Genomic DNA, 57,671 nt, shown 5'->3' on the forward strand with positions numbered 1-57,671 from the left:
TGCTGCAGGTGATCTGGAAAGAAGCAGGCTGGGGGACAATCATTTTCCTTGCTGCACTGGCCGGGATCAATCCGCAGCTGTATGAAGCTGCTGTGATGGATGGAGCTGGAAGGCTGAAGCAAATCTGGCATATCACGCTTCCTGCCTTAAAAAGCACGATCATCCTTCTTTTTATTCTCAGGCTTGGCAATGTACTGGATACAGGGTTTGAACAAATCTTCCTGATGCTGAATCCATTTAATATGCCGATCGGCAATGTTCTGGATACCTTCGTTTATTTTAAAGGGATTCAGCAGGCGGATTATGGGTTTGCGACAGCTGTCGGGCTGTTTAAAGGAGCTGTTGGTCTCGTCCTGGTCGTCATAGCGAATAAGCTTGCAAAAAGATTCGGGGAAGATGGACTGTATTGATTACCTGCAAAGAAGGGAGAGTGAAGCAAAATGCACAGGCAGTCGGCACCCGAGAGGCTGTTAAGCAGCCTGAATTATATTCTTTTGTTTTTGATAGGGGCATTAATGATTTTTCCGTTTCTTTATATTTTTTCTGTTTCTTTTTCCTCGCTGTCTGATTATATGAGCAATGATCTTCTTCTGTGGCCAAAGCATTGGGTAGCAGATGCTTATTCCTACATCCTGAGCAGCAAAAATTTTATCCGCTCCCTGGGGGTTACGGTGTTTATCACCGTTGCCGGTACAATCGTCAATTTGTTTTTTACCGCCACCATGGCTTACGCGCTCTCAAGACCTGTGAAAGGCCAGCGGGTTCTCCTGTTCTTCGTTCTATTTACCATCCTGTTTAATGCGGGAATGATTCCGACTTACCTCATTGTCAAAGCAACAGGGCTTTTGAATACGCTTTGGGCATTAATTATCCCTTCAGCCATCAGCCCGTTTTACCTCATCGTCATGCGCCAGTTTTTTGCAAGCATTCCTGAAGAGCTGCACGACGCAGCTGTAATGGACGGGGCAAATGAAATTCAAATTTTCTGGAAAGTGGTGCTGCCGCTTTCGAAGCCCGCTCTTGCAGCATTCGGCCTGTTTTACGCTGTTCTACATTGGAACAATTATTTTGCCGGCATTCTTTATCTGAACGATCCGGCGCTTTGGCCCATTCAGGTTGTATTGAGGCAGATTGTGCTCGTTAATGAGCCGAATGCTGCGCTGGGAAGCTCTGCACAGCTGCTTGAGAATCCGCCGCCGCCTGAAACCATCCAAATGGCAGCCATTCTGCTTGCGACACTGCCGATTCTTCTCGTGTATCCGTTTCTTCAAAAGCATTTTGCAAAAGGGGTGATGCTTGGATCAGTAAAAGGGTGAGGGTGCTATAGGAAAACTGGAAGCCAAAAAGATAAGCGGAGGGGAAAAAATGAAAGCAATGCGATTGAGTGCAGTACTTTTATCAGCTCTTGTCGTAGCGGGAGGGTGTTCCTCAAATCAAACAGGGGGAACGAAGGAAATCAAAGATGATCCAAATAAAACCTATAAGATTACCGCGATTGATTACCGCTTTGGCGATCCGCCCCCAAAAGACGGTGCTGGACTGAAGATGATCAACGAGAGGTTTCACGTTGATTATCAGCCTCAGTTTGTTCCGCAGGCCGACTACAAAGAAAAACTGTCTGCTGTTGTGGCGTCTGGAGATATTCCTGATATTACAGGATTTGAAGCGGCAGATAACCGGTATTCAAAGTGGGCCGGACAAGGAGCATTCCTGCCGCTTGATGACTATATCAAAAAATATGATTCTTTTAAAAATGTTCCTTCTTACGTTTGGGATGCCATGAAAGTGAATGGCAAAATATACGGCATTCCTACCTATTATCCTATTTATGATCTGACACCGGTGATCAGGAAAGACTGGCTTGATAAGCTTGGCCTGAAAATGCCCCAAAATTATGAAGAGCTGATGAAAACGGCAGAAGCTTTCACAAATAACGATCCTGACGGGGACGGCAAAAAAGATACGTATGGCTTTGCGATGGGGCAGAACATTAACCCTGATTATGACATGGGCGCCTATTGGAACAGCGACGTCTGGCTTCATAAAAACAAAGACGGCAAGTATATTCCGGGATTAATTTCAGATGCAAGGAAGGAATTGATCCAAAACTTTCAAAAGCTTTACAAGGAAAATGCCATCACAAAGGATTACGCCGTTTTATCCTGGCCTGATACCAATAAGGAATTCTTTTCAGGAAAAGCAGGCATCTTTCTAGGGGCGCCCCGCGGAATGGCAGACCCTTATATGGACGGCCTCCTAAAGCTTGATCCTGGTGCAAAGCTTGCTCCGATTCCTCCTTTCAAAGATCCGGAAGGGCATACAGGGTATGCTGCAACAACCGGATATGGAGGCATTACAGCGATTTCTGCCAAAATTGCGGATGATCCGCAAAAGCTTGACCGAATTCTGAAGATGATCGATTTTGGAAGAAAGTTTTATCCAAGAAATGAACGAAATGCGAAAAATGCGGATTTTGACTGGTGGTGGGGCCATGAAGGAAAGGGCTACACAACGGTTGATGGCAACGCACAGCTTGTTCCAAACTTTGCAAATGATGGTTTAACGCCGTCCACCTATTTTGTTGACAACGCGATGTGGGCTCCGAGTGATGATGCGAATGAGTTTGCTAAGGATTACAAAAATCCGGTGCTGAAGCAGCTGGCACAGGAACTCGAGAACATGCACAAAAATTCAAATCATTACTTGAACCCCGTGAACGGACTGGTTTCAGAAACAGCACAGCAAAAAAAGGATGAACTGAATCAGTATTTGTATGATGAACAAACAAAAATGATCTCAGGGCAGCGGCCGATTTCCGAATGGGACCAAATGGTGAAGGAATTCCTAAACAGAGGCGGACAGCAAATGATTGATGAATACAACAGTCAAATCAAAGACAAGAATTATTGGAAATAGAACAGAAAGGAGAGGAGGCTTATGGCCTTCTCTCAATAGAAGTTGAACAGTCCTGTATACTACCTGTCTACAAAAGGAGGGAGTAATGGAAGACTTAAAGGTCTGCTTAATTGGGCTTGATACCTCGCATGCTGAAATATTTGCGCGTTTGATTTCAGACGGGCACGATTCAAATAAACTTAAAGGAGTAAGAATAACGGCTGCTTATCCTGGGGGATCTCATGATTTTCCAAGAAGCAGAGACCGTGTTGAAAAGTATGTGCAAATAGTAAGCGAAACATATCAAGTGCCGATCGTCTCCTTGCCGGAAGAAGCTGCAGAGGCAGCTGATGCGATAATCATGACTGCAGTTGATGGGCGTGCCCATGAAGAGCTTTTTGAAAAGGTCTCCGGGTTTCGAAAGCCTGTGTTCATTGACAAGCCGTTTGCCGTCAATACAGGATCAGCCAGAAGGATGGTTCAGCGTGCAGAGGACTTAGGAGTACCGCTCATGAGCAGCTCTGCTCTTCGGTTTGATGACACGCTGAACAGCCTGCTTGAAAGCGAAGAAGAGGGAGTGTCCGGTGCAGACTGCTTTGGACCGATGGAGCTTGAGCCGATGCAGCCAGGACTTTTCTGGTATGGCATCCATTCAGCTGAAATGCTGTACAGCATCATGGGAAAAGGCTGCAGACGGGTTTTCGCCGACTATGCGAAGAGCACTGAGCACGTGATCGCAGAATGGGATGATGGGAGAACCGGCACGATCAGAGGTACAAGAAGCGGACACGGCTTTTTTGGGGCGCTCGTTCATTTTGAAACAAAGCCGGCATTTGTTGAAGTTCAAAAAACAGCCAGATCCTACTATGCCTCCCTGCTGGAACAAATTCTTTCATTTTTTTGCACTGGAAGCCCTGTTCCGCCGCTTGATGAAACCCTTGAAATCATTCGTTTCATTGAAGCGGCAAATGAAAGCAGAAATGAAGGAGGCAAGTGGATTTGCCTTTAATGAAAGGTGGGGAAAAAACATGGCAATGGCTGCACTCGGCCTTCTGATTGACCGAATGGAAGCTGAAAGAAGATGGGAGCACAATGAAAACGTCTTTTCTTATTTTTTACAGGAACTGCTGGAGCAAAAAGGAATCCCATACAGCCTGGTAGAGTCAGTGGAGGAAAATCTCGAAGACTATGATCTTCTTATTTGCGGTTTGGCGGAAAACAGTGAAGATGCTTGTTTTAAGCTTGCCGCATATGCAGGCAATGGAGGAAGCCTGATCAATTTTTCAGATTCAGAGAAACTCGCAGCCCTCTTTCAGTGCAAAGTGGAAAATGCTTGCAAGGGATATGCTTTTTTGCCGGATTTTTTTGAACAGCCGGTCCCTCTCCGCTATTTGAGAGGAAACATTTGGCGGAGAGAGGAACCCTCTGCCATGGCAGAGGGGGAGCTGAAAGCGGAAAAGCCTGATGGAGAACTGAAAGGCAGTGTTCTGGAAAAGCTCCCGTTCGGGAGAGGGACCCTTTGGCACTGGAATGTGGATATCCCTTCAACAATTGTCCTGCTTCAGCAAGGGCTGAAGCCTGTAACAGAAGACGGCATTCCGGCTCCTGACGGGACGGCTGACATTGATGAAGGCTTGCTTAAGGCTGATGATGGATTCGCCCTGGATTGGGAGACAGATCGGTTTCTGACGCCATCAGGCATGCCCTACTTTGCCCATCCATATGCCGATTATTGGAGAGAAGCTTTATACAGAAACCTTTTTCATGCCGCGGCAGACAAAGGGCTTTCCCTCCCGTTTGTCAGCCAATGGCCTGATGGCACAAGCCATGTCGCCATCATTTCGCATGACAGCGATGGCAATTCAGATGAAGCGGCCCTTGAAACAGCAGCGGTTTTGAAAGCAGCAGGGGTGAAAACGACATGGTGCATGCTGGAGCCCGGCTACAGCGGTCAAATATACAGCCTCCTGAAAAAAGAAGGGCATGAAATTGCCTTTCATTACAATGCATTAGAAGCTGAGCAGGGTGTGTGGGGAAGGGAAGCATTCCGAACTCAGCTGTACTGGCTGAAAAAAGCGGCCGGCATTCTAAGGGCTGTCAGCAATAAAAATCATTACACCCTCTTTGAAGGCTGGAGCAGCCTGTACTCATGGTGTGACGAAACAGGGATTGAGCTTGATCAGTCAAGAGGACCGAGCAAAAAAGGGAATATCGGTTTTTTGTTTGGAACGTGTTTTCCGTACAGGCCGATTGATTGGCATACAGGCCAAAACAGACTTTTTCATGTTCTGGAGCTTGGATTTCTCACACAGGATTTGAATCATCATGCCCTTGCTGACACTACTGTGATCGCTCCCTTTTTAAAAACAGTCAGGCATCTCGGCGGCGCGGCTCACTTTCTTTTTCATCAAAACCATATTTATGAACAGCCTGCAGTCAAAGAAGCGATTAAGGAAGTCATCCAAAAAGCGAAGGAAGAAGGCTTCGAATTCTGGACCTCTGAAAAAATTAACAGCTGGGAGAGAAAGAAACGGAGCATTTCCATCCATGCTGTTACCCATGATTTTCAGCCGCTTGCTGAAAATACGGAGGAAGCGGGAGGGGCAGTGATTTATACGCCATTGCCTTACGGCTGTGCTGACAAGGGATTGGCGCTTGAAAAAAAATATGGTCTTCCTTGCATCAGAACAGTGCTGATGGAGAATAAGGCTCAATCGATCTAAACAGGGAGGAGATGGAATGGAACAGCCAGCTATGCTTGGAGGACCAAAAGCGAAAACAGTGCCCTTTGGCTCGGGCAAACGCTTCGGCAGGGAAGAAGCTGATGAACTGCTGGAGGCGCTCCAGCAGGGAACGCTGTTTTACCATTTTGGCGAAAAAGTAAAAACATTTCTTTCAGATTTTAATAAGCTTTACGGCATATCAGCAAGTGTTGCCGCTTCTTCAGGAACAGCTGCGCTTCATACAGCGCTCGGAGCTGCCGGAATTACTGTCGGCGATGAGGTGATTACAAGTCCGATTACAGACCAGGGGACGATAGTCGGGGTTCTCTACCAAAATGCCATTCCAGTCTTTGCGGATCTTGAGCCTCATTCTTTTAATCTCTCGCCAGAAGCCATTGAAAAGAAAATCACCAGCCGGACGAAAGCGATTATTGCGGTCCATCTTGCCGGAAATCCATGCCGGATGGATGAGATCCTGTCCATCGCAAAAAAGCACCGCCTGATTGTCATTGAAGATTGCGCTCAGAGCTATTTGGCCAAGTACAAAGGCAAGCTTACTGGGACTCTCGGAGATTACGGCTGCTTCAGCACAAACGATTTTAAGCACATCTCTACAGGAGACGGCGGCATCATTACGGTCAACTACGGCTCTCGTGAAGACTACGAAAGAGTTCACGCTTTTGCAGACAAAAATTATTCCAGGTTTGAAAGCAATGTGACAAGAGAGCCCAGTCACCTTGCACCAAACTACCGGATGACAGAGCTTCAGGGCGCAGTAGGGATCGCCCAGCTGAAAAAACTGCCCTGGATCTGCAGAAAGCGGAACGAACTTGGAACACTGCTGACAGACAGATTAAAAGGATTAACAGGAATCACCCCGATGGAAATAGAGGAAAACAGCGAATGTACTTACTGGTTCTATATGTTCCGGATCGACTTGGAAGAGCTGGGCTGCACGAGAGAGGAATTTTCTGAGTTTCTGAGAGAAGAAGGAATACCGAATCAGGCAGGATACATTCCGAAACCTCTTTATCTCACACCCCTCTTTCAAAGAAAAGAAGCTTACCCTGGAAGCACCTTTCCGTTTCATTTATCAGATGTTTCCTATCAGGAAGGCAGCTGTCCCAACGCGGAAGAAATTTTAAAAACAGCAATCAAGCTGCCGATGAGCGAATTTTTTACACAGCAGGATATGGAAGAAACCGCTGCCGGAATAAATAAAGCTGCACACTATTTTACTTGCAGCAGGAGGGCTGAAAAAGCATGAAAACTGTTGAAGAGCTGGAAGAACGGCTGTCAGAGCCAAGTGAAGCGCTGATTGAGGACATATGCAGGCTGGATGGTGATCTTTTAATCCTCGGAGCAGGAGGGAAAATGGGTCCGAGTCTTGCGAAGCTTGCAGCAAGGGCAGTAAGGAAATCAGGGATTCAGAAAAAAGTAACGGCTGTGTCCCGTTTTACGAATACGGCAGCAAGAGAAGAGCTCGAACAGGCAGGAGTAGAAACCATTGCGGCAGATTTGCTGGAAGAAGATCAGCTTAAGCGCCTGCCGGATTGCCAAAATGTTATCTATATGGCAGGCCATAAATTCGGTACTTCAGGCAATGAATCGTTCACATGGATGATGAATGCTTATACAGCAGGGAGAGCAGCTGAAAAATACAAGAACTCGAGAATAGCCGTCTTTTCTACCGGCAATGTTTACCCGCTTACCCCTGCAGCAGGCGGCGGTGCGAGGGAGGAGACGAAGCCTGGTCCTGTCGGTGAGTATGCCCAGTCGTGCCTCGGAAGGGAAAGAATCATGGAGCACTTTTCCAAAAGTAACGGCACGCCGATCGTGTTTTTCAGGCTGAATTACGCCAATGATCTGCGCTATGGGGTTTTGCTTGAAATTGCGAAAGCTGTAAAAAATGAAAAACCGCTGGATCTTTCCATGGGCTATGTGAATGTGATCTGGCAGGGAGACGCCAATGAAATGGCGATCAGATCGCTCCTGCATGCCTCAAGTCCGCCGGCCGTTTTAAATGTGACAGGTCCTGAAACGCTTTCTGTCAGAGCTGCAGCAGAATACTTTGCCGAAAAGTTTAACAAGAAGCCTGTTTTTGAAGGGACGGAACAGGATACCGCCTTGCTGAGCAATGCAGGCAAAGCATTTCAGCTTTTCGGCTATCCGTCGGTGACCCTTCTGAAAATGATGGACTGGACAGCAGACTGGCTGCTTGCAGACGGAATTCAAGTGAACAAGCCGACCCATTTTCAGGAAAGAGAAGGAGCTTTTTAAATGACTGTCACGCTGAAGGAAGAACTGAAAAAGATTCTTCACGAAGGAATTGTCATCCCGGCCCACCCCCTTGCCCTCACCGGAAATCGGCAGCTGGACGAAGAGAAACAAAGAGCCTTAACAAATTACTATCTTTCATCAGGAGCCGGAGGAGCAGCGGTTGGGGTGCATACAACCCAATTTGAAATAAGAGAAGCAGGTCTTTATGAAAGGGTGCTTGCTCTCGCAGCTGAAGAAATAAAGAACAGAGAAAGCGGAAGGCCATTTATTAAGATTGCCGGAATATGCGGCCCTGCCAGCCAGGCTGCAAAGGAAGCGGAAACTGCCGTAAAACTCGGCTATGATCTTGGACTTTTAAGCCTTGGAGGGCTGAATGAGAAAACGGAAGAAGAATTGCTCTTTCATGTGAAGGAGATTGCTTCCATTCTTCCTGTTTTCGGTTTTTATTTGCAGCCTTCTGTCGGCGGCAGAATCTTAAGCTATTCCTTTTGGAGGGAATTTGCCGAAATTCCAAATGTGATGGCTGTTAAAATGGCCCCCTTTAACCGCTACCAGACACTGGATGTGGCAAGGGCTGTCTGCGAGTCGTCCAGAAGAGATGAAATTGCCCTCTATACAGGGAACGATGACAGCATTGTATTTGATCTGTTAACAACCTTTCAGTTTATAGTCAATGGCCGGCCTGTCCGGAAAACGATCTCTGGAGGATTGCTTGGACAATGGGCTGTCTGGACGGGAAAAGCCGTTCAGCTTCTTGAAAAAATCAAAAAATATAAACAGAATCAGGATCGTTTTCCTTCAGAACTGACGGAACTTGCCTGGCAGCTGACAGATGCGAATGCCGCTATATTTGATGCTGCAAATTCCTTCAAAGGCTGCATCCCTGGCATCCATGAGGTTTTAAGGCTGCAAGGGCTGCTTGACGGGATATGGTGCCTTGACCTTGAAGAGACCCTTTCTCCAGGCCAGAAGGAAGAAATTCGGCGGATAATGGCAGCTTATCCGCATCTTGCAGATGAGGTGCAAAAGAGAGAGCAGGCAGAAGCAGATTAGAAGGAGGGACCATTCATGGGGCTATGTTCATCAAAAGAGATGATAAAAGAGGCCAGTAAAAACAAAAAAGGGGTTTGCGCTTTTGCTGTGCACCACTTTGAAATGATGAAAGGGGTTCTTGCAGCAGCTGAGGAGGAAAATGTACCGGTGATTCTTCAAACAACGCCGGCAACGATCCTCTATCTTGGCATTCCTTACATTGTTCAGTCTGTCCGGGTGCTCGCCGACAGCGTGCAGATTCCTGTTGCATTGCATCTTGATCATGGCGACAGTTTTGAAACAGTTATGGCCTGCATCAGAGGGGGCTATACATCTGTAATGATAGACGGTTCGCATTTGAGCTTTGAAGAAAATATTGCCCTTGTGAAAAAAACCGTTGATGCCTGCAGGCCAGTCGGCATTCCGGTAGAAGCGGAGCTTGGTTCGATTTTCCGGAATGAAGAAGAGGAAGATATGCGGGGAGGAGAAAACCGCTATTTCACTGATCCTGAGCTTGCAGGCGAGTTCGCCGTCAGAACAGGGATCGATTTTCTTGCTCCAGCCTTTGGGACGATTCATGGCGAATACAAAAAACCGCCAAGCCTTGACTATGGCAGGATAGAGAGAATAGCCCAACTGACTAAGCTGCCGCTTGTGATGCACGGAGCTTCAGGCTTATCTGATGATGCGATGAAAAAAGCTGCAGAATGCGGAATCAGCAAGGTAAACTTTTCGACTGAATTAAAAATGGCGTTTGCAGAAGAGCTGAGGAGTTTTTTGCTTTCTCATGAAAAGGAATGTGATCCGCGAAAATATTTTTTAACAGCCCGCGAAAAGGTCAAGGAAATCGCAGGGCGAAAAATGGCCCTCCTTTTCAAAAAAGAGGCGCTTCAGTGATTACAGCCGTTACGCTGAATGCTGCGATTGATAAAACCTATGTGATGAAGTCCTTTCACAGGAACCGGGCAAACAGAGTGGAGAAATGCTTTATAGAGCCCGGCGGAAAAGGCACCAATGCGGCAAAGGTTCTCCATGCTCTTGGTGCTGACATAACAGCAAGCGGCTTCGCAGGCGGCAGAAACGGGGAGCTCATGAAGCAGCTGTTAGATGAGAAAGGCATTCCTCATTCATTTTCTCCGCTGCCTGGTGAAACAAGAACATGTCTTTCGATCGTCACAGAGGCGGAAGAAAATGAGCAGACAGAGCTCCTGGAAAGCGGTCCATCTGCTGATGAAGAATCATGGGAAGCGTGCAAAAAAATGCTGGCTGCCCTTTTTGCCAAAAGCGAGTTTGCTGCTTTGTCAGGGAGCCTCCCCGGGAATCTCGCGCCTGAAAGCTATGCGGAGCTCGTGGTGCTTGCAAAGGCGCATGGCTGCAAAGCGGTCCTTGATGCAGGGGGAGCCGCGCTTGCGCTAGGTATTGCAGCAGGACCTTATATGATTAAGCCGAATCTGCACGAGTACTTGGAATACGTTCAGGAAAAAACGTTTGAGCTGGAAAAATTCCGATTCTTTTCGAGCACGCTTCACGAAAAAGGAACCTCTTATGTTTGCGTAACACTTGGGAAGATGGGAGCTGTTTTATCGTTTAATGGCAGCCTTTATCAAATCGGGGCGCTGGATATCAGGGCAAAGAGCGCTGTCGGCAGCGGGGATGCATTTTTAGCAGGATTTCTGTTCGCTTTATCAAGGAATGAAGATCCCTTAGCGTGCCTGAGGCATGCTTCTGCAGCAGCCGCTGCAAATGCGCTTGAATATACAGCAGGAACCGTCAACAGGAAGACATTTCAAACACTGCTTCAAGAAGCAGTATGCAAATAAGGGGGCAGCAAAAATGAGAGAATGCTATACCGTTAAAGAAATTCTTCAGCAGGACGCTCTTATTGAAAAAACGAGGAAACTGATGAGCGGGAAGTCCTTTCATCCTGTTCAGGAGTCAGAGCATTACGTTTTTACAGGCTGCGGCACTTCTTTTTATATCGCCCACAGCGCTGCGAAATTTTTTCAAAGCTTAACAGGCGTGACGGCTGATGCTGTTCCAGCTTCAGAGCTTCTCTTATATCCTGAAAATATTCTGCCTGAAAACAAAAACACGAAAGTGATTGCCATTTCCCGGTCCGGCACAACAACAGAAGTGGCAGAGGCTGTAAACAGCCTTGCCGAAAGAATCAACGTGTCAGTGCTTGCTGTTACCTGTAATGAACAATCGCCAATGATTGCAGCAGCACATGAAAGCATCGTTCTTTCCCACATAGAAGAAAAAAGCGTCGTCATGACGGGCTCTTTTACATGCATGCTGTATGCCCTGCAGCTATATGCAGCCAAACTGGCAAACAGCAAAGAGGCGCTCCTTCAGCTGGAACAGGCAGCAGCAGATATGGCGGAGATGGTGAGAGAAGCGGAAGCCGTTAAAAGCCTGGCGGAAAATAAAAGCATTGAAAAGGTGATTTTTCTTGGGTGCGGAGCGTTTCAGGGGGCAGCAAAAGAAGCATGCCTGAAACTGAAAGAAATGACGCAGACCTTTTGCGAAAGCTACTCCACATTGGAATTCCGGCATGGCCCGATTTCCATTACAGATGACCGGACAGCCATTGTCATTCTTGGAAGCAGAAAAACGGAAAAGCTTGACAGGGCGCTGCTGGAAGATGTTAAAAAGCATGGTGCATATACCGTATATATTGGCGGAAACGAGCCGGCCGAAAAGGAAAAAGCTGATCTGGAGCTTCCGGTTCACTCAGCAGCTGATGATGCATGCACGCTAGTATTGTATCTGCCATACCTCCAGATGGCGGCTGCATTAAGGGCGATGGCAATGAACCTTGACCCTGATCAGCCCAGATACTTGAGCCAGGTTGTCACTCTTCCGACAATGAGCATAGGGCAAAAATGAACCTTGCGCTCGGACTTGATATTGGAGGAACGAAAATCGCCTCTGGTCTCGTAGACGAAAGCGGTGCCTGTTTAGGGAAATTGACAGTAAAAAGCGACCCTTCAAGTCCTGAAGCCATGTATGCGCTTGTCAGGGAAGCTGCTGAAAAAGCGATTTTACATGCCCCGGCTGGCGCTCATATTATTGGAGCAGGGGCTGGTGTCCCCGGGAAGCTTGATTTGGAAAAAGGGCTTGCTGTTTTTCAAAATAACCTTCCCTGGCGGCATTTTCCATTAAAAGAAAGGCTGGAGCAAGATTTGAAGCTGCCGGTAACTATGGATAACGACGTCTATATGGCAGCCTTTGCCGAGCACCATGCCCGCAGGATAGACAATAAAAAGACGTTTGTTTATATGACAGTCAGTACAGGCATCTCCTGCTGCATTCTGTACAAAGGGGAGTTTTTCAGAGGAGCAGGCTTTGCAGGAGAAATCGGCTTATCGATTTCAGGAAAAAGTCCGCAGGGTCTCTATCAAACACTTGAAGAAGCAGCTTCCGGCAAGGTTTTCGCCCCTTACGTCCTCTCCAATCAGGAAAAGGGGGAAGTGATTGATAGCCTTCTCGCAGGAGAGGAGCCAGCTGCATCACTTGCGAAAAGCACCATCAGCCATCTGGCGCAGTCCATTTATTCATTGGGCTGTGTCCTTGATCCTCACCTGCTTATCCTTGGAGGAGGAGTCATCATGGAGAACAGCAGGCTGTTAGCCTATCTAGCTCAGGAAATCAAAAGCTATCAAACTCCGGTATCAGAGGAAATAGCAGGAAAGCTCGGAATAGCTCTTCTTGGCAAAGAAGCAGGCTTATGCGGCGCAGGACTGATGTGCCACTCCAAATTGAAGGGAGATGCTGTCCGGCAAGGGCTTTGAGACAGTATGAACAGCGTTTGAAACCCCTCATTTTCTCTAGTATAATAAAGAAATTGAGGGGTGATTTTATGCTGAAGGCAAAAACACGCTGGTCTGTCGCCCATGCAGACCCTGAAAAGGTCCAGGAAATGGCGGATGCGCTGTCTTTAACGCCATTTGTTTCTGCTATGCTTGTGAACCGCGGGATCACTTCAGTTGAAGCAGCAAAAGCTTTTATATATACAGAAAACCAAACGTTTCATGATCCGTTTCTGCTTGAAGGAATGGAAGACGCTGTACAGAGAATCAGGCTTGCGGCTGAACAGGGCGAAAAGGTGTGCATCTATGGAGACTATGATGCGGACGGAGTCAGCAGCACAACTGTGCTTATGACAGCGCTTCGGAAAATTGGAGTGAACGTTCAGTTTTACATACCCAACCGCTTTACAGAAGGCTACGGCCCGAACAAGGATGCTATTTTCAGATTAAAAGAGGATGGCGTTTCTTTAATTATTACCGTTGATACTGGTATTTCAGCAGTCGATGAAGCTGCTTATGCAAAGGAGCTCAGCATCGATTATATTATTACAGATCACCATGAACCGGGACCTGTACTCCCTGAGGCACTCGCGATCATTCATCCAAAAAAGCCAGGGAGCAGATATCCTTTCAAGGAGCTTGCAGGCGTCGGCGTAGCGTTGAAGCTTTCGCACGCTTTATTAGGGGAGGTACCGGAGGAGCTGCTCGAAATTGCAGCGATCGGAACGATTGCCGATCTCGTCCCCCTTGTAGATGAAAACCGGCTGATTGCCCACAGAGGCATCAGGCAGATGCAGAGAACGAGCAGGGCTGGTTTAAAAGCGCTGCTGAACGTTTCATCAGCCAAGCAGGATGACATTAATGAAGAAACAATCGGATTTGCCATCGGCCCCCGCATTAATGCTGCAGGCCGTCTTGAAAATGCAGATCCCGCTGTACAGCTGCTCCTGACGGAGGATATGTCAGAAGCAGTTTTTCTTGCGGAAGAAATAGACAGGCTGAATAAGGAACGGCAGAAAATTGTGGCTGATATCGCCAAAGAAGCGATGCAGCAGGTGGAGGAGCAGTACCCTCCTGAAGAAAATGCTGTTCTGATTGTGGCAAAGGAGGGCTGGAATGCAGGAGTCGTCGGCATTGTAGCCTCAAAGCTTGTTGAAAAATATTACAGGCCGTCCATTGTGCTGTCGGTTGACCCGGATTCAGGAAAAGCAAAGGGATCAGCGAGAAGCATTGAAGGCTTTGACCTGTATGAAAACCTTTCTGAGTGCAGAGACCTGCTGCCGCACTTCGGCGGGCACACAATGGCTGCGGGCATGACGCTGAAAACAGAGGACATTGATGCGCTCCGCAAAAGGCTGAATGAGCAGGCATATAAGGTTTTGTCAGAAGAGGATTTCAAGCCAGTCACCGCTGTTGAAGCTTCCTGCCGGCTGGAGGATATTTCAATTGCTTCCATTGAACAGATGAATAAGCTGGCTCCTTTTGGTGTGAGCAATCCAAAACCAATCATTATGATTGAAGGTGCCGGTTTTGAAGGCATGAGAAAAATTGGCGGGAACCAGACCCATATTAAAATGGCTCTTCAGCAGGAAACGGCTTCCATTGACTGCGTGGGATTCGGCTTTGGATACTTAAAGGAAGAAATGGCGCCCTATGTAAAAGCCTCTTTGATCGGAGAACTCTCTATTAATGAATGGAACAACAGTAAAAAGCCCCAGCTTATGCTGCGGGACATTTCTGTCAGCGAATGGCAGCTTTTTGATTATAGAGGAGCAAGGAAACTCCCTGAGCTGCTTGGGCAAATGGATCAGGATAAATTGGAGCTTATCGCCTTTCAGCCATCAACTAAAAGCTGGCTGAAAGAAATAGGAGTCTCAAAAGAAACAGCATCAGGCCAGATAAATCTGAATGGCAAATTCGCTGTGCTCCTGGATCTTCCTGAACAGCTGGAAGACCTTGAGGCCGTTTTTGCGGGGAGTTTGCCTGAACGGATTTACGCAGTTTTCCGGCAGGATGAGCAGCACTTCTTTTCCACCCTCCCGACAAGAGAACACTTTAAATGGTATTACGCCTTTTTGATGAAAAAGAGCCCTTTTGATGTGCGGAAAAATGGAACAGAGCTTGCTAAATATAAAGGCTGGACAAAAAACACGATCAATTTCATGTCAAAGGTGTTTTTTGAATTGGATTTTGTTACAATAGACGATGGCATGATTTCTGTTAATCGGGAAACATCAAAGCGAGATTTAACTGAATCAGTTACTTATCAAAGGAAAGAAAAACAGCTTGAGCTTGAAAATAAGCTGCTTTATTCTTCCTGCAGCGAACTGAAGTCCTGGTTCGATGACCGCTTACGGCGATCTGCAATGCTTGTTAACGTATGAGGAGGACAAAAGAAGAATGGACTTGAAACAGTATGTAACGATTGTTCCGGATTATCCTAAGCCCGGCATTCAATTTAAGGATATCACCACCCTTATGGACAAAGGGGAAGTGTATAAATACGCGACAGATAAAATTGTAGAATATGCCCGCGAAAGGCAAATCGACCTAGTTGTCGGACCGGAAGCCCGCGGTTTTATCATTGGCTGCCCTGTTGCCTATGCCCTTGAAGCTGGATTTGCTCCTGTCCGCAAGGAAGGAAAACTTCCGCGCGAGGTCATTAAAGTGGAATACGGCCTTGAATACGGCAAAGATGTCCTGACCATCCATAAAGACGCGATTCTGCCAGGACAGCGCGTCTTAATCACAGATGATTTATTGGCAACAGGCGGAACGATCGAAGCGACCATCAATCTTGTAGAAGAGCTTGGAGGAATTGTCGCTGGTATCGCTTTCTTGATTGAACTGAGCTACCTGGACGGCCGCAAGAAGCTTGACGGCTACGATATTATGACGCTGATGAAGTATTGAGATATAGAAAAAAGCACTCCGGAGAGTGCTTTTTTCTATTGGATTTTCTGCAGGAAAGAAGCGCAGTCCGCCCTTCCTGCTTGCCCTTTGGACCTTTCGATCGGTTGCTCTTTACAGATCGAAAAATTTTCTTGATAATAGGTACAATACAGTTTTCACACAAAAAGGTGATTTCATGGCAAATGAACAAGTGCTTACACCAGAACAGGTCATTGAAAAAGCGGGTTCCTATCTCTCTGATGACCATCTGGCATTTATAAAAAGAGCTTACGAATTTGCTGAAGATGCTCATAAGGAGCAATTCCGCAAATCAGGAGAACCATATATTATCCATCCTATTCAAGTAGCCGGCATTCTTGTGGATCTTGAAATGGATCCCTCAACCATCGCCGGTGGCTTTTTGCATGATGTCGTAGAAGACACGGATGTGTCTCTTGAAGACATTCGCGACGCGTTCAGCGAAGAAGTCGCAATGCTGGTTGACGGAGTAACAAAGCTCGGGAAAATTAAATACAAATCCCATGAAGAACAGCAGGCGGAAAATCATCGCAAAATGTTTGTCGCGATGGCCCAGGATATCCGCGTCATTCTGATCAAGCTTGCGGACAGGCTGCATAATATGAGAACGCTCAAGCACCTTCCGCAGGAAAAACAGCGGAGAATTGCGAATGAGACACTGGAAATATTTGCACCGCTTGCCCACCGCCTCGGGATTTCAAGGATAAAATGGGAGCTTGAAGATACTTCCCTCAGATACTTAAATCCCCAGCAGTATTACCGCATTGTGAATTTGATGAAAAAGAAGCGGGCTGAGCGGGAGGAATATCTGGATGAGGTCATCGCAGAAGTCAGGGAACGGGTGAATGAGGTTCACATTCAGGCCGATTTTTCCGGACGTCCAAAGCATATTTACAGCATCTACAGGAAAATGGTGCTGCAGAACAAGCAGTTTAATGAAATTTATGACCTTCTGGCCGTCCGGATTGTCGTAAACAGCATTAAAGACTGCTATGCGGTGCTTGGCATTATTCATACATGCTGGAAGCCGATGCCTGGCCGTTTTAAGGACTATATTGCGATGCCCAAGCCAAACATGTATCAATCCCTTCACACAACCGTCATTGGACCGAAAGGCGATCCGCTTGAGGTGCAGATCCGCACAGTGGAGATGCATACGATTGCTGAATACGGTGTGGCGGCGCATTGGGCTTATAAAGAAGGACGGGAAATGGACGATGATCAGGCGCTTGAAAATAAGCTGACCTGGTTCAGAGAAATCCTGGAATTCCAAAACGATGCAACAAATGCAGAAGAATTCATGGAATCACTGAAAATCGACCTCTTTTCCGATATGGTGTTTGTGTTTACGCCTAAAGGCGATGTCATTGAGCTGCCTTCGGGATCGGTACCGATTGATTTTTCGTACCGCATTCATTCGGAAATCGGAAATAAGACAATCGGCGCCAAAGTAAACGGCAAGATGGTCACGCTTGATTATAAGCTGAAAACGGGTGACATCGTTGAAATTCTGACATCCAAGCATTCATACGGTCCAAGCCAGGACTGGCTGAAGCTTGCGGTTACCTCTCAGGCGAAAAACAAAATCCGTCAATTCTTCAAAAAGCAGCGCAGGGAAGAAAATGTGGAAAAAGGCCGCGAACTCGTTGAAAAAGAAATTAAAAATATGGACTTCAACCTGAAAGAAGTACTTGCAGAAGACAATTTAAAAAGAGTCTGCGAAAAGTTTAATTTTTCCAATGACGAAGATATGTTTGCGGCTGTGGGCTACAACGGCATCACAGCACTTCAGGTTGCCAACAGGCTGACTGAAAAGCTGCGTAAAATCCGCGATAAGGAACAGGAGAAGAAGCTTGAAGAAGTAGTTACAGAAACCAAGGCCTATCCGGCTCCTTCAAGAAAGCGGGATGCAGGGGTGCGGGTCAAAGGAATTGATAATCTCCTGATCCGTCTTTCCAAATGCTGCAATCCTGTTCCAGGTGATGACATTGTCGGCTTTATTACGAAGGGCCGGGGTGTGTCCGTCCACCGCGAGGATTGTCCGAACGTCATGGCAGAAGATGCCCAGGCAAGGCTCATTCCGGTGGAATGGGAGCACCAGCTTGATGGCAGAAAAGAATACAATGTGGAAATTGAAATACTCGGCTATGACCGGAGAGGCCTCTTAAATGAGGTGCTTCAGGCCGTAAACGAAACAAAAACCAATATTTCTTCCGTTTCCGGAAAATCTGACCGCAACAAGGTGGCAACGATCAACATGACCATTTCAATCGGCAATGTCGGCCACCTTCATAAAGTTGTTGAACGGATCAAACAGCTGTCAGATATTTATTCCGTACGAAGAATTATGAACTAAAGGAGCTTACTTCAGTGAAACTTGTCATTCAGCGGGCCAAAAACGCCCAGGTAACGGCAGACGGAAAAGTAACCGGTCAGATTTCACACGGGCTCATGGTACTCGTTGGCGTTACCCATGAAGATACAGAAAAAGATGCGGAATATCTGGCCGATAAAACGGCCAATCTCCGCATCTTTGAAGATGAAAACGAAAAAATGAATTTATCACTTTTGGATATCGGCGGCTCTGTGCTTTCCGTTTCGCAGTTTACCCTTTACGGGGACTGCCGGAAGGGACGCCGGCCAAACTTTATGGAAGCGGCAAAGCCTGATGAAGCAAACACCTTGTATGAAGCCTATAACGAATTTCTGAGAAAGAAAAACATTCAGGTGGAGACAGGTGTATTTGGGGCAATGATGGATGTGTCCTTTACAAATGACGGCCCTGTCACATTAATTCTGGACAGTAAAAATTAACAGGAAAAGCCCTGGTGCTCATGAGAGCACCAGGGCTTTTTTATATACTGGGCGGTTTCTCCCCTGTACACTCTCTGCATTTCTACTGAAAATATTGGTTCAGTCCAGCATAAATTGCTTGTGCTGCCTGCTCCTGATATTGTTCAGAGGTGATGATTAATTCCTCCATGCTGTTGCTCAAATAGCCCAGTTCAATCAGGATGGAAGGCTGGCTGTTTTCCCTTATGACATGGAAGTTTCCAAAGCGCATGCCTCTGTCAGAGGTAGGGGAATTGGCTGCCATGGCATCATGAATGGAGGAAGCAAGCTTGCCGTCTTTAACCGTATTGTAGTAATAGCATGTAAAGCCTTTGGCGCTCTGGTCAATGGTGCTGTCGTAGTGCATGCTTACAAAAGCATCAGCATGATTGGTTTGAGAAAGAGCTGCCCTTGATTGAAGGCTTGCATACGTGTCGCTGTTTCTCGTAATAATCACATGCGCACCTGCCGCTTCAAGCTTGGAAGCAACAAGACGGGCTGTTCTGAGTGTAAGGTTTTTTTCCAGCGTTCCATTATAGCCGATTGTGCCGCTGTCATATCCTCCATGACCGGGATCCAGCACAATCGTTTTTCCTCTGATTGTCTGTCCTGAAGAATCTTTGGCAGGAGAGCTGCTGCCGCCTGTATCTGTCAGCCAGCCAGCCACATACCCTCTTTGTCCGCTTGCCAGGGCCACCTTGAACCAGTCTCCTTCTTTTCCAAGCACCTGAAAGGTATCTCCCTTATCAGCCGAGGCTATAATGCTGCTTGAAGTGGAGGCAAGGGACCGGATATTTGTTCCGCCGGCAAGGATGGTAAGCGTCTCTTTGTTTGATGAAGCAGTTTGAGTGCTTTCACGAGTATCAATATATTCGGCGGACACCCAGCCTGTCAGCCCGCCGCTGAAAGAAATTTTATACCAGCTTCCGCTTTCTTCAAGCACGCTTACGGTTGTTCCTTGCGAAATCGTGCCCGCTGACTTTCCGTTAGCAGAAGCAGAATCTCTGACATTCAAAGAGGAAGCGCTGACTGTTCCAGTCCGGCCGTTTGCCTTGGAAGAGGCAGCTTTAACAGATGTGAAATCTATGTAGTCTGAATGAATCCATCCTGTGCCGCCTTTATAGCTGATGCTGTACCAGTCTCCGCGGCTGCCAGTGACCTGGACAGTTTCCCCCTTGTTTAGTATTCCTTTTGACTCATTGCCAGTGCCAGGTGTTTTCCGAACCTGAAGAGCAGTCGCTGTGATCTTTCCTGTTTTGGGAGTAAAAGCTTTATCTGAAAGGGCTGCGGACACATATTCCTTCGCCACCCAGCCTTTATTCCCCTGATAGGAAATTTTCAGCCAGCTTCCTTCTTCTTCAAGTATTGCCGCCTTTTCGCCTTCAGGAAAAGTACCTGATATTTGATAGCCGGTCCCTGGACCAGTCCGCATTCTAAGGTCTGATGCAGCAGATTCTGCAGTACCTTTGCTGCTTTGCGATTGACTGCTTTTAATCGATAGGAGCCATGCTGCTGCCCAGCCTGTTTTTCCGTCTGGGAGCTGAACCTTCACCCAGTCTCCGTTTCTTTCGGCTACTTCAAATTTTTCTCCTCTTTTAGCCGTGTATTGCACCGGATAGGTCTGTCCAGGACCTGAACGAATATGCAATTCTTGTGATGAAACAGTTGCTTCCTGTGATGCTGCGTGAACAGACAGCGGCAAGTCAGGTGCAGCTGCAGCCATCAAAGCTGTGCACGCCAAAATCGTTAAACCTTTTTTAAACATGATTACCCCCTGCAGTAGAATGGATTTGATTACTGCCAAAAAGCAGGATCAGGCATGCGCTGATGCATGCTGGAAAATAGAATGGCAAATAGAGCCAAGTCTTCAGCCGGTATATACATTTCTCTTTTTTGTGCTTAGATCCCTTGATTCTTTTGGAATGTTTTTTCGTTTTTTGGCAACAATAAACACCAAATACTGCTGCGGCGGGGGTTGAAAGAATGAGATACAGTGAAAAGGGAGAATCCCTTCAGGGAAAAGGGAACGGCTTTTTTGGCTGGGATTACCAGAGCGGCCGCTTTCAGGATGAGGATATGGAGACTTTAGAACTGTCTCAGGAATTTTCACCCAGCAAGGCTTCCGTGAGAAAATGGAAGAAACATCTTTCCCGTTCTTGACAGATGAAGTGCTGATTCGTATGATTATATAAAGTTATGAATGGCAATGAAGAAGCAGGCCTTTAAGGCTGATATACATATTTGAACCAATATGAGGGAGAAGAGTAGCACGGAATACAGCCGGAAAGAGAAGAAATGCCTTGGCTGAAAGCATTTCTCCGGGATGACCATGTGAAAGAACACTCCTCAGGTTTCCTTCTGAAAAGCATGATTGCTTAGTAGGAAGCGGACGCTTCCCGCGTTAACGGATGATGAGCGGAAACTGTTACAGTTTCAATTAGGGTGGAACCACGGGAGAAAACTCTCGTCCCTGCATAATGCAGGGATGGGAGTTTTTTTTATTTTCCTTTTTCATCTTTCATCATTATTCAAGGGTCAAAAACAAATAGGAGGAAAGCTAGATGGCATACCAAATACCAAGGGGCACACAGGATATCCTGCCTGGCGAAGTGGAAAAGTGGCAGTTTATTGAAGAGAAAGCCCGGGAAATCTGCAAAAGCTACCAATACAAAGAAATCAGAACCCCGATCTTTGAACATACAGAGCTTTTTCTAAGAAGTGTAGGGGAGTCAACAGATATTGTTCAAAAGGAAATGTACACCTTTGAAGATAGAAAAGGCAGAAGCATTACCCTTAGGCCGGAAGGAACAGCCGCTGCTGTCAGGGCGTTTGTGGAGAAAAAAATGCATGTACAGCCGGAACAGCCTGTAAAGCTTTATTATATCGGTCCGATGTTCCGCTACGAGCGTCCGCAGGCAGGCCGCTACCGCCAGTTCGTCCAATTTGGGATAGAGGCAATCGGCAGCAATGATCCTTCCATCGATGCGGAAGTCATTTCCCTTGCGATGGAGCTCTATAAAAGCGCAGGCCTGAAAAACCTTAAGCTTGTGATTAACAGTTTAGGGGACCCTGAAAGCAGAAAAGCCCACAGAGAAGCATTGGTCAATCACTTCGAGCCGAGAATCGGGGAGTTCTGCCATGACTGCCAAAACAGACTCCACACAAACCCTTTAAGGATTCTGGATTGCAAAAAAGACCGCGGCCATGAATTGATGGCATCAGCTCCGTCCATCCTGGACTATTTAAATGAAGAATCCAAAGCCTATTTTGATAAAGTGCAAAGCTATCTGTCGGCGCTTGCTATTCCTTTTACCGTAGATAAAAATCTAGTAAGAGGTCTTGACTACTATAATCATACTGCCTTTGAAATCATGAGCGATGCAGACGGCTTCGGCGCAATCACAACCCTTGCAGGAGGCGGGCGCTATAACGGCCTTGTTGAATCAATGGGCGGCCCTTCCCTGCCAGGCATAGGGTTTGCCTTAAGCATTGAAAGATTCCTTGCTGCAATTGAAGCAGAGAATATACAGCTTCCCATTAAAGAAGGCATTGACTGCTTTATTGTGACAATGGGCGAAAAAGCAAAGGATCGGTCCGTGCCGCTGCTCAGAGACCTTCGCAAAGCAGGTCTTGCTGCTGAAAAAGATTATGAGGATAAGAAGATGAAAGGGCAGTTTAAATCAGCTGACAGATTGAAAGCCAGATTTGTTGCTGTCATCGGCGATGATGAGCTGGTTAAAAATGCGGCTGCTCTTAAGGATATGGAAACGGGCGAACAAAAGGAAATCAGTCTTGACGAGCTCGCAGAATACTTGAAACAAAAGCTTTAAGAAGCATAACAGCAGGCATAAAGCCTGAAAAAAAGGAGAGAAGATACTATGTTTGGCCGAACATTTTACTGCGGAGAAGTGACTGAGAAAGCGATTGGGCAAAAGGTAACCTTAAAAGGCTGGGTTCAAAAGCGAAGGGATCTTGGCGGACTGATTTTTATTGACTTAAGAGACAAAAGCGGGATTGTACAGATTGTGATTCATCCCGAAGCTTCTCCGGAAGCGCTGAAAACGGCAGAAACAGTGCGGAGCGAATATGTGCTGGATATTGAAGGAACTGTTGTAGCAAGGGACGAAGCAACAGTGAATCCTAATCTGTCTACTGGGAAAATTGAAATTCAGGCAGAAAACATCACCATTCTCAATGCTTCAAAAACGCCGCCGTTTTTGATTGAAAACAAATCTGAAGAGGTATCAGAGGATGTCAGGCTCAAATACCGCTATCTTGATTTAAGAAGACCGGCTCTCGCGGAAACGATTAAATTGCGCCATAGTATTACTCGCGCTGTACGGAACTTCCTAGATGACAATGGCTTCCTGGATATCGAAACACCTGTTTTAACAAACAGCACGCCAGAAGGTGCCCGGGATTATCTGGTTCCAAGCAGGGTACATGAGGGCGAATTTTATGCATTGCCGCAATCTCCTCAGCTTTTTAAGCAGCTTCTCATGGTTTCTGGCTTTGACCGTTATTACCAGATTGCGAGATGTTTCAGGGACGAGGATTTGAGGGCTGACCGCCAGCCTGAGTTTACTCAGATTGATATGGAAATGTCCTTCATGAGCCAGGAAGAGATTATAACAATGGCAGAAGGCATGATGGCACATGTGATGAAAGAAACAAAGGGAATGGATCTTTCCCTTCCTCTTCCAAGGCTGACGTATGAGGAAGCTATGAACCGCTATGGCTCTGATAAGCCTGATACACGATTTGGCATGGAGCTGACAGATGTGTCAGAGCTTGTGAAAAATTCAGGCTTTAAAGTATTCAGCAGTACGGTGGAGCGGGCTGGAAAAGTAAAAGGCCTGACTGTTAAAGCAGGTGCAGGACGCTACTCCAGAAAAGACATTGATGCCCTGCAGGAATTTGCTTCAGCATACGGTGCAAAAGGTTTGGCATGGCTGAAGCATGAAGACGAAGGACTGAGAGGCCCGATTGCCAAGTTCTTCAATGAAGAAGAACAGCAGCAGCTAATAGATGCGATGGACTCTCAAAAAGGCGACCTACTTCTTTTCGTTGCGGACAAGCCGAAAGTTACCGCTGATTCTCTTGGCGCTCTTCGTTTGAAGCTCGGAAAAGAGCTTGGACTTATTGATGAAAGCAAATTCAATTTCCTTTGGGTTACAGACTGGCCGCTTTTTGAGTTTGATGAAGAAACAAACCGTTTCTACGCCGCCCACCATCCGTTTACAATGCCTGCAAGAGAGGATCTTGACAAATTTGACAGCGATCCTGAAGGCATGAAGGCGCAGGCATATGACCTTGTGCTGAACGGCTATGAACTTGGCGGAGGCTCTATCAGGATTTTTGAAAAAGACATTCAGGAGAAAATGTTCTCCTTGCTTGGATTCTCTAAAGAGGAAGCTTATAAGCAGTTTGGATTTCTGCTTGAAGCCTTTGAATACGGAACACCTCCTCATGGCGGAATCGCTCTTGGACTTGACCGCGTTGTGATGCTGCTCGCCGGAAGAAGCAATCTTAGAGACACCATCGCATTTCCGAAAACAGCAAGTGCCAGCGACCTGCTGACAGAAGCGCCAAGCAGTGTCAGCGATCAGCAGCTGGAGGAGCTCCACATCCGTCTCGCAATAAAGGAGAAAAAAGCCCAGGGGTGATTGCTTGAAAGGTGAAATTTCCTGTGGTATTCTTTTCTAAAGTCATATAAGAAAAGTCCTGATGTGTTCGTTGCTCACCTAGTTTTGACCGAACATTTTTAAACTGGGAGCCCAAGTTTCCGAGGTGAGCGAATGCCCTTTTCAGGGGACTTGCAATTCCGCGGAACAGGGCACCCACTTGCTGGGTGCGGGTTCAAAGCGAAGGCATTTACAGTGACGGCACGATTGGGACTTTTAAAACGGATTATTATCGGGCCCGCATGAGTTTATGTAACTTGTGCGGGCTTTTGCTGTCTCATGGCGTCTGGCTGATCATACTGTATTGCATTTTATCTTCATTGTGTTATATTTTACTCGGAGAAAAATCGCTGCTGCCAAAGGGCAGACAAACTATGATAAGTAATGGAGTGAAAGATATTGCTGCATCAATTTTCGCGAAATGAATTAGCCATTGGCAAACAAGGGCTGCAGTTATTAAAAAACAGTACGGTGGCAGTGCTTGGTGTAGGAGGAGTAGGATCCTTCTCAGCAGAGGCGCTGGCAAGATCCGGAGTCGGCAAAATTGTTCTTGTGGACAAGGATGACGTGGATATTACAAATGTGAACAGGCAAATACATGCGTTATTATCAACAGTGGGCCAACCCAAAGTAGATTTAATGGCAGAAAGAATTAAAGACATTAATGCTGAGTGTGAAGTCGTTTCATTAAAAATGTTCTATACGGAAGAAACCTATGAAGAGTTCTTCAGCCATGACCTGGATTATGTGATTGATGCTTCAGATACCATTTCTTATAAAATTCACTTAATCAAAGAATGCCTGGAAAGAAATATTCCGATCATCTCGAGCATGGGAGCGGCAAACAAAACGGATCCCACGCGTTTTAAGATTGCCGATATTTCGAAATCACATACCGATCCGATTGCCAAAGTAATCAGAACGCGTTTGAGGAAAGAAGGCATCAGAAAAGGAGTTCAGGTCATATTCTCTGACGAAAGTCCAATTGTGATCAGAGAAGAGGTTCGCCAGGAAGTCGGAAACGACCAGGCGAAAATCAGAAAAGCGAAAATGCCGCCATCCTCTAACGCATTTGTTCCGTCTGTAGCAGGCCTCATTATGGGCGGCCATGTGATTATGGACTTGCTGAAAGATATACCGATTGCCCGGGTAAATGATAAAAAAGAACGTCCTTAAAGGGCGTTCTTTTTTTGGTTGGCTGCCTCTTGCATGCCTGGACCGGTATGCTCTGAAATAGGAGAAAAGACTTGCCGGAATAATGCTATCAGCCTATAAAAATTACCCCAATTTACACCGATGAATAACGTCCACTACTATTAATTTGAATAGTCTAACTATTACGCGCGATTAGACAGGGGGAAATATAGTGGGCGATGCAAAGAAAAAAATGTTCTTAACCGGTACGCTGGCTGTCAGTATGATTGTGTCAGCAGCCTTTCAAAGCGGATATGCGCAGGCGGGGCAGTCTTCACAAATATCAAATGCAGAAGAAATATTGAAAGGGTTGTCGGAAGAACAAAGGCAAGCATTAAAGCAGCTGGAGGCAAGTCCAGGATTTACTGTTGATCCAAAAATTGATACATCAAGCGGTAAACCGGTTAGCATCATAGTTGAATTTAATCAGGAGCCTGCTCTGGTTCAGGTGAAAAAAGAAGCAGCAAAGGGAAAAAAAGCCTCTTTATCCATGGCAGCATCCAAGGTGGAAGCCTCTCATCAGGAATTTAGGAGCTTTTTGGAACAATTAAAGGCTTCGAAAAGTTTTCCGGCATCCGGTTCAGGTAAAGCAGAGATTAAGAGAGAATATAAAAATGCGTTTAATGGAGTTTCTATGACCATGCCGGGTGCCGCTGTTCAGGAACTGCTTCGCTCAGGAACGGTTAAAAGAATCTGGAGCGATGAATCCATCAAGCTTTCGCTTCCTGCAGGTGCTAAATCGGACAAGCCTGAGTTTAACGAGAGTCTTCCCCAAATAGGAGCCGACAAACTTCATTCGGAGCATATTGAAGGCCAAGGAATTAAAGTGGGAGTCATTGATACAGGAATCGACTATAATCACCCTGATTTAACAGGAGCCTATAAAGGTTTTCGGGCGGAAGACGGTAAAGATCCTAAACAGGTTGACCCGAATTCGGTAAAGGGCTGGGATTTCGTGGGTAATGATGCAGACCCGATGGAGGCCACCTATAAGGATTGGAAAGATTCCAAACAGCCGGAAATCAGTCCGCAAACCGGCGAGCCTTATTATACCTTCCATGGAACACATGTATCCGGAACAATTGCAGGACAAAAGAAAAACAACGTGGATTACGCTGTAGAAGGAGTAGCACCAGAAGCAGATCTATATGTTTACAGGGTCCTTGGGCCTTATGGAGCGGGCAAAGCAGCGGATGTGCTGGCAGGAATTGATAAGGCGGTCAAGGACGGAATGAATGTGATCAATTTATCATTGGGCATTTCAGTCAATGATCCTCTGTATCCAACATCCATTGCGATCAACAATGCCATGCTTTCGGGTGTTACCTCTGTTGTGGCTTCAGGAAATGACGGCCCTAATGAAAAAACGGTTGGGTCTCCTGGAACAAGCGCTTTAGGAATTACCGTTGGCGCTTCCGATGTAACTATGGCCATACCTGCTTTTACGGCAACTGCTGGTGAACACACATTTAACCAAATGAAGCTGCTCGGTAAAAATTTCAAGGATGACATAGCGGCTTTCGAGGGGAAAACCTATCCGATCGTTGCAGCCGGATTAGGCAAACCTGCTGATTTCGAAGGAAAAGATGCTGCTGGAAAAATAGCCTTAATTAAGCGGGGCGACATTCCGTTTGATGAAAAAATAAAAAATGCCAAAAACGCTGGAGCAGCGGCGGTTATTATTTATAACAACACAGAAGGGGACATACCGGCATACTTGGGGGAAAATGCCTCCTATATTCCTGCTTTTCAGCTGCAGCAGGCTGATGGGGAATCGCTGAGCAAGCTCTCAGATCCGTCTCTTGTCTTCGGTAAAATGACGGCACTAAACACAGGGGGAGACTCATTGGCAGACTTCAGTTCAAGAGGCCCTGTAAACGCAAATGATGACATCAAACCGGATATTGTGGCACCTGGTGTCTCGATCTTTTCCGCTTATCCGGAATTCATGAACAGCCCAGAGGAAGGAATTGACTATAGTACTGCCTATGCAAGGCTTCAGGGAACATCTATGGCAACTCCTCACATTGCCGGAACGGCCGCTTTAATTTTACAGGAGCACCCAGATTATGACCCTTTTGAAGTGAAGGCTGCCTTAATGAATACAGCAGTGAAGCTGAAAAAGGATTATTCTGTCAATGAAGCCGGTGCAGGGCGTGTGGATGCCTATCACGCTGTTCATGCTTCCCAAATTGCAGAAATTCATGATACTGCAGAGAATACAGATAACAACGGACAAGTTGTCACGATCGAAGACAAAACAGGCTCCCTTTCTTTTGGAACTCATTATAAAGAAAAAGGACTTGCGATCAATGACTCTCGCCGCTTAACCATTGAAAACAACAGCGGTGCAAAAGCAGTGTACCAAACAGAGGTGGAATTCAGCGCGGCCCATAACGGAATTCAGGATGCTGCTGGAAATCACGTTCAGCTGACCCTTCCGGATAGCATATCCGCAGAAGCATCCAAAACAGCAGCCGCTGATATAAAAATATCTGTTCCGGATACGGCAGCACTTGGCTGGTATGAAGGGTATATTCATTTGAAGAGCGGACAGGTCTCAACGATCTCCATTCCTTTCTCAATCAGAGTGACAGATAAAGGAATTGCTTATACGAAACTGGATCCTCCTTCTGCCACTAACGATACAACTTATCACCAATACTTCTCGCCTGGAGCACCGATGTTTTTCAAGCTGAAAAGTCCGATGAAATATTTGGACGTTGTGATCAAAGATGCGAAAACCGGAAAAGCATTAGGTATTGCAGGAAGCTTGAATGCTTCTTCCATGAAGCCTGACCGCGATTACGTTCTAGCCTTTGCTTTCAGAGGGCTTGTCTATCCTTTCACTGGAGATATCGATCAGCCTGTTTCAGATAGCCCTGCTTACTTGCCTGAGAAAGAATATACGATAGACGTGATTGGACAGGATGAAGAAGGAGCCGTTTATCACTCCTCCAATACAGCCATTGTAGACAACACTCCGCCCGAAACATCCTTTGATGTAAAGCCGGGAGTAGTAGAGATGGATAATTCTATGCTGACGGACGAGGATGGCTATCATGCTCTTTGGGTGCATGGTAAAGTTACAGACTCAACGGTTACTTCACTGCAGGCAAAAGGTGTCCCCTATACCCAAAGCTCTAACACGGTAGGTTACTATGAAAACGGCGTGCCATTTATTCGCGGTTTCCTTGATGTGGCAGATAACGGAGACGTCAAGTTTGGAGTGCTTCCGGAGGAATATGAAAAACCATACCAGCTCCAGATATTCCCATGGGACATGGCTACGGCGGCTGATATCTATACCGCCCCGCGCTTCGTATTCCTGAAAAAAGGAACCGAATATGCAGAAACTAGCTATAACAAGGATGCGGTGAAATTGAATGACCGCATTACAATGACCGTGAATGTGAAAAACGTCAAACAGTTTGTATCAGGCGAATATACAGTGAATTCAGTTTATGATGATACATTTAAGTTTGAGAAAGTGACGGTAAACAAAGCTTTTCAAGAATTGGCCGAAAAAAGAGGGATTAAGATCAATCTAAAAAGCCCTCAAGTGAAAGACAACCTGGCCAAAGTAGGGGCAGTCCTATCCAAAAAGGGCTTTGAAGGGCTTAATGGGAACTTTCCATTTTTGGATGTGACGTATAAAGTCAATTCTGACACTTATTATTATTCGCACGCTGCCTTTAAAGTGGATCAATTTTCTTACCTAAAGGCAGATAACGTCCACCCTGGTCAAATTCCTGCCTACAGTTTAACCAATTTTGCTTTTCATTCAAAGCATTCCAGAGTTTCCGGGTATATTTTTCCGGAGGCCTTCATGACACCTGGAGGCTATCTCGACAACAAGTATAATGCAGCATCGCTCGGTGCCGCTGTCTATGTAAAAGGGAAGGACGGCAAAAAATATAATGGCGAGCTGGATGCAAGAGGACAGTATACGGTAACCGGAGTGCCGGCATCAGACAAATTTTACACCGTGTATGCTGAAGTCCCGGGGCATCTGACTCAAGTAGAAAAAGTGATGCTCGGCAAGGAAAGAAATGGTGAGCTTCACGGTATTAGCTCCCGGATTGTTTTGAACACGAATCAGGCAGGAGATGTGAATCAAGACGAACTCATCGACATTCGTGATGTGCAGCTGCTCGTACAGCACTACGGAGAGCAGGGTCCTGAAGTGAAAAACTTGGATATCAACCAGGATGGCACTATTAATGAAACAGATGTAAGATTTGCGGAGAAAAACTTTTTGCAAATCGGTTCTGAGGCAAAACCTCACGCCAAGCCTTTAGAAAAAATCGGCGGGAAGGGACTGGATGAGCTGCTGAGTGACATCGGATTGACCCCATCCAATAAATAAAGAGGCAAGAAGAGAATCGGACTGATTCTCTTCTTTTTTATTTGAGGGTGAAAGCCAAGACGAAATTGGACAGCAAAAATGAAGAAAATAGTCTTATAATAATAGAAAATGGCACTTGGGGTGTTGGCTGTGATTGAGGGAAGAATCATTAAATTTTACCGGGAGAAACAGGGATTTACTCAAGGAAAGCTGGCAGAAGGCATCTGTTCGGTAACGCATCTGAGCAAAATTGAACGAGGCATTACAGAGTATTCCTCGGAAATTATGAACATGCTTGCTGAAAGGCTTCATATTCATATCAAAAAAGAAGCAGAAAGCTATAAAAGGCTTCATCAGACGCTAAGGTCCTGGCATGACGCCATCATTATGCAGCAAAAAGAAGAGTCAGCTGCCTTTAAGGTTGAAGCTGAGCTGCATCCGTTAAAGGAATTGCCGGACTTCAGAGTTATCTATCAGCTCCTTCTTTCCAGATATGAGCTCTATCAAAATCAGCTCAATAAAGCGTATGATCGGTTAGCAGCTATTCAGCAGGAAGAACAAGAGCTCACCGCTTTTGAAATGAATTTACTGAAGCATGTTCTTGGCATTTATTATTTTTTAACGGCAAAGTTCTCACAATGCATTGAGACATTGAAAAGCATTATACCCGAGCAATACAACAATCAGGAATACTTTTATCACCTGGCTCTGGCTTATCATTCCATTCATTCGAACATTACTGCGTATTATTACGGGGAACAGGCCCTTCGATATTTTCGCAAAACTCTCAATTTGCTTCGGATTATTGACACAGAAACGCTTCTGCTTGTGGAGCTCAACGCCAAAGAGCTGCACGATTACGAAGAAACAAAAAGAATGTATCAAAAACTATTGCGGACATGTGATGTTTGCAAAAGCACAGAAAGAAAAGCAAAGCTTATGCATAATTTTGCCTTTGACCATCACAGAAGAAAAAAATACATAGAGTCATCCGGATTGTACAAAAAGGCGATGGACTTGATGGAAGAGAGCGAGCCAATTTATCTACTAACATTGCATGGATATGTCAGGGCGAGCCGTAAAGCAGGCAATGTTCCTGCGGAGACGCTGCTGAAACTTGCGGAAAAAGGTCTTAGACTTGCAGAAAAAAGGAATTCAGCCAAAAGTGTTATTGATTTTAAATGTTTGCTGGCTCTTCTAACAAATAATGAGTCTGAATATTATAGGCTAATTGAGGAAGAGGCCCTTCCTCACATTAAAGAAAGCGGAGAAATTGTTCTAATCGAACATTATAAGAAGAAGTTATATGAGTACTACATGGCTCAAAAAAAAGAAGAAGAGGCCTTTAAGATGGCTCAATCAATCATGAATGAAAGGGTAAGCTACTACGATTATGATTAGGGAAGTAAATCCTGCATTGGATGAGAATTCGATTGCACTATAGCGGGGGTAAAGAGCAGTTTTTTAAATAAAGTTGATTTTAAAGGAATAAGTACGTTATATTGAGGTTATTCATTAGACAAAGTCTCCTCTCATTATGGTTCTGGACAAACCGAGAGTACTTTGTCTAATGTTTTTTTGTTTTCTATTAAAACCTCATAGCTATACTTCTCCAGCCTTGTCCGGCAAAAAAAAACGGCTTGCCCATCAGCAAGCCGGTCTACTTCTTCTTATTCAAATTATCATAAACCTGTGAAAGCGCCTGTTCGAATTTTCCGGTCTTTTTTGGTGTGTAGTATTTCTTGTTTTTCAGTTTATCAGGCAGGTATTGCTGCTGCACCCAGCCTGACTCATAATCATGCGGATATTTATAGTCCAGTCCGCGTCCAAGATTTTTGGCTCCTTTATAATGTGCGTCGCGGAGGTGGGCAGGAATATCGCCGCTTGCACCGCTTCTGAGATCGCTGATCGCCGCATCCAGTGCTGAGTAGGCTGAGTTGGATTTAGGAGAAAGACACAGTTCAATCACTGCATTGGCGAGCGGAATGCGTGCTTCAGGAAAACCAAGCCGCTCTGATGCTTCTATTGCGGCAAGCGTACGGGGGCCTGCCTGCGGACTCGCAAGCCCGATGTCTTCATAGGCGATGACGAGCAGCCTTCTGTTTATGCTGACAAGATCTCCCGCTTCAATCAGGCGTGCCAAGTAGTGCAATGCTGCATTAACGTCAGATCCCCTGATCGACTTTTGAAATCCTGATAGCACATCATAATGTGCATCACCGTCTTTGTCGTGAACAAAGCTTTTTTTCTGAATGCACTGTTCCGTATCCTTCAGGCTGATATGTATGATGCCGTCATCGTCTTTTTCAGAGGACAAAACGGCGAGCTCAAGGGCATTAAGGGCAGACCGGACATCTCCTCCGCAGCTTCTTGCCAGGTGCGCCTTTGCTTCTTCTTCAAGGTCAATATTCTGATTGCCAAGCCCGCGCTCTCTATCCTTAATAGCATGTTCAATGGCCTCTTCAATTTCTTCCGGCTCCAGCGGCTTCAGTTCAAATATTTGGCATCTGCTGCGAATCGCAGGGTTGATGGCATGATAGGGATTGCTTGTCGTAGCGCCGATTAAAATAATCCTTCCGTTTTCAAGATGCGGCAGCAGAAAATCCTGTTTTGCTTTATCAAGGCGGTGCACCTCATCAAGAATCAAAATAACCTTACCGGACATTTTTGCTTCTTCAGCCACAATTTCCATATCTTTTTTATTGTTAACAACTGCGTTCAAGGAACGAAAGGCTGTATCAGTGCTTCCGGCAATGGCTGTTGCAATGGATGTTTTTCCAATACCCGGCGGCCCATATAAAATCATGGAGCTTAAGTGGCGCGCTTTTACCATCCGGTTTATGATCATTCCTTCTCCGACCAGATGCTTCTGGCCGATGATCTCTTCAAGCTGTTTCGGTCTCATTCGAAATGCCAGCGGCTTCAAACTCATCTCTCCCAGTTTTGCTAGATGGGCTCATTATGAAGAATGAGGCCCTAGAATGCAAATAATTTGAAATCCCTGTATAGATTCATTATAATTCTACAGATTGAAATGGCTGCCTGCATGCTTGAAGCCTTACGATATGGTATAATAGCATAGGCTTGCTTCAGGAAGATCAGCCTGAAGCGTTTAATCGAAACTTCTGCATCACGTATAAGCTGCAGCAGGCAATCACATAATGCAGTTAATGGAAGCAGAAAAATTAGGGGTGCTAGCAGGCATGAAAATTTCAACTAAAGGCCGTTATGGTCTTACTATAATGATAGAACTTGCAAAAAAACACGGGGAAGGTCCGACTTCCTTAAAAAGCATTGCCCAGACGCATAATCTGTCTGAGCATTATTTGGAGCAGCTCATTGCACCGCTCCGCAATGCCGGATTTGTTAAAAGCATCAGAGGTGCGTACGGCGGCTATATTATCGGCAGCAGCCCGAACGAAATCACAGCAGGTGATATTATTCGTGTGCTGGAAGGGCCGATCAGTCCTGTTGAGGTGCTCGAGGATGAGGAACCTGCAAAACGGGAGCTTTGGATCAGAATCAGAGACGCAGTAAAAGATGTACTCGACAGCACAACGCTTGAGGATCTGGCAAGCTACACGGACGGCAATCAGGAAGCTTATATGTTTTATATCTGATTCATAGAAGAAAAAAGGAGTGGCGGTTTTGTCACGTATTTATTTAGATCACGCAGCAACTTCACCGATGAATCCGGAAGTGATTGAAGCCATGGCTGGATTTATGGCGGAATACTATGGCAATCCCTCAAGCATCCATGCACATGGCAGGGAGAGCAGACGGTTTCTGGACAAGGCAAGGGAAACCATTGCCAGCAGTATTCATGCAGGCACGCGGGAGATTATATTTACAAGCGGCGGCACGGAAGCAGACAACATGGCAATTATCGGTACGGCTCTTGCTAATCGGGATAAAGGGAACCATATCATTACAACAGAGATTGAGCATCATGCTGTTCTTCATACGTGTGCGCACCTTGAAAAACAGGGCTGCAGGGTGACGTATCTTCCAGTGGACAAAACGGGAAAAATCAGCCTTGATGATCTGAAAAGCGCCTTGAGCGATGAGACAATTCTCGTCACCATCATGTATGGAAACAATGAGGCAGGAACCATCCAGCCGGTTGCTGAAATCAGTGAACTTCTTAAAAATCACCAATCTTATTTCCATACTGACGCTGTTCAGGCATTCGGACTTCTTCCGATTGATGTAAGGGAGCTTGGAGTGGACTTGCTGTCCGTTTCCGGCCACAAAATCAACGGTCCAAAGGGTGCCGGGTTCTTGTATGCCAAATCAGGAACAAAGCTTTCCCCGATTGCTTTCGGCGGAGAGCAGGAGCTGAAAAGAAGAGCAGGCACTGAAAATTCAGCCGGGATTATCGGGCTTGCCAAAGCAGTAGAGCTTGCGGAGAATTCCCGGGCAGAAAAAGCCCAGCTTTATAAAGAAATGAAAAAAGCCATGCTTGGCGTGTTAAAGGAAAAAGACATTTTATTCGAAATAAATGGCGATTTGGAAAACAGTTTGCCGCATGTTCTGAATCTTTACTTCCCTGGAACCAATGTAGAATCTCTGCTCGTTAATCTGGATATCGCCGGTGTTTCCGTTTCAAGCGGTTCAGCATGCACGGCAGGTTCTATAGATCCTTCCCACGTTCTGACAGCGATGTTTGGAAAAGACTCGGACAGAATCGCTGCCTCCATCCGCTTCAGCTTTGGCATGGGATTAACGATAGATGACGTTAAGGAAGCGGCAATTAAAACAGCAGAAGCAGTCAGCCGTTTGACGGCAAACAAATAGCTTAAAAGGTTAATGCAAAAGAGGTGAAACCATATGAAAAAGGATCCAAAAAATACACGGGTTGTTGTTGGAATGTCAGGCGGTGTAGATTCCTCTGTCGCAGCACTGCTCTTAAAAGAACAAGGGTACGATGTGATCGGAATTTTTATGAAAAACTGGGATGACACCGATGAGAATGGTGTTTGTACAGCTACAGAGGATTACGACGATGTGATCAAAGTGTGCAACCAAATCGGCATTCCTTATTACGCCGTGAATTTTGAAAAGCAATATTGGGAAAAAGTGTTCACTTACTTTCTTGATGAGTACAAAGCAGGCAGAACGCCAAATCCTGATGTTATGTGCAACAAAGAAATCAAATTCAAAGCTTTTCTGGAGCATGCTCTTTCACTTGGTGCAGATTATTTGGCTACAGGCCACTATGCGAGAGTGGAATACCGCGACGGTGAGTATAAAATGCTCCGGGGCGTTGATGAAAACAAAGATCAGACATACTTCCTGAACCAGCTCGATCAAAACCAGCTTTCAAAAGTCATGTTCCCGATCGGCGATATTGAAAAGTCCGAAGTCCGTGAAATTGCGAAAAGAGCAGGCCTTGCGACTGCATCCAAAAAAGACAGTACAGGCATCTGTTTTATCGGAGAACGCAATTTCAAAGAATTTTTGAGCAATTATCTCCCTGCGAAAACAGGTGAGATGAGAACACTTGACGGAACACTGATGGGAAAACATGACGGCCTGATGTATTATACCATCGGTCAGCGCCACGGACTTGGCATCGGCGGAAGCGGTGATCCTTGGTTCGTTGTCGGCAAAGATTTGAAAAAGAATGTGCTTTACGTTGACCAGGGTTTCCACCATGAAACGCTTTATTCCACGTCCATCCTGGCTGTAAATATCAGCTGGACGTCAGACAAAGCGCCAGAAGGAGAGCTTGTCTGTACGGCAAAATTCCGCTATCGCCAGCCGGACAATAAAGTAAGGGTTGAACTGCTTGATGATGGAAAAGCCCGCATCGTGTTTGATGAGCCAATCCGCGCTGTAACACCTGGACAGGCTGTTGTTTTTTATGACGGCGATGTCTGCCTTGGCGGCGGAACAATTGATGAAGTGTTCAAAGAAGAAGATAAATTATGGTATGTTGGATAAAATGATTCATAAAAGAGGGCAGACCTTTTGGGGCCATTGCCTCCGAGCGGGACAGCTCAGGGAGGACAGCACAGGGGTCAGCCCTTTTTCTGCATAAAAAAACAGGAACAGGGGGCTGTCACAATGAAAGATAAAAATCAGCTTGGCATTGAAGCGATGCAAAAAGGGCAGCTGGAAGAAGCTGCAAAGCTTTTTACAGAGGCGATTGAAGAAAACCCAAATGATCCGGTATTATACATAAATTTCGGCAATTTGCTATCAGCCATCCAAGAAAATGAAAATGCGCTGAAATTTTACAGTAAAGCTGCAGAATTAGACGAAAATGCTGCAACAGCGTATTACGGACAGGGAACCATTTATTACGAAAAAGAAAATTACGCTGAAAGCGCAAGGCAATTTCAAAAGGCTATTCAAAAAGGACTGGATCATGCAGATGCTTTCTACATGCTTGGCATGAGCTTTATGCAGGCAGGTTCTCCGAAGCTTGCTGCCCCCTACCTTCAAAGAGCAACCGAAATGAATGAAGAGGATACTGAGGCAAGATTTCAATTCGGATTGAGCCTCGCTTCCTCAGAAAGCTACAAGGAAGCGATTGAGCAGCTGGAAACAGTCGTACTGCAGGACGAAGAGCATGCTGACGCATGGTACAATCTCGGAGTGTGCTTTTTATATCAGAATGATCCTGAAAAAGCGCTTGAAATGTTTGAAAAGGCGGTGTCTGCTGACCCCGGTCATCTTCTTGCACTAAACGGAGTGAAAAGCGTAAAAGAGCAATGATCATCCTTCAGGAAGGAGGGAAAAGCCATGCAAATGTCTATGGATGAAGATTTAGATCAAAAAGAATTTGTAAAAGGCAGGCTTCGGGCGGTTATTTTTCATAATGAAAGCAACCTTTATACTGTACTGAAGCTGAAAATCAGCGAAACAAACCTTTCTTACGAAGATAAAGAGATAACAGTTACCGGCTATTTCCCTCTTCTGCAGGAGGAAGAAACTTATACGTTCTATGGGACTCTTGCTGTCCATCCAAAATTCGGTCCGCAATTTCAAACAGAGCATTTTAGAAAAGAAATGCCGAATACTGAAGAAGGCATTATTCAGTATCTTTCGAGCGACCTTTTTAAAGGCATCGGAAAAAAAACGGCCGAAACGATTGTAAAAGAGCTCGGGGTCGGGGCCATCAGTTCCATACTGGCAGATTCATCGGTATTAAATAAAATTCCAAGACTGCCAAAAGACAAAGCTGAGCAGCTCACGAAATCCCTGATGCAGCACCAGGGACTTGAGCAAATTATGATCTCGCTTTCCCAGTTTGGTTTCGGGCCGCAGCTGTCCATGAAAATTTATCAGGCATACCAGGATCAAACGCTGAACAAAATCCAGGAAAACCCTTACCAGCTTGTGAAGGATATTGAAGGGATCGGTTTTATCAAAGCCGATGAGCTTGGCGGCCAAATCGGAATGTCAGGAAAGCATCCTGAACGGATACAGGCAGCATGCCTCTATACTCTCGAGTATTCCTCCTTGCAAGAGGGACATGTTTTTCTGGAGCTGGAACAGCTTATTATAGAAACAAAAACGCTGCTTGATCAGTCAAAACAGGAAGAAGTTCTGGAGCAGGATATATCCGCTGAACTGATCTCACTTGCAGAGGACAAGCAAATCATTATTGAGGAAAAAAGAGTTTATTACCCTTCGCTGTATCATGCAGAAAATAACACCGCTAAAAACATTGAAAAAATTCTGCAGCAGACAGAGTATGATGAACTGTTTCCTGAATCGGAATTTCTGCTTTCTCTTGGCAAGCTGGAGGAACGGATGAATGTGCAATACGCTCCTTCGCAAAAAGAAGCGATCCAAAAAGCGCTGATGACGCCGATGCTTCTTTTGACAGGCGGTCCTGGTACTGGAAAAACGACGGTCATTAAAGGGATTGTTGAGCTGTATTCTGATTTGCATGGCTGTTCGCTCGATCCTTCTGATTATAAAAAAGACGAGCCATTTCCCGTTTTGCTTGTGGCGCCCACAGGAAGAGCGGCAAAAAGAATGAGCGAGGCGACAGGACTGCCTGCTGTAACCATCCACAGGCTGCTCGGCTGGAACGGGGCAGAGGGCTTTGAGCGGAATGAGGACAACCCTATACAGGGAAAGCTTTTGATCATTGATGAAGTTTCAATGGTCGATATTTGGCTTGCTAATCATCTGCTCAAATCATTGCCTAAAGATATACAGGTGATTATGGTAGGCGATGAGGATCAGCTGCCATCTGTCGGCCCTGGCCAGGTGCTGCGCGATCTTTTGCTTTCAAAAAGAATACCAACCGTAAGGCTTACTGACATTTACCGCCAGGCAGAAGGATCTTCCATTATTGAATTGGCGCATGAGATTAAGCGGGGAAAACTGCCTGATAACATTCTAAAGCCGACAAAGGACAGATCTTTTATCAGGTGCACATCACAGCACGTAAGAGAAGCCGTTCAGCAGGTTGTCGACAATGCCAGGCGGAAAGGATTCACGCCAAAGGATGTTCAAGTGCTGGCTCCGATGTACAGGGGACCTGCGGGCATTGATCAGCTGAATAAAATGCTTCAGGAAATGTTTAATCCAAAAACGCCTGGAAAAAGGGAACTCCTTTTTGGTGATGTGGCCTACAGGGTCGGTGACAAAGTCCTTCAGCTTGTGAATCAGCCGGAAGAACATGTTTTCAACGGTGATATGGGTGAAATTGTGTCCGTTTTTTACGCAAAAGAAAATACCGAAAAAGAAGATATGGTTGTCATTTCCTTCGAAGGAAGAGAAGTAACTTATACAAAAAAAGATTTTATGCAGTTTACACATGCGTATTGCTGCTCCATTCATAAAGCGCAGGGAAGCGAGTTCCCGATTGTGGTTATGCCGATTGTAAAAGGCTATTACCGGATGCTGAGGCGCAATTTGATTTATACCGGCATTACAAGAAGCAAAAAATTCCTGATTTTGCTTGGGGAAGAAGAAGCGCTCAGAAGAGGCATCGAAAGCAGGGATCATACCAATAGGCAGACAACCCTTGCCCTAAGGCTTTCTGAAGGGGAAGAGGCAGAGGAAGAATGGCAGAAGGAACTGCCTTTTGACATCCGTGATGCCAATATCGGAATGGGAAACATTACGCCGTATGACTTTATGGAGAAGGAAGAATCCTATTAGTGTTCGAAAGGTGGGATCACTTTGAGAACCTATCGGCAAATAAAAGGTCTTCCTGTTTTTGAACTGGGTACAGCAGCAGCTATTGGCAGCATCACCGATTTATCGATTTCCCAAAACAGCCAGGTAACTGGTTTTTTGATGGATGGAAAAGGTTTCTTTCAAAGAGACCGCTTCATTCCTCTCGAAGCGGTCCATTCCATTGGAAATGACGGCGTTTTCGTAACAAGCAGGGAGGCATTAAAGCCTGCTGCGCTCGTAAAGCAAAATTTATTCCTCGAAACACACAAGCCTCTCTACAACAAAGCGGTCTATAACTCTTCAGGCGATAAGCTTGGGCTGCTGAATGATGTATACTTTTCAGCAGAATTGGGCACAATCGAAGCATATGAACTGACCGACGGCTTTTTTGCTGATTTGTCAGAGGGGAAGAAGCGAGTACACCCTTCTGATGGGAATTTTACTGTCAGCAAGGATGCCATCGTCATGAATGCTATTACCGAGTGAGGTGTGCCCTTTGCTGAAATGCCCAAACTGCCAGAATAAAGACCTGGGAAAAATCGGTGTAAATCAATACTACTGCTGGAACTGCTTTATCGAGCTTTCCGTTTCAAAAGGAACGATTTTTACTCACCAAGTGGAGGAAGATGGAACATTAAGTTCTCTCGATGACCTTTTCACTGAGGAAGACCGGTCTGTCAATTTGTAGGATTCTAAAAAGGGGGAATACGTCTTGAACCGCATGATGACCTCAATTATCTCCATGGGAGTCGGCGCTGCCGCAGCCCATTATTTGACAAACGGCAAAAGTTTATCAAAGCGTGACTGGAGAAAAATGCAAAAGCGCATGAGAAGGATGTTTTCCTAAAACAATGAAAAAGGGCTGACAGCTGTCAGCCCTTTTTCGATTGTTAAAAATTCAAAACAGACTTTGCATATTTTGCCTTTCTTATCAAAACAATAAAGTGATGAAAGGCGGTGTGCGGGGTGAAGGAAAAAACTGTGCTGTTTCGTGCAGGCATTATACTGTTGATCCTATTGAGCTGTTATTTTTTTCTAAAGCTTAGAGAGCTGTGGAATCCGATCTGGATCATGATTGAGGCAATTTTTATTCCTTTTATCATATCCGCGTTCATTACATACCTGCTGCACCCGATTGTTGAAAGGCTTCATAAAACAGGCCTTCCAAGAGCAGTTTCTATTTTTATTATTTACATTCTATTCTTTGGCTCCATCGGCTATGGCTTTTACAGAGGCATACCCATCCTGATCAGCCAGCTCATGGATCTTTCCGGCAACATTCCCCAGCTGATGGGTCTTTATGAAAAGTGGCTGACCATGATTAGGGATCATACTGATCATTGGCCTGACGGGATTCATGATCGAATAGAAGGACTTATGCTGAGAGCGGAAGGCTGGCTGGCCCAGCTGATTGACAGGCTGATTGAAAGTATTCAGGCTTTGTTGAATTATATGGTTATTATTACGCTCATTCCGTTTCTCGTGTTCTACATGCTGAGGGATGTGGAGGATGTGAAGCGGACTGCCTGGTATTTGACACCGAAAAAGTGGCGGCAGCAGGCTAAGGAATTTATCAGGGATGCGGATCATTCTCTTGGCGATTATATTAGAGGGCAGTTTTTTGTCTGCGTCATCATCGGCTTTCTCGCGTTTCTGGGATTTTTCTTTTTTAAGGTGAAATACGCATTAATTCTAGGACTGATTATCGGTGTAACAAATGTGATTCCCTATTTTGGGCCGATTATCGGTGTCATTCCTGCTCTCATCATCGCTGCCAGCATGGGGGTAAATACCGTCATTACTGTGGTGATTCTGAGTATGTCGCTGCAGTTTATAGAAGCGAATATTCTCGGTCCTTTTATTGTGGGCCGCAGTCTTCATATGCACCCCATCATTATTATGCTGGCGCTTGCGGCAGGAGGGGAGATTGCAGGCGTACTCGGCCTGATCCTCGCCGTACCGGTTACGGCTGTGCTGAAAGTCTTTATTGAGCACGGCATCAGAGTCATCAGGCAGGATTGACAACAGCAGAAGGGCTGGCTATAATTCAGGATATACATATGAGATCACAATGACGGAAAAAGTAGGCTGGCCATTATTCTAATTAGAGAAAAGATTCCATGGCTGAAAGAATCTTTAGCAAACCAGCTGAAAGCTACTCCGGAGTGCAGCTAATCCCTGCCGTGAAGCCGCGTTATGGCCGAAAAGAAGGTGATGGATTTTCCATAACCAGGGTGGTACCGCGAGAAGCTCTCGTCCCTGTGTGAACAGCAGTATGCTGTTCATGCAGGAACGGGAGTTTTTTTGTATTCTGCCTGTTTATCAAGCATTCATATAGGAGGAAATGTAATGAAATTGTTATCATCTGCAGAAGTGCGCCAAATGTTCCTGGATTTTTTTAAGGAAAAAGGACATTCCGTTGAACCAAGTGCCCCGCTTGTGCCGCAGGACGATCCATCGCTTCTTTGGATCAACAGCGGTGTAGCAACACTGAAAAAATATTTTGACGGCCGTGTTATCCCGGAGAACCCGCGGATCGTTAACGCCCAAAAATCCATCAGAACGAATGATATTGAAAACGTCGGAAAAACGGCGCGCCACCATACTTTTTTTGAAATGCTCGGCAACTTTTCCATTGGCGATTATTTCAAAAAAGAAGCGATTATCTGGGCGTGGGAATTTTTAACTGATGAAAAATGGATCGGATTTGATGCTGAAAAGCTGTCAGTAACGATTCATCCTGAGGATCACGAAGCATTTGAAATTTGGACAAAAACAGTAGGTGTGCCGGAAGAAAGCATTATCCGCCTTGAAGGAAACTTCTGGGATATCGGAGAAGGCCCGAGCGGACCCAATACGGAAATTTTCTATGACCGCGGTGAAACCTATGGAAATGATCCGGCAGATCCGGAGCTGTATCCAGGCGGGGAAAACGAACGTTACCTTGAAGTGTGGAACCTTGTATTTTCTGAATTTAATCATAATCCTGATGGAACGTATACACCGCTGCCGAAAAAGAACATTGATACAGGCATGGGGCTTGAGCGGATGTGCTCTGTTATTCAAAATGTACCAACAAATTTTGATACAGACTTGTTCATGCCGATTATTGAAGCAACTGAGGCAGTCTCAGGCCAAAGCTACAGGGAAAACAATGAAAAAGATACAGCTTTTAAAGTGATAGCCGACCATATTCGGACAGTAACCTTTTCAATCGGAGATGGAGCGCTTCCTTCAAATGAAGGCAGAGGCTACGTTCTCCGCAGGCTATTAAGGAGAGCTGTTCGCTATGCGAAGAAACTCGGCATCAGCCGTCCCTTTATGTATGAGCTCGTTCCGGCTGTAGCTGAAATTATGGTTGACTTTTATCCGGAAGTAAAAGCAAAATCCGCTTTTATTCAAAAAGTTATCAAAAATGAAGAAGAACGCTTCCATGAAACATTGAATGACGGTCTTTCCATTCTTTCTGAAGTAACAAGAAAAGAAAAGGCAGCTGGGAAAAGTGTGATTCCGGGCGAGGATGTTTTCCGTCTGTATGATACTTATGGATTCCCTGTCGAACTTACTGAAGAATACGCTGAAGATGAAGGCATGACCATTGACCGCGCAGGCTTTGAAAATGAAATGGAAAAGCAGAGAGAACGGGCAAGAGCTGCCCGCCAGGAAACAGGCTCCATGCAGGTCCAGGGCGGTGTGCTCGGAGAAATTACAGCTGAGAGCACATTTGTCGGCTATGATGTGCTTGAGACTGAATCAGCAGTCATTGCTATTGTACAGGACGGACAGCTGGCAGAGGAAGTTCACGAAGGACAAGAGGTTCAGCTGATTCTTGATAAAACGCCATTTTACGCTGAAAGCGGCGGCCAGATTGCTGATGAAGGAACGTTAAGCTCAGAAGGAGTCCTTGTCAGAATTAAAGATGTTCAAAAAGCGCCTAACGGCCAAAATCTTCACAGTGCAGTCATAGAAAGCGGCATACTAAAAACAAATGATGCGGTTCTTGCAAAAGTCAGCAGAGACAACCGGACAGGCATTATTAAAAACCATACAGCCACACATCTGCTGCACCAAGCGCTGAAGGATGTACTCGGTACACATGTCAACCAGGCAGGGTCGCTCGTTGAAAACAGCAGACTGCGCTTTGACTTCTCACATTTCGGCCAGGTGACACAGGAAGAACTGAAACAAATTGAAAGAATCGTTAATGAAAAAATCTGGCAGTCCCTTGATGTAAACATTGAGTACAAGCCGATTGATGAAGCAAAAGCGATGGGGGCAATGGCCCTGTTCGGCGAAAAATACGGAAACATTGTCAGGGTCGTTCAAATTGGCGGGTACAGCCTTGAGCTTTGCGGAGGCTGCCACGTTGCCAATACATCAGCAATAGGGCTTTTCAAAATTTCTTCTGAGTCAGGCATTGGAGCCGGTACAAGAAGAATTGAGGCTGTAACAGGCAAGGCTGCATACGAAGCAATGAACAGCCAGATCGATATTCTGGCAGAAGCCGCAGCAAAGCTGAAAGCAGCTCCAAAGGATGTTTCTCAAAGAGTTGACGGACTTCTTTTGGAATTGAAAAATGTACAGCGTGAAAATGACTCATTGAATGCAAAGCTTGGCAATGCCGAAGCATCAGGCCTTGTTGGCAAAGCAGTTGAAATTAATGGTGTAACCCTTTTGGCAAGCACTGTGCAGGCTAAGGATATGAACAGCCTGAGAGGAATGCTTGATGATCTGAAGAACAAGCTCGGCTCAGCTATCGTTGTGCTTGGAGCTGCAGCAGATGGAAAAGTCAACCTCGCTGCAGGGGTCACAAAGGATCTGACAGAAAAAGGCTACCATGCCGGCAAGCTGATCAAGGAAGTGTCAGCACGCTGCGGAGGAAGCGGCGGAGGACGTGCTGACATGGCGCAGGCAGGCGGAAAAGACCTTGAAAAATTGGAAGCAGCTCTTAAATATGCAGAGGAATGGGTAAAATCCGTTTTATAATTCCCGGCTGTAGTGTAAAATGTTAATAAGAGTGGACACTTGAGCTATTTCGGGCAAGATTCCGGGAAAGAGGTGCAGATCGTGAGTTCGTTCGATAAAACGATGAAATTCAACTTTTCGGAAGAAACGGTTGAGGCCGATGTAAAAGAAGTTTTGTTTACGGTATACAGTGCTCTTGAGGAAAAGGGCTACAATCCGATCAATCAGATTGTCGGATACCTATTGTCAGGAGATCCTGCATACATCCCCCGTCATCGCGATGCGCGCAACCTGATCAGAAAACTGGAACGCGACGAACTGATCGAGGAATTGGTCAAATCGTACTTAAAAAACCATCGCGAGGGATAAAATGCGAATATTAGGGCTTGACTATGGAACAAAAACAGTCGGTGTGGCTGTCAGCGATTATTTTGGCTGGACAGCACAAGGATTGGAAACAATTAAAATTGATGAAGAAAATAAAAAATTCGGACTGGACAGGCTTTCAGAAATACTGCAGAATGAGGAAGTCGAAAAAATTGTTGTCGGCCTGCCCAAGAATATGAACGGGACGATCGGACCGAGGGGAGAAGCGTGCCAGCGCTATGCTGAAATGCTGAAAGAAGCCTATGGTCTTCCGGTTATTCTTTGGGACGAGAGGCTGACTACAATGGCTGCAGAAAGAATGCTCATTGAAGCAGATGTCAGCAGGAAGAAGCGTAAAAAGGTCATTGATAAAATGGCCGCAGTGATGATCCTGCAGGGCTATCTGGACAGCCTGAAGTGATGGATGGCATTCCCGTCCTCCGAGCAAAATAAGACATATCATCATAATGGATAGAAGAGGTGAAGAAAATGGAACACGGTGAAAAGCAAATTACAGTAGTAGATGAACAAGGAAACGAGCAGCTTTGCGAGATCCTTTTTACATTTGAATCAGACAGGTTTAACAAGTCTTATGTCCTGTACTACCCTATAAGCAGCGACAATGAAGATGAAGAAGAAATTGAAATTCATGCATCCAGCTTCGTTCCGAACGATAATGGGGAAGATGGAGACCTTGAACCGATCGAAACTGAAGAAGAGTGGGATATGGTCGAAGAAATGCTGAATACCTTCTTTGAAAACGAAGAAGAATAAAGGTAAAAAGCTGAGTGTTGACGCACTCAGCTTTTTTTTCGCGGGTTTTGTGGACTGTTCCCCTTAATTTTTGCCGAATAGGAGCGAAAATTGTATTATAATAGACGGAACAGGTTAAGGGGGCGTATGATGACAGACAAAAATAACTTTAAGGGGATGCTTACGCAGCAGCCTCAAAAGAAACAAAAAAGAAAAAAGACGATGCGCGCACTGCTTGCAGCGGTTATTGTACTCTTGATTGCTGCCGCCGCAGCTGTTTTTTACATAATGCTGTGCCTGAAACCGATTGACTCTGGCAGCAGCGATCAGCAGAAGGTTTCCATCCCAACAGGTTCATCTGTTCGGGAAATTGCCCACAGGCTGAAAGATGCCGGCCTTATTCGAAATGAAAACATTTTTAAGGTCTACGTCAAATATAAAAATGCATCCGGTTTCCAGGCTGGTGAATATCTTTTTACGAAAAGCATGTCACTGGATGAAATGATTGCCTTGCTTGAATCCGGAAAAGCTTCGCCCAATTTTGCTTTTCAGATTACTGTACCGGAAGGCAAGCAGCTGAAGCAAATTGCAGCTCTAATCGCGGCAAAATCCGGCTATAAGGAACAGGAAGTCCTCAATACAATGCAGGATAAAACCTTTCTTCAAAACCTGAAACAGAAGTATCCTGATACCCTGAAGAAGGACATCGACAATAAAAATATTAAGTATCCGCTGGAAGGGTACCTGTATCCGGCAACCTATCCTTTTGAAAAACAAAATACACCGCTTGAAACCATTATTGAAACAATGATTAAGCCAACAGACGAAATGGTCAAGAAATACAGCGGGCAGATTCAGCAGAAGAAACTATCCGTGCATCAGTTTTTGACAATGGCTTCACTAATTGAAGAAGAAGCCACTCAAAAAACAGACAGAGGAAAAATAGCGAGCGTCTTTTACAACAGACTGGAGAAAAAAATGCCGCTCCAGACGGATCCGACAGTTCTTTATGCGCTTGGAAACCATAAATCAAAGGTGTATTACAAAGACCTGAAAGTGAAATCGCCCTATAATACGTATCTGAACAAAGGTCTCCCGCCGGGTCCTATCTCCAATGCAGGGGAAACATCTCTTGAAGCTGCGATTAATCCGGATAAAACCGACTATCTTTATTTCCTGGCGAGCAAGGATGGAACAGTAGTATTTACGAAAAACCTAAAGGATCATAACACACAGAAAGAAAAGCATATTACTGGAAAATAAAGAGCCTTAGCCGGCTCTTTTTTTCTGCCTATTATCAGGCATTGCGCCTATCTATGTTCAATACAATGTTTTTATGCTAAAATATATCGAGTTATTGGTGAAAAGCTGTAATTAGAAGCTCATACATACAGCTAATTAAGAGTAAAAAGACCCTGCTTCTTTTTGCAATAGGAGGAAATAGTATCTTGCATGAGGACAAACTGCAGCTTTATCTCGAAAGTCTGATTCCTTCTGAGCCGGAATATATCCGCGATATGGAGGAATACGCCAAGGAAAACCAGGTTCCCATTATGGAAAAGGCGGGAATGAACGTTTTGCTTCAGCTTTTAAGGCTTCATTCGCCTGCAGCCATATTAGAAATAGGAACAGCCATTGGTTATTCAGCCATCAGAATGGCTCAGGCTCTTCCAAACACCAGGATTGTCACACTGGAAAGAGATGAAGAGAGATACAAAGAAGCTGTCAGGCGGGTGGAGTCCGCAGGTCTTTCCGGCAGGATAACCGTTTTATTCGGTGATGCGCTGGAGCTGAGCGGTGAGGTGAGCGGGAGGATGCCTTTTGATGCCTTGTTTATTGACGCGGCAAAAGGGCAGTACAGACGCTTTTTTGAATTGTACGAGCCGATGCTTTCAGCAAACGGCATTATCATCACAGATAATGTATTGTTCAGGGGACTTGTTGCAGAGGATCCGGAAGAAATCGAAAGCAAAAGGATCAGAAGCCTGGCAGCAAAAATCCATTATTATAATGAATGGCTTGTGAGCCATCCGGATTATATGACATCCATTATTCCAGCCGGTGACGGCATAGCTTTAAGCATAAAAAAACCGCCAGCAGACCGTTAAAGCTGCTGGCTAAGTAAAGCTGCTGCAATCCATCAAGGACCAAGCAGCAAGAGGTGAAAGGGGGTATTGAGCAAATGGGCAAGAAGCCTGTTGTTATAGGAGTTGCCGGCGGCTCCGGCTCTGGGAAAACAAGTGTAACCAAAGCCATTTACGAGCATTTCAAAGGCCACTCCATTATGATGCTGGAACAGGATTATTACTACAAGGATCAAAGCCATCTTCCTTTTGAAGAGAGGCTGAATACGAATTATGATCACCCGCTTGCCTTTGATAATGAGCTCTTGATCGAGCACTTAATTAAGCTGCTTCAATACGAGGCAATTGAAAAACCGGTTTATGATTATAAAATCCATACGCGGGCAAGTGAAGTGATTCCTACAGAGCCGAAGGATGTTATTATCCTTGAAGGAATTTTAATTTTAGAGGATGAAAGGCTTAGAGATTTAATGGACATCAAGCTTTTCGTTGATACAGACGCTGATCTTCGGATTATCCGCCGCATGCTCCGGGATATCAAGGAGCGCGGAAGGTCAATTGATTCTGTCATTGAACAGTATGTGTCAGTTGTAAGGCCGATGCACAACCAATTCATTGAGCCGACAAAGCGGTATGCGGACATTATCATCCCTGAAGGCGGCCAAAATCATGTGGCCATCGATATAATGGTAACAAAAATTCAAACAATTCTTGAACTAAACGCTATTTTGTAATAACATAGCATAGATAAAGTGTACTGTGACCATATTATGTATAGACTGTTAAAGAATTCATTAAGATGCTTTTGCAGCCAAAGCAAGCGAATAAGCTTGCCTTTTTTCGCATATACAATTTGCAAAGAAGTCAATAATGAACGAAGAATGAGCGTGAGGACATCATTGTCCTCGCTCTTGTCTATTCTACAGTATTTTACATATGAGAACCTTAGTGGGGGACAGTAAGTATTTCTGAAGGAGTGATAGGGAATGGCGCAAGAAAAAGTATTTCCAATGACAGAAGAAGGAAAACAGAAGCTTGAGCAGGAACTGGAATATTTAAAAACGGTGAGACGCAAAGAAGTTGTTGAACGTATTAAAGTAGCCCGGAGCTTCGGAGACCTTTCTGAGAACTCTGAGTATGATTCTGCAAAAGAAGAACAGGCTTTCGTAGAAGGCCGCGTGACCACGCTTGAAAACATGATCCGCAATGCGAAAATCATACAGGAAGATGAAGGCAGTACAGGCCAAGTAAGCCTTGGAAAAACGGTAACTTTCCAGGAGCTTCCTAACGGTGACGAAGAATCATACACAATCGTCGGAAGTGCTGAAGCAGACCCCTTCGAAGGGAAGATTTCCAACGATTCTCCTATTGCAAGAAGCCTGATGGGCAAAGGAGTCGGAGATGAAGTAAGCGTTCAGACTCCCGGCGGTGAAATGCAGGTTAAAATCGTTAACATTAAATAAAAGCATTTTGTGAAAAACACCTCACCCGTTTTTGGATGAGGTGTTTCTCATTTAAGAGGGGAAAAGGGTAATGCTTTCTAGAGCCAGCTGACATTGTATGCTGCCGGGGATGCTTTTCCAAGGTCATCCTGGATTGATTCATGAACTGATGTTAGAATAGTACAGATAGATAAGGGCAAAAGGAGTGGAAATACATGAATAGCTCGCGATATCAAAAGCGCGGTAAAAGAAGAAAAACAAATGTAGTGTTAAATGTTCTAATCGGGGTTATTTTTGTCCTGATTATAGTTGTAGGCTCACAGCTTATCTTCGGAGGCAGCGGCAGCAAGCAGCAGGCATCAAAGGTAGACAGCAGCCAGCAAACATCAAATTCCGCAGCACAAGATAGCAAGCAGCCGGCTGATTCCAGCGGTTCCAATCAGGACCAAAACCAACAGGGAACTTCATCCGATCAAAATACATCTGATCAGACTGGCTCAGATGATCAGAATGCATCATCCGATCAAAATGCATCAGAGGATCAAAATGCTGACAGCGAAAATTCTCAAAAAAATGACGAAAAATCATCAGATGACCAGCAGGCAAAAGATGAAGATAAAAACAGCAGCCCTGCAGCACAGTCAGATTGGAAGCCTGTCGGCACATCCCAATCAGAGCCTCACACTGCCACATACCAAAAAGATTCACAGGACTGGGCAGAAATGAAGAAAGCAATGAGTTCTGCAACAGGTATTTCTGAAAGCAACATGACGGTATGGTTTATTGGCAACAACGGCTCGCCAAACGATGCCAAAGGCACCATTTCAGATAAAACAACAAAAGAAAAATACAAGGTATCATTGCACTGGGTAACGAACGAGGGCTGGCAGCCTGTTAACGTAGAAAAAGCAAACTAAATGAAAAACATCCTCCAGCAAAACCGGAGGATGTTTTTTTATAGGCTAAGTTTAAAGAAGAATGTTTACATTACGCACCTGATGATCTGCGTTCAAGCGGGGAGACTTCTGCGCGCTCAGCGTCCGCCCTTCGTACTGAAATCAACAGCCAATTTTAATAAGGAATAGTTTTCAGAAATACGATATCTGCGCCTTTCTCATGCTTTCGCTTTAAAATGAACCGCTGCGCTGTAAAACCTTCTTCCATGCTCTGTTACATGCATCTGATGCGATACGGAATGGACCTCAAGCAATATTGCTTTATTGGATTCTATTTGTTCAGTGATTTTTTTCTCAAGAGCTTTCAGATCTTCTCCTTCGAAAAATTCAATTTTATCCTTTATAAAATCAAGCTGAAAATTCATTATCTGTGCCTCCTTTTGCTCATCTTTATTCTACTGGTTGTCCTGCCTGTCAAACAAGCCTGTTTTATTCCGGATTTCAATGAAAAAAGTTGTCAGAAGAACGTCCATGTGGTAATCTGTGAAAGATTAATTCATACTATACTCATAGGAATTGTATATTTTAGTGGAGAGTGAACGATATGGGGAGAGAATTTCTGGATGTGTTTGAAGCATGGGCGGAGAAATATGATCAAGCCGTAACAGGCCATGATGATGAATACAAAGCGGTTTTCCATCACTATGAGGATATATTGAAAAACGTTGTGCAGAAGGCAGGCTGTTTCGTCCTTGAGTTCGGTACAGGAACCGGAAACCTGACAGAGGTTCTCGCATTTAGCGGCAAACAGGTCTATGGGATCGAGCCGTCTGAACCGATGAGAAAGCAGGCCCTAAAAAAGCTTCCCGCGGGAATACAAGTGGCAGATGGAGATTTTCTTGACTTTCCTCTTCCGGATTTTCGTATTGATACCATTGTCAGCACCTATGCCTTCCACCATTTAACAGATGAGGAAAAGGGGCTCGCTGTCACTAAGTATGGCAGGCTTCTCCCGACTGGTGGTAAAATAGTGTTTGCAGATACTGTATTTGTTGATCAGAATGCCTTTCATGCTGCTATTGCCAAGGCAAAAATTCAAAATTTCTTAAGTTTGGCCAAAGATCTGGAAACTGAATATTATACAACTCAGCCTGTGCTGAAAGCGATATTTGAAAGAAACGGCTTTTCCGTCTCTTTCACAGCAATGAACGAGTTTGTATGGATCATAGAGGCAGTGAAGAGGTAATCGGTCAGAGCGGGACCGTGAGCTCTCTAAAAGCATATATAAGAAATAAGCTGATTAACTGAGTACGGCATGCGGCAAATTTATAAAAAAGGAATGTTAAAAATGAGAATAGCTATTATCGGAGCAATGGAAGAAGAAGTTGCCATACTGAGAGAAAAGCTTGGGAGTGCAAGCACGGAAACTGTTGCCGGCAGCGAATTTACATCAGGTGTATATAAATGGGCAGAAATCGTTCTCCTTAAATCAGGCATTGGCAAGGTCAACGCAGCAATAAGTACAACCCTTCTTCTTGACCGCTTTCAGCCTGACTATGTGATTAATACAGGCTCTGCAGGCGGATTCTACAGTGAATTAAATGTAGGGGATATTGTCATTTCGAAAGAAGTGCGCCACCATGATGTGGATGTTACAGCCTTTGGCTATGAATATGGCCAAGTGCCCGGCCTGCCGCCGGCTTATCTGCCTGACCCGCTTCTTCTGGAGCTTGCAGAAGCATCTGCCTTTAAACAGGAAGGCGTGCAAATCACAACAGGATTAATCGTTACCGGTGATTCTTTCATGAACGATCCTGAGCGGGTAGAATACATCCGCACAAAATTTAAAGACATTTATGCAGCTGAAATGGAAGCTGCCGCTATTGCACAGGTATGCCATCAGTTCGGCGTTCCATTTGTCATTATCAGGGCCCTGTCGGATATTGCCGGAAAAGAATCCGATGTGTCCTTTGAGCAATTCCTTGATAAGGCTGCGGTAAATTCGGCAGGCCTTGTTCTTTCCATTGCAGAACAGCTGAATAACAAATAGAAAACGGCGCAGGTGAAAAACAATGCAAATCGTCAAAGGAATCGAGGGCCTGATCGGCTCTACACCGCTTTTTGAAATATCTAAATTCCCCCTTCCGGAAGGGGTCAGGCTGTTCGCCAAGCTTGAATTTTATAATCCTGGCGGCAGCATAAAAGACCGTCTTGGAGTAGAGCTGATTGAAAAAGCATTGCAAACAGGCAAAGTGAAAAAAGGCGGAACCATCATTGAACCGACAGCAGGAAATACAGGCATAGGCCTCGCCTTGGCAGCGCTCTCACGAGGTCTTAAGGTCATTGTGTGCGTTCCGGAAAAATTCAGCATTGAAAAGCAGCAGACAATGAAGGCGCTGGGCGCTGAAATCATCAATACCCCCACTGCTGAAGGCATGAAGGGAGCCATAAAAAAAGCGGAGTCGCTTCTGAAGGAAATACCCGGCTCTTACTGTCCTCAGCAGTTCGGCAATCCCTGGAATCCGATGACTTATTACCATACACTGGGCCCTGAAATCTGGCACCAGCTTGATGGCCATGTGGATGTATTTGTGGCAGGGGCTGGAACAGGCGGGACTTTTATGGGAACGGCTAAATTTTTAAAAGAAAAAAACAGCCTCCTGAAAAGCGTAATCGTGGAACCGGAAGGCTCCATTCTAAATGGCGGGGAATCAGGGCCTCACAAAACAGAGGGGATCGGCATGGAATTCCTCCCAGGGTATATGGAGCCGGACTATTTTAATGCCATTTATACGATAAGTGATAATGATGCATTCAGCATGGTAAAGGAACTGGCGAAACAGGAAGGGCTCCTCACAGGCAGTTCATCAGGAGCGGCGATGAAGGCAAGCCTGCTTGAGGCAGAGAAAGCGGCACCAGGAACGAATATCGTGACCATCTTTGCTGACAGCAGCGACCGCTATTTGAGCAAAAATATCTTTGAAGGAGGCATATGATCATGAAAAAACTGACTAAGATGATACATGGCGGCATTTCGGGCGATGAGCAAACTGGGGCTGTTTCTGTCCCAATCTACCAGGTCAGCACATACAAACAGAATAGAGTCGGCGAACATAAAGGCTTTGAATATTCCCGCACAGGAAATCCTACAAGGCATGCGCTGGAAGAATTGATTGCAGACCTTGAAGAGGGAAAAGCAGGCTTTGCATTCGGCTCTGGAATGGCGGCCATATCTGCTGTCATGATGCTGTTTAACAGCGGCGATCATGTGATTCTGACAGATGATGTATACGGCGGAACTTACCGTGTGATGACAAAGGTGCTGAACCGCCTTGGCATTCAGTCAACCTTTGTTGATACAAGTAATATCTCAACAATTGAAGCAACCATACAAGATAACACAAAAGCGGTTTACCTTGAAACACCGACAAACCCGCTTCTGAAAATTACTGACATTGAAGCTTGTGTATCTATCGCTAAAAAACATAACCTGTTAACAATCGTGGATAACACGTTCAGCACCCCTTATTGGCAGACGCCGATTACGCAGGGAGCAGATATTGTGCTTCACAGTGCCACAAAATACATCGGCGGCCACAGCGATGTGGTTGCAGGGCTTGTTGTGGCAAATAGCAGCGATCTTGGCGAGAAAATTCATTTTGTGCAGAACTCAACAGGCGGAATCCTTGGTCCGCAGGACTCCTGGCTGCTAATGAGAGGCATAAAAACACTTGGTTTGAGAATGGAAGCGATCGAGAAGAATGCAAGTAGAATCGCAGAGTTTCTTGTAAACCACCCAGCTGTCGGAAAGGTATATTATCCAGGGCTTGCAGACCATGCCAACCATGACATTGCGAAAAAGCAATCAAGCGGCTTCGGCGGCATGATTTCCTTTGACGTCGGCAGCGGCGAAAAGGCGGCAGAAGTCATTGATAAAGTCCGCTATTTCACGCTGGCTGAGAGCCTTGGCGCTGTCGAGAGTTTGATTTCAGTGCCTGCTAAGATGACACACGCATCCATCCCTGAGGATCGGCGGACAGAGCTCGGAATCACAGATGGCCTGATCAGAATATCCATCGGTATTGAAGATGCTGAAGATTTGATACAGGATCTGGAAAACGCACTTTCCTAAAAGTACCAGCCTGCTCGCCTGCTGTTTATGTTATCGTTAAAATGGAAAACATTCTGGCAGGTGATCATATTGTACAAAAAAAGATTAACAGCTTTAATGTCTGACTTTAAAAATTACGGCTATGCATTATTAGCTGTTTGTGTATTTTTATATATCGGGATATTGGTTCCTGATCAGTCTCCCGTTCTGAATGAGGCAAAGGAATTGTTCCGCCAGCACATGTTAATGGGTACGGTAAGCCTATTGCTTGCGGGTTCCCTTCTTTGCTTTATGCAGTCTTTAAAATTTAACAAACTTCTCCGTGAAGAAGCAGAATAACCCGCTGTTCACCCAGCAGGTTATTTTTTTTGCCCTTTTTTCTAAAAACAGTTTACAAAACTCCCATAAATGGATATACTTTACAGGTGAGTATTACTTTAAACTAAGGAGGTCGAATGAAATGATGAGAAGTGTAATCAGATATGCAGGACAATTGAATACTTGCATGTTTCATTCGGCTGATGTAAAGCGGAATTCCTGACTGGCTCCTGAAAGAATCCCTTCACTTTTTCATATCGCCATGAAATGAACATGCGTGTTTGCTTCATGGCGTTATATACGTACGGATAGCGAAAACGCCATGGGTATTTGCCTATGGTGTTTTTTCTGTCCATTGAAGGGAGGTGAGAAGGATGACAATCAACTTATTTTTTATAACCGTATCAATTAAACAAAGTATCAAATCAGGCGAGCAGCATGACCGTGACTTGTATGTAAAGCAGATGATGAAAAAAGTAAAAGACCGCCACATCGATGTGCATTATATCGTCTAAGTTTCTATTTTTAGTAAAAAAATAAGGAGGAGATCAATATGGCAAAATCAAAAACAATCGAATACGTGACGGCGGCGAAGGCCAGTCCCTAGTCTAGCGGCTGGAGCTGGACAATATAGAAAAGCGGAGGCCGCTCGACCAGCCCCGACAAGCGCTGGAGCTGGACAATTCAACTTCTGACAATAAGCTAACTGAGTAAATTTATAAATTCTGTTATGACAAAAAAAACGCCTTTTAAAAAGGCGTTTTTGCTTTGTTCAGGAGATCAGGAATCAGCTCTCGCCTGATTTTTTTTCTCCTTTTCTGCCCGGTAAAATTCATGGAACATCTTCATCAGCGCCCGCTTCTCGATGCGGGAAACATAGCTTCTGGAAATCCCAAGCTCTTTGGCAATCTCACGCTGTGTTTTCTCCTTTTGCAGATGAAGTCCGAATCGTCCAACGATGACTTCCTTTTCCCGATCATCCAAAACATCAATAAATTCCTTTACTTTTTCGAGCTCCATATTGAGCTGAATGGTATCGATCACATCTTCGCTTTCTGATTTCAGTACATCAATTAATGAAATTTCGTTTCCTTCTTTATCCTGACCGATCGGATCATGAAGGGAAACATCTTTTTTTGTCTTCTTTAATGCTCTCAGGTGCATCAGAATTTCATTTTCAATACATCTTGCAGCATAAGTAGCAAGCTTTGTTCCTTTTCCCTGTGAGAAGCTTTCAATGGCCTTAATCAACCCAATCGTCCCGATTGAAATCAGGTCTTCTGCATCCTCGCCGGTATTTTCAAACTTTTTCACAATATGAGCAACCAGCCTCAAATTGTGCTCAATCAATAAGTTTCTGGCATGCTCGTCTCCTTCTGACATCAGCTGCAAGTATTTTTTTTCGTCTGAAGCAGATAATGGCTGAGGAAAGGCATTGTTCTTTACATAACTGACCAGAAATACAATTTCCTTTATCGCATATCCTATTGCAGTTAGGAGTCCTGACATTTCTCCACCTCCAGAGCGTTATGTAGGCAATCGCCCATTGATAAAGTGTATGTGGGAGGAAGGATGTCTGTGTCTGTCAACTTTTGGAGACAGGCAGAAGCGTTAGGATATACAGGATTTTGCCGTTTAAAAAGTTCATTGCGTTCAAAGAAAGGCGATTAATCGCAGGAATGCCTTGAAACATTGGCCCTGCTGTATTATAGTTTTGATTAGCTTGTGGAGGTGCATCGAGTGAAAAAAGGTGTTTTGCTGCTGCTCATTATGTTCTTGCTCTCATCATGTTCTGAGAAAGATTCGCTTCCTGCTGCTGTAGCTTTTGGCGACAGCAATACGAAGGAGGCCAATTGGGCAGTCCGCCATTTTCCTGAAAAAGAAAAATGGGTCAGCCTTCTTTCTCAATCAGAAAAAGGAAGATGGGCAGTTTTTAATGAGGGAATCGGCGGGCAAACAACAGAACATGCAAGAAAGCGGTTTGAGAAGGACGTGCTGAAAAAGAGGCCGGCAGTCGTATTTATTATGTTTGGTACGAATGATGCGCTGATGCAGCCGAATAAGAAGCCGTGGGTCTCAAAAGAACGCTATCATGAGAATCTTGTTTATTTTATTGAGAAAATCAGGAAATATGGCGGCAAGCCCGTTTTAATGACCTGTCTTCCTGTTATAGAAGGTAATGGTACGGTGGAGAAGCTTTATTATTACTCCACACACAATGCTGCCCTGTATGTAAAAGTTGGCGGGGCAAGAAACTGGCATAATTCATACAACAGTGTGATGAGACAGACTGCAAAAGAAGAAGGAGTTCCATTAATTGACCACTGGAAGAACATGGTTAAAAAAGCCGGCGGCCCTACTGATGATCTCCTGATTCAATCAGGGCTGATTGATACATCAGGCTATCATATGACACCAAAAGGAGCCAGGCTGCTGTATGAAAGCATTAAGAAGAGCGGCTATCTTGACCGGAAATAAGCAGGACAACAATCAGCAGAGCAAAAAAAGACGCTCAGTCAGCTTCCCGCATTGTCAGGGTGTGACCCTTATGACATGGGCAAGCGACCGGCGCTTAATTTCACATTCAATCAGCTGAATAAAGTCATAGCTCAGTTTCATTTCTGTTGCTTTTAAATAAGATTCAATCAGCAGTTCGTCCGAAAGTTTTCTCATCCCGGCAGGCCAATTAATTGGCGACACACCTCCGATCACTTCTAAAATGTCAGGCAGCATCATATAGATATAGATTGTGTTTCTTTCTGATATCAATCTAACATGATTTTTTTGGCAGAACAACCGTTCTCTTATCCACAGCTTTTAGTGGATAACTTGTGGGTATAGTGTTTATAAAACATCAATTTACGTGCAACATAAGGAAGAACAATGTGTATAAAATTATCCACAGGTGGTAAAAAAACCCAAAATTTGTCGAAAAGTTTTCTGAACTTTTAAAATAGCTTCCTTATTTATCGAAAATTGTAGAATGAGGTGTGTAATCTTGTTAAAGTATTTTTTGCCAGGTGAATTTGTACAGGATATTTTTGAGATTACTCCTGAAAAACTGAAAGAAAGAGATGTTAAGGGTATTATTACTGATTTGGATAATACTCTTGTTGAATGGGACAGGCCGAGTGCCACGCCGAAGCTGATCCAATGGTTTAAGATGATGAAAGATAACGGCATTAAAGTGACCATTGTTTCCAATAATGCAGAAAAGCGCGTTAAATTTTTTTCCGACCCTTTAACCATTCCGTTTATATACAAAGCAAGGAAACCGATGGGCAGGGCGTTTAGGAAAGCGGTGAGCGATATGGAGCTGACAAAGGATGATGTTGTTGTCATCGGCGACCAGCTTCTGACAGATGTTCTCGGCGGAAACAGAAACGGCTTTCACACCATCCTCGTTGTTCCAGTAGCGAAATCAGACGGAGCTATGACGAAAATTAATCGTAAAATTGAAAGAAGAATTATGCACATCCTAAAAAGAAGAGGCATGATTCAATGGGAGGAACCTTCAAAGTGACAGAATTAGTATGCATTGGCTGCGGAGCAGAAATCCAGTCAGAAAATCCGGCAGAGCCTGGATATGCCCCGCCTGCAGCTTTAAAAAGAGAGCCGATTATTTGCCAAAGATGCTTTCGCTTGAAAAATTACAATGAAATTCAGGATGTTCCGCTGACAGATGATGATTTTTTAAAAATTCTTCATGGCGTTGGACAGTCTGATTCCCTCATTGTAAAAATTGTGGACATTTTTGATTTTAACGGCAGCTGGATTTCCGGCATCCAGCGCTTTGTAGGGAATAATCCGGTTTTGCTTGTTGGAAACAAGGCGGATATTCTCCCCAAATCAGTGAAG

At 45.1% G+C, this 57,671-nt stretch carries 54 protein-coding genes, 1 other RNA gene and 1 other annotated feature (2 of these 56 cut by a window edge); of the genes, 50 read left to right on the plus strand and 5 right to left on the minus strand.

From position 1 onward, the window contains the following. The 16 genes from LRR81_RS01915 to dtd all read left to right on the plus strand — a co-directional run. On the plus strand, positions 1-410 hold the final stretch of the coding sequence (locus tag LRR81_RS01915) for an ABC transporter permease (RefSeq protein ID WP_408631575.1). The gene continues 562 nt to the left of window position 1, outside the view; only the last 410 of its 972 coding nucleotides appear in the window; the start codon falls outside the window, past its left edge; the stop codon is at positions 408-410. A gap of 30 nt (positions 411-440) precedes the next feature. Then, entirely contained in the window at positions 441-1,316 is an 876-nt protein-coding gene (locus LRR81_RS01920; RefSeq protein ID WP_231787608.1) for a carbohydrate ABC transporter permease, read from the plus strand. A gap of 49 nt (positions 1,317-1,365) precedes the next feature. Continuing rightward, positions 1,366-2,916: an extracellular solute-binding protein gene (locus LRR81_RS01925; RefSeq protein ID WP_231787609.1), complete on the plus strand. Its 1,551-nt coding sequence runs from the start codon at positions 1,366-1,368 to the stop codon at positions 2,914-2,916. An 85-nt stretch (positions 2,917-3,001) separates the two neighbouring features. Continuing rightward, complete coding sequence (locus LRR81_RS01930; protein WP_231787610.1) at positions 3,002-3,904, plus strand: Gfo/Idh/MocA family oxidoreductase; 903 nt, start codon at positions 3,002-3,004, stop codon at positions 3,902-3,904. A 19-nt stretch (positions 3,905-3,923) separates the two neighbouring features. After that, positions 3,924-5,618, plus strand: coding sequence for a polysaccharide deacetylase family protein (locus LRR81_RS01935; RefSeq protein ID WP_231787611.1), 1,695 nt, complete (start codon positions 3,924-3,926; stop codon positions 5,616-5,618). A gap of 16 nt (positions 5,619-5,634) precedes the next feature. Continuing rightward, positions 5,635-6,885, plus strand: a complete 1,251-nt coding sequence (locus LRR81_RS01940; protein WP_231787612.1) for a DegT/DnrJ/EryC1/StrS family aminotransferase — start codon at positions 5,635-5,637, stop codon at positions 6,883-6,885. Further along, positions 6,882-7,898, plus strand: coding sequence for an NAD-dependent epimerase/dehydratase family protein (locus LRR81_RS01945; RefSeq protein WP_231787613.1), 1,017 nt, complete (start codon positions 6,882-6,884; stop codon positions 7,896-7,898). The genes LRR81_RS01940 and LRR81_RS01945 overlap by 4 nt, the downstream gene beginning before the upstream one ends. Beyond that, complete coding sequence (locus LRR81_RS01950; RefSeq protein ID WP_231787614.1) at positions 7,899-8,951, plus strand: dihydrodipicolinate synthase family protein; 1,053 nt, start codon at positions 7,899-7,901, stop codon at positions 8,949-8,951. It abuts the gene before it with no gap. A 15-nt stretch (positions 8,952-8,966) separates the two neighbouring features. Further along, positions 8,967-9,827, plus strand: a complete 861-nt coding sequence (locus LRR81_RS01955) for a class II fructose-bisphosphate aldolase (RefSeq protein ID WP_231787615.1) — start codon at positions 8,967-8,969, stop codon at positions 9,825-9,827. Continuing rightward, positions 9,824-10,750: a 1-phosphofructokinase family hexose kinase gene (locus LRR81_RS01960; protein WP_231787616.1), complete on the plus strand. Its 927-nt coding sequence runs from the start codon at positions 9,824-9,826 to the stop codon at positions 10,748-10,750. Before LRR81_RS01955 ends, LRR81_RS01960 begins: the two co-directional genes overlap by 4 nt. Before the next feature lie 13 nt (positions 10,751-10,763). After that, complete coding sequence (locus LRR81_RS01965) at positions 10,764-11,819, plus strand: SIS domain-containing protein (RefSeq protein ID WP_231787617.1); 1,056 nt, start codon at positions 10,764-10,766, stop codon at positions 11,817-11,819. After that, positions 11,816-12,724 (plus strand): ROK family protein, encoded by a 909-nt coding sequence (locus tag LRR81_RS01970; RefSeq protein WP_231787618.1) that lies wholly within the window; start codon positions 11,816-11,818, stop codon positions 12,722-12,724. The genes LRR81_RS01965 and LRR81_RS01970 overlap by 4 nt, the downstream gene beginning before the upstream one ends. 68 nt (positions 12,725-12,792) lie before the next feature. Beyond that, on the plus strand, positions 12,793-15,126 hold the full coding sequence (gene recJ, locus LRR81_RS01975; RefSeq protein WP_231787619.1) for a single-stranded-DNA-specific exonuclease RecJ: 2,334 nt from the start codon (positions 12,793-12,795) through the stop codon (positions 15,124-15,126). Positions 15,127-15,142: 16 nt separating this feature from the next. Beyond that, entirely contained in the window at positions 15,143-15,655 is a 513-nt protein-coding gene (locus LRR81_RS01980) for an adenine phosphoribosyltransferase (RefSeq protein ID WP_231787620.1), read from the plus strand. 175 nt (positions 15,656-15,830) lie between these two features. Continuing rightward, positions 15,831-18,029 carry a RelA/SpoT family protein gene (locus LRR81_RS01985; protein ID WP_231787621.1) on the plus strand — a complete coding sequence of 733 codons (2,199 nt, stop codon included), beginning with the start codon at positions 15,831-15,833 and terminating at the stop codon, positions 18,027-18,029. A 14-nt stretch (positions 18,030-18,043) separates the two neighbouring features. Beyond that, positions 18,044-18,487, plus strand: a complete 444-nt coding sequence (gene dtd, locus LRR81_RS01990; RefSeq protein WP_231787622.1) for a D-aminoacyl-tRNA deacylase — start codon at positions 18,044-18,046, stop codon at positions 18,485-18,487. A gap of 82 nt (positions 18,488-18,569) precedes the next feature. Here dtd and LRR81_RS01995 read toward each other — a convergent pair whose 3' ends face one another. After that, complete coding sequence (locus tag LRR81_RS01995) at positions 18,570-20,270, minus strand: SH3 domain-containing protein (RefSeq protein WP_231787623.1); 1,701 nt, start codon at positions 20,268-20,270, stop codon at positions 18,570-18,572. A 218-nt stretch (positions 20,271-20,488) separates the two neighbouring features. Here LRR81_RS01995 and LRR81_RS02000 point away from each other — a divergent pair, with 218 nt between their 5' ends. From LRR81_RS02000 to LRR81_RS02030, 7 genes are all read left to right on the plus strand, one after another. Then, positions 20,489-20,665 carry a hypothetical protein gene (locus tag LRR81_RS02000; RefSeq protein WP_231787624.1) on the plus strand — a complete coding sequence of 59 codons (177 nt, stop codon included), beginning with the start codon at positions 20,489-20,491 and terminating at the stop codon, positions 20,663-20,665. 80 nt (positions 20,666-20,745) lie between these two features. After that, positions 20,746-20,980 (plus strand) — a binding site (T-box leader). A gap of 86 nt (positions 20,981-21,066) precedes the next feature. Continuing rightward, the gene (hisS, locus tag LRR81_RS02005) at positions 21,067-22,335 is read left to right on the plus strand and encodes a histidine--tRNA ligase (RefSeq protein ID WP_231787625.1); all 1,269 of its coding nucleotides are present in this window, start codon (positions 21,067-21,069) and stop codon (positions 22,333-22,335) included. 48 nt (positions 22,336-22,383) lie between these two features. Continuing rightward, the gene (aspS, locus tag LRR81_RS02010) at positions 22,384-24,171 is read left to right on the plus strand and encodes an aspartate--tRNA ligase (protein ID WP_231787626.1); all 1,788 of its coding nucleotides are present in this window, start codon (positions 22,384-22,386) and stop codon (positions 24,169-24,171) included. Between the two features lie 52 nt (positions 24,172-24,223). Next, a non-coding RNA gene (gene ssrS, locus LRR81_RS02015) (6S RNA) lies at positions 24,224-24,407 on the plus strand. Between the two features lie 181 nt (positions 24,408-24,588). Beyond that, positions 24,589-25,365 (plus strand): tRNA threonylcarbamoyladenosine dehydratase, encoded by a 777-nt coding sequence (locus tag LRR81_RS02020; RefSeq protein ID WP_231787627.1) that lies wholly within the window; start codon positions 24,589-24,591, stop codon positions 25,363-25,365. A 190-nt stretch (positions 25,366-25,555) separates the two neighbouring features. After that, positions 25,556-29,752 (plus strand): S8 family serine peptidase, encoded by a 4,197-nt coding sequence (locus LRR81_RS02025; protein WP_231787628.1) that lies wholly within the window; start codon positions 25,556-25,558, stop codon positions 29,750-29,752. A 129-nt stretch (positions 29,753-29,881) separates the two neighbouring features. Next, the gene (locus LRR81_RS02030; protein ID WP_231787629.1) at positions 29,882-31,132 is read left to right on the plus strand and encodes a helix-turn-helix domain-containing protein; all 1,251 of its coding nucleotides are present in this window, start codon (positions 29,882-29,884) and stop codon (positions 31,130-31,132) included. A 259-nt stretch (positions 31,133-31,391) separates the two neighbouring features. Here the strand turns inward: LRR81_RS02030 and LRR81_RS02035 are convergent, their stop codons facing one another. Next, the gene (locus LRR81_RS02035) at positions 31,392-32,657 is read right to left on the minus strand and encodes a replication-associated recombination protein A (protein WP_231787630.1); all 1,266 of its coding nucleotides are present in this window, start codon (positions 32,655-32,657) and stop codon (positions 31,392-31,394) included. A 277-nt stretch (positions 32,658-32,934) separates the two neighbouring features. Here LRR81_RS02035 and cymR point away from each other — a divergent pair, with 277 nt between their 5' ends. From cymR to LRR81_RS02125, 18 genes are all read left to right on the plus strand, one after another. Then, complete coding sequence (gene cymR, locus LRR81_RS02040) at positions 32,935-33,351, plus strand: cysteine metabolism transcriptional regulator CymR (RefSeq protein ID WP_231787631.1); 417 nt, start codon at positions 32,935-32,937, stop codon at positions 33,349-33,351. 28 nt (positions 33,352-33,379) lie between these two features. After that, the gene (locus LRR81_RS02045; RefSeq protein WP_231787632.1) at positions 33,380-34,528 is read left to right on the plus strand and encodes a cysteine desulfurase family protein; all 1,149 of its coding nucleotides are present in this window, start codon (positions 33,380-33,382) and stop codon (positions 34,526-34,528) included. 33 nt (positions 34,529-34,561) lie between these two features. After that, the gene (mnmA, locus tag LRR81_RS02050) at positions 34,562-35,677 is read left to right on the plus strand and encodes a tRNA 2-thiouridine(34) synthase MnmA (RefSeq protein WP_231787633.1); all 1,116 of its coding nucleotides are present in this window, start codon (positions 34,562-34,564) and stop codon (positions 35,675-35,677) included. Positions 35,678-35,800: 123 nt separating this feature from the next. Continuing rightward, positions 35,801-36,454, plus strand: a complete 654-nt coding sequence (locus LRR81_RS02055) for a tetratricopeptide repeat protein (protein WP_231787634.1) — start codon at positions 35,801-35,803, stop codon at positions 36,452-36,454. Between the two features lie 39 nt (positions 36,455-36,493). Continuing rightward, a complete protein-coding gene (gene recD2 / locus LRR81_RS02060; protein ID WP_408631586.1) occupies positions 36,494-38,860 on the plus strand; it encodes an SF1B family DNA helicase RecD2 in 2,367 nt (788 codons plus the stop codon). Between the two features lie 21 nt (positions 38,861-38,881). Beyond that, positions 38,882-39,364 carry a PRC-barrel domain-containing protein gene (locus tag LRR81_RS02065; RefSeq protein WP_231787636.1) on the plus strand — a complete coding sequence of 161 codons (483 nt, stop codon included), beginning with the start codon at positions 38,882-38,884 and terminating at the stop codon, positions 39,362-39,364. A 10-nt stretch (positions 39,365-39,374) separates the two neighbouring features. Then, a complete protein-coding gene (locus LRR81_RS02070; protein ID WP_231787637.1) occupies positions 39,375-39,566 on the plus strand; it encodes a hypothetical protein in 192 nt (63 codons plus the stop codon). A 33-nt stretch (positions 39,567-39,599) separates the two neighbouring features. Continuing rightward, on the plus strand, positions 39,600-39,725 hold the full coding sequence (locus LRR81_RS02075) for a YrzQ family protein (protein WP_231788584.1): 126 nt from the start codon (positions 39,600-39,602) through the stop codon (positions 39,723-39,725). A 119-nt stretch (positions 39,726-39,844) separates the two neighbouring features. After that, the gene (locus LRR81_RS02080) at positions 39,845-40,900 is read left to right on the plus strand and encodes an AI-2E family transporter (protein WP_231787638.1); all 1,056 of its coding nucleotides are present in this window, start codon (positions 39,845-39,847) and stop codon (positions 40,898-40,900) included. A 327-nt stretch (positions 40,901-41,227) separates the two neighbouring features. Continuing rightward, positions 41,228-43,864, plus strand: coding sequence for an alanine--tRNA ligase (gene alaS, locus LRR81_RS02085; RefSeq protein ID WP_231787639.1), 2,637 nt, complete (start codon positions 41,228-41,230; stop codon positions 43,862-43,864). Positions 43,865-43,945: 81 nt separating this feature from the next. After that, a complete protein-coding gene (locus LRR81_RS02090; RefSeq protein ID WP_231787640.1) occupies positions 43,946-44,212 on the plus strand; it encodes an IreB family regulatory phosphoprotein in 267 nt (88 codons plus the stop codon). Position 44,213: 1 nt separating this feature from the next. Then, positions 44,214-44,630 carry a Holliday junction resolvase RuvX gene (gene ruvX, locus LRR81_RS02095; protein ID WP_231787641.1) on the plus strand — a complete coding sequence of 139 codons (417 nt, stop codon included), beginning with the start codon at positions 44,214-44,216 and terminating at the stop codon, positions 44,628-44,630. Positions 44,631-44,698: 68 nt separating this feature from the next. Further along, positions 44,699-44,983 carry a DUF1292 domain-containing protein gene (locus LRR81_RS02100; protein WP_231787642.1) on the plus strand — a complete coding sequence of 95 codons (285 nt, stop codon included), beginning with the start codon at positions 44,699-44,701 and terminating at the stop codon, positions 44,981-44,983. Between the two features lie 129 nt (positions 44,984-45,112). Then, entirely contained in the window at positions 45,113-46,225 is a 1,113-nt protein-coding gene (gene mltG, locus LRR81_RS02105) for an endolytic transglycosylase MltG (RefSeq protein WP_408631576.1), read from the plus strand. A 182-nt stretch (positions 46,226-46,407) separates the two neighbouring features. Next, positions 46,408-47,070 carry an O-methyltransferase gene (locus tag LRR81_RS02110; protein WP_231788586.1) on the plus strand — a complete coding sequence of 221 codons (663 nt, stop codon included), beginning with the start codon at positions 46,408-46,410 and terminating at the stop codon, positions 47,068-47,070. A 74-nt stretch (positions 47,071-47,144) separates the two neighbouring features. Next, positions 47,145-47,780: a uridine kinase gene (udk, locus tag LRR81_RS02115; protein ID WP_231787643.1), complete on the plus strand. Its 636-nt coding sequence runs from the start codon at positions 47,145-47,147 to the stop codon at positions 47,778-47,780. Positions 47,781-48,032: 252 nt separating this feature from the next. Next, the gene (gene greA, locus LRR81_RS02120) at positions 48,033-48,509 is read left to right on the plus strand and encodes a transcription elongation factor GreA (RefSeq protein ID WP_231787644.1); all 477 of its coding nucleotides are present in this window, start codon (positions 48,033-48,035) and stop codon (positions 48,507-48,509) included. A gap of 194 nt (positions 48,510-48,703) precedes the next feature. Next, positions 48,704-49,405, plus strand: a complete 702-nt coding sequence (locus LRR81_RS02125; protein ID WP_231787645.1) for a DUF1510 family protein — start codon at positions 48,704-48,706, stop codon at positions 49,403-49,405. A gap of 197 nt (positions 49,406-49,602) precedes the next feature. On the opposite strand, the gene LRR81_RS02130 is transcribed toward LRR81_RS02125, so the two are convergent. Then, positions 49,603-49,809 (minus strand): YrzA family protein, encoded by a 207-nt coding sequence (locus tag LRR81_RS02130; protein ID WP_231787646.1) that lies wholly within the window; start codon positions 49,807-49,809, stop codon positions 49,603-49,605. 179 nt (positions 49,810-49,988) lie between these two features. Between LRR81_RS02130 and LRR81_RS02135 the strand changes: the two genes are divergently transcribed. From LRR81_RS02135 to LRR81_RS02160, 6 genes are all read left to right on the plus strand, one after another. After that, complete coding sequence (locus LRR81_RS02135) at positions 49,989-50,630, plus strand: class I SAM-dependent methyltransferase (RefSeq protein ID WP_231787647.1); 642 nt, start codon at positions 49,989-49,991, stop codon at positions 50,628-50,630. A gap of 102 nt (positions 50,631-50,732) precedes the next feature. Continuing rightward, positions 50,733-51,434, plus strand: coding sequence for a 5'-methylthioadenosine/S-adenosylhomocysteine nucleosidase (gene mtnN / locus LRR81_RS02140; protein WP_231787648.1), 702 nt, complete (start codon positions 50,733-50,735; stop codon positions 51,432-51,434). 22 nt (positions 51,435-51,456) lie between these two features. Further along, positions 51,457-52,380 carry a PLP-dependent cysteine synthase family protein gene (locus tag LRR81_RS02145; RefSeq protein WP_231787649.1) on the plus strand — a complete coding sequence of 308 codons (924 nt, stop codon included), beginning with the start codon at positions 51,457-51,459 and terminating at the stop codon, positions 52,378-52,380. 2 nt (positions 52,381-52,382) lie between these two features. Continuing rightward, on the plus strand, positions 52,383-53,516 hold the full coding sequence (locus LRR81_RS02150) for a bifunctional cystathionine gamma-lyase/homocysteine desulfhydrase (protein WP_231787650.1): 1,134 nt from the start codon (positions 52,383-52,385) through the stop codon (positions 53,514-53,516). A gap of 69 nt (positions 53,517-53,585) precedes the next feature. Beyond that, a complete protein-coding gene (locus LRR81_RS02155; RefSeq protein ID WP_231787651.1) occupies positions 53,586-53,834 on the plus strand; it encodes a YrhC family protein in 249 nt (82 codons plus the stop codon). A gap of 353 nt (positions 53,835-54,187) precedes the next feature. Continuing rightward, positions 54,188-54,328, plus strand: a complete 141-nt coding sequence (locus LRR81_RS02160; RefSeq protein WP_231787652.1) for a YrzI family small protein — start codon at positions 54,188-54,190, stop codon at positions 54,326-54,328. Between the two features lie 265 nt (positions 54,329-54,593). On the opposite strand, the gene sigK is transcribed toward LRR81_RS02160, so the two are convergent. Further along, positions 54,594-55,322, minus strand: a complete 729-nt coding sequence (gene sigK / locus LRR81_RS02165; protein ID WP_231787653.1) for an RNA polymerase sporulation sigma factor SigK — start codon at positions 55,320-55,322, stop codon at positions 54,594-54,596. Positions 55,323-55,553: 231 nt separating this feature from the next. Here sigK and LRR81_RS02170 point away from each other — a divergent pair, with 231 nt between their 5' ends. Then, positions 55,554-56,291, plus strand: coding sequence for an SGNH/GDSL hydrolase family protein (locus tag LRR81_RS02170; protein WP_231787654.1), 738 nt, complete (start codon positions 55,554-55,556; stop codon positions 56,289-56,291). Between the two features lie 54 nt (positions 56,292-56,345). On the opposite strand, the gene sda is transcribed toward LRR81_RS02170, so the two are convergent. Further along, entirely contained in the window at positions 56,346-56,486 is a 141-nt protein-coding gene (gene sda / locus LRR81_RS02175) for a sporulation histidine kinase inhibitor Sda (RefSeq protein WP_231788587.1), read from the minus strand. 322 nt (positions 56,487-56,808) lie between these two features. Between sda and LRR81_RS02180 the strand changes: the two genes are divergently transcribed. Continuing rightward, a complete protein-coding gene (locus LRR81_RS02180; protein ID WP_231788588.1) occupies positions 56,809-57,336 on the plus strand; it encodes a YqeG family HAD IIIA-type phosphatase in 528 nt (175 codons plus the stop codon). Next, on the plus strand, positions 57,333-57,671 hold the 5' portion of the coding sequence (gene yqeH, locus LRR81_RS02185) for a ribosome biogenesis GTPase YqeH (RefSeq protein WP_231787655.1). Its footprint extends 762 nt past the window's final position; 339 of the gene's 1,101 nt are visible here — the first part of the coding sequence; its start codon is at positions 57,333-57,335; its stop codon lies beyond the right edge, outside the window. The genes LRR81_RS02180 and yqeH overlap by 4 nt, the downstream gene beginning before the upstream one ends.

Source organism: Metabacillus kandeliae, assembly GCF_021166585.1.
Lineage (GTDB): Bacteria > Bacillota > Bacilli > Bacillales > Bacillaceae > Metabacillus_B > Metabacillus_B kandeliae.

Excerpts from the sequence above, each read along its gene's own strand:
- LRR81_RS01920 (WP_231787608.1), top strand. The coding sequence starts at position 441 with ATGCACAGGCAGTCGGCACCCGAGAGGCTGTTAAGCAGCCTGAATTAT.
- LRR81_RS01925 (WP_231787609.1), top strand. The coding sequence starts at position 1,366 with ATGAAAGCAATGCGATTGAGTGCAGTACTTTTATCAGCTCTTGTCGTA.
- LRR81_RS01930 (WP_231787610.1), top strand. The coding sequence starts at position 3,002 with ATGGAAGACTTAAAGGTCTGCTTAATTGGGCTTGATACCTCGCATGCT.
- LRR81_RS01935 (WP_231787611.1), top strand. The coding sequence starts at position 3,924 with ATGGCAATGGCTGCACTCGGCCTTCTGATTGACCGAATGGAAGCTGAA.
- LRR81_RS01940 (WP_231787612.1), top strand. The coding sequence starts at position 5,635 with ATGGAACAGCCAGCTATGCTTGGAGGACCAAAAGCGAAAACAGTGCCC.
- LRR81_RS01945 (WP_231787613.1), top strand. The coding sequence starts at position 6,882 with ATGAAAACTGTTGAAGAGCTGGAAGAACGGCTGTCAGAGCCAAGTGAA.
- LRR81_RS01950 (WP_231787614.1), top strand. The coding sequence starts at position 7,899 with ATGACTGTCACGCTGAAGGAAGAACTGAAAAAGATTCTTCACGAAGGA.
- LRR81_RS01955 (WP_231787615.1), top strand. The coding sequence starts at position 8,967 with ATGGGGCTATGTTCATCAAAAGAGATGATAAAAGAGGCCAGTAAAAAC.
- LRR81_RS01965 (WP_231787617.1), top strand. The coding sequence starts at position 10,764 with ATGAGAGAATGCTATACCGTTAAAGAAATTCTTCAGCAGGACGCTCTT.
- LRR81_RS01970 (WP_231787618.1), top strand. The coding sequence starts at position 11,816 with ATGAACCTTGCGCTCGGACTTGATATTGGAGGAACGAAAATCGCCTCT.
- recJ (WP_231787619.1), top strand. The coding sequence starts at position 12,793 with ATGCTGAAGGCAAAAACACGCTGGTCTGTCGCCCATGCAGACCCTGAA.
- LRR81_RS01980 (WP_231787620.1), top strand. The coding sequence starts at position 15,143 with ATGGACTTGAAACAGTATGTAACGATTGTTCCGGATTATCCTAAGCCC.
- LRR81_RS01985 (WP_231787621.1), top strand. The coding sequence starts at position 15,831 with ATGGCAAATGAACAAGTGCTTACACCAGAACAGGTCATTGAAAAAGCG.
- LRR81_RS01995 (WP_231787623.1), bottom strand. The coding sequence starts at position 20,270 with ATGTTTAAAAAAGGTTTAACGATTTTGGCGTGCACAGCTTTGATGGCT.
- LRR81_RS02000 (WP_231787624.1), top strand. The coding sequence starts at position 20,489 with ATGAGATACAGTGAAAAGGGAGAATCCCTTCAGGGAAAAGGGAACGGC.
- hisS (WP_231787625.1), top strand. The coding sequence starts at position 21,067 with ATGGCATACCAAATACCAAGGGGCACACAGGATATCCTGCCTGGCGAA.
- aspS (WP_231787626.1), top strand. The coding sequence starts at position 22,384 with ATGTTTGGCCGAACATTTTACTGCGGAGAAGTGACTGAGAAAGCGATT.
- cymR (WP_231787631.1), top strand. The coding sequence starts at position 32,935 with ATGAAAATTTCAACTAAAGGCCGTTATGGTCTTACTATAATGATAGAA.
- mnmA (WP_231787633.1), top strand. The coding sequence starts at position 34,562 with ATGAAAAAGGATCCAAAAAATACACGGGTTGTTGTTGGAATGTCAGGC.
- LRR81_RS02055 (WP_231787634.1), top strand. The coding sequence starts at position 35,801 with ATGAAAGATAAAAATCAGCTTGGCATTGAAGCGATGCAAAAAGGGCAG.
- recD2 (WP_408631586.1), top strand. The coding sequence starts at position 36,494 with ATGGATGAAGATTTAGATCAAAAAGAATTTGTAAAAGGCAGGCTTCGG.
- LRR81_RS02075 (WP_231788584.1), top strand. The coding sequence starts at position 39,600 with ATGATGACCTCAATTATCTCCATGGGAGTCGGCGCTGCCGCAGCCCAT.
- alaS (WP_231787639.1), top strand. The coding sequence starts at position 41,228 with ATGAAATTGTTATCATCTGCAGAAGTGCGCCAAATGTTCCTGGATTTT.
- ruvX (WP_231787641.1), top strand. The coding sequence starts at position 44,214 with ATGCGAATATTAGGGCTTGACTATGGAACAAAAACAGTCGGTGTGGCT.
- LRR81_RS02100 (WP_231787642.1), top strand. The coding sequence starts at position 44,699 with ATGGAACACGGTGAAAAGCAAATTACAGTAGTAGATGAACAAGGAAAC.
- mltG (WP_408631576.1), top strand. The coding sequence starts at position 45,113 with ATGACAGACAAAAATAACTTTAAGGGGATGCTTACGCAGCAGCCTCAA.
- udk (WP_231787643.1), top strand. The coding sequence starts at position 47,145 with ATGGGCAAGAAGCCTGTTGTTATAGGAGTTGCCGGCGGCTCCGGCTCT.
- greA (WP_231787644.1), top strand. The coding sequence starts at position 48,033 with ATGGCGCAAGAAAAAGTATTTCCAATGACAGAAGAAGGAAAACAGAAG.
- LRR81_RS02125 (WP_231787645.1), top strand. The coding sequence starts at position 48,704 with ATGAATAGCTCGCGATATCAAAAGCGCGGTAAAAGAAGAAAAACAAAT.
- LRR81_RS02130 (WP_231787646.1), bottom strand. The coding sequence starts at position 49,809 with ATGAATTTTCAGCTTGATTTTATAAAGGATAAAATTGAATTTTTCGAA.
- LRR81_RS02135 (WP_231787647.1), top strand. The coding sequence starts at position 49,989 with ATGGGGAGAGAATTTCTGGATGTGTTTGAAGCATGGGCGGAGAAATAT.
- mtnN (WP_231787648.1), top strand. The coding sequence starts at position 50,733 with ATGAGAATAGCTATTATCGGAGCAATGGAAGAAGAAGTTGCCATACTG.
- LRR81_RS02145 (WP_231787649.1), top strand. The coding sequence starts at position 51,457 with ATGCAAATCGTCAAAGGAATCGAGGGCCTGATCGGCTCTACACCGCTT.
- LRR81_RS02150 (WP_231787650.1), top strand. The coding sequence starts at position 52,383 with ATGAAAAAACTGACTAAGATGATACATGGCGGCATTTCGGGCGATGAG.
- LRR81_RS02160 (WP_231787652.1), top strand. The coding sequence starts at position 54,188 with ATGACAATCAACTTATTTTTTATAACCGTATCAATTAAACAAAGTATC.
- sigK (WP_231787653.1), bottom strand. The coding sequence starts at position 55,322 with ATGTCAGGACTCCTAACTGCAATAGGATATGCGATAAAGGAAATTGTA.
- sda (WP_231788587.1), bottom strand. The coding sequence starts at position 56,486 with ATGAGAAAACTTTCGGACGAACTGCTGATTGAATCTTATTTAAAAGCA.